The sequence below is a fragment of the Sunxiuqinia rutila genome (genome assembly GCF_050589705.1).
GTDB lineage: Bacteria > Bacteroidota > Bacteroidia > Bacteroidales > Prolixibacteraceae > Sunxiuqinia > Sunxiuqinia rutila.
Genome location: NZ_JBNGOT010000007.1, coordinates 172,588 through 230,258 on the forward strand (window position 1 = coordinate 172,588; position 57,671 = coordinate 230,258).

At 45.2% G+C, this 57,671-nt stretch carries 51 protein-coding genes (2 of these 51 only partly in view); 28 read left to right on the forward strand and 23 right to left on the reverse strand.

Translation table 11 applies throughout. The features are described 5' to 3' along the window. The 7 genes from murC to ACRD6K_RS10855 form a co-directional block, all read left to right on the forward strand. Window positions 1-973, forward strand: partial view of a UDP-N-acetylmuramate--L-alanine ligase gene (gene murC / locus ACRD6K_RS10825; protein WP_430973271.1) — the 3' portion only. The gene continues 413 nt to the left of window position 1, outside the view; the window shows 973 of its 1,386 coding nt (coding positions 414-1,386); its start codon lies off the left edge, out of view; its stop codon occupies window positions 971-973. Then, window positions 966-1,715, forward strand: a complete 750-nt coding sequence (locus ACRD6K_RS10830) for a cell division protein FtsQ/DivIB (RefSeq protein WP_430973272.1) — start codon at window positions 966-968, stop codon at window positions 1,713-1,715. The genes murC and ACRD6K_RS10830 overlap by 8 nt, the downstream gene beginning before the upstream one ends. A 5-nt stretch (window positions 1,716-1,720) precedes the next feature. After that, entirely contained in the window at window positions 1,721-3,019 is a 1,299-nt protein-coding gene (gene ftsA / locus ACRD6K_RS10835) for a cell division protein FtsA (protein ID WP_430973273.1), read from the forward strand. A gap of 21 nt (window positions 3,020-3,040) precedes the next feature. Then, window positions 3,041-4,306 carry a cell division protein FtsZ gene (gene ftsZ, locus ACRD6K_RS10840; protein WP_299580711.1) on the forward strand — a complete coding sequence of 422 codons (1,266 nt, stop codon included), beginning with the start codon at window positions 3,041-3,043 and terminating at the stop codon, window positions 4,304-4,306. A gap of 20 nt (window positions 4,307-4,326) precedes the next feature. Then, window positions 4,327-5,745 (forward strand): cell division protein FtsZ, encoded by a 1,419-nt coding sequence (gene ftsZ / locus ACRD6K_RS10845; protein ID WP_299580708.1) that lies wholly within the window; start codon window positions 4,327-4,329, stop codon window positions 5,743-5,745. Window positions 5,746-5,787: 42 nt separating this feature from the next. Further along, the gene (locus tag ACRD6K_RS10850) at window positions 5,788-6,237 is read left to right on the forward strand and encodes a GatB/YqeY domain-containing protein (protein WP_430973274.1); all 450 of its coding nucleotides are present in this window, start codon (window positions 5,788-5,790) and stop codon (window positions 6,235-6,237) included. Window positions 6,238-6,398: 161 nt separating this feature from the next. Beyond that, entirely contained in the window at window positions 6,399-6,740 is a 342-nt protein-coding gene (locus ACRD6K_RS10855; RefSeq protein WP_430973275.1) for a hypothetical protein, read from the forward strand. A 211-nt stretch (window positions 6,741-6,951) separates the two neighbouring features. Here ACRD6K_RS10855 and ACRD6K_RS10860 read toward each other — a convergent pair whose 3' ends face one another. The 3 genes from ACRD6K_RS10860 to ACRD6K_RS10870 all read right to left on the reverse strand — a co-directional run bounded on the left by ACRD6K_RS10860 (window position 6,952) and on the right by ACRD6K_RS10870 (window position 9,492). Further along, on the reverse strand, window positions 6,952-7,521 hold the full coding sequence (locus tag ACRD6K_RS10860; protein ID WP_299580700.1) for a YkgJ family cysteine cluster protein: 570 nt from the start codon (window positions 7,519-7,521) through the stop codon (window positions 6,952-6,954). A 136-nt stretch (window positions 7,522-7,657) separates the two neighbouring features. Further along, a complete protein-coding gene (locus ACRD6K_RS10865) occupies window positions 7,658-8,380 on the reverse strand; it encodes a LytR/AlgR family response regulator transcription factor (protein WP_299580697.1) in 723 nt (240 codons plus the stop codon). Continuing rightward, window positions 8,368-9,492, reverse strand: a complete 1,125-nt coding sequence (locus ACRD6K_RS10870) for a sensor histidine kinase (RefSeq protein ID WP_299580694.1) — start codon at window positions 9,490-9,492, stop codon at window positions 8,368-8,370. The genes ACRD6K_RS10865 and ACRD6K_RS10870 overlap by 13 nt, the downstream gene beginning before the upstream one ends. 227 nt (window positions 9,493-9,719) lie before the next feature. On the opposite strand from ACRD6K_RS10870, the gene ACRD6K_RS10875 reads away from it, so the two are divergent. Continuing rightward, window positions 9,720-10,103, forward strand: a complete 384-nt coding sequence (locus ACRD6K_RS10875) for a MotA/TolQ/ExbB proton channel family protein (protein WP_299580691.1) — start codon at window positions 9,720-9,722, stop codon at window positions 10,101-10,103. Window positions 10,104-10,157: 54 nt separating this feature from the next. On the opposite strand, the gene ACRD6K_RS10880 is transcribed toward ACRD6K_RS10875, so the two are convergent. The 3 genes from ACRD6K_RS10880 to ACRD6K_RS10890 form a co-directional block, all read right to left on the reverse strand. After that, window positions 10,158-11,129: a GDP-mannose 4,6-dehydratase gene (locus tag ACRD6K_RS10880; RefSeq protein ID WP_430973276.1), complete on the reverse strand. Its 972-nt coding sequence runs from the start codon at window positions 11,127-11,129 to the stop codon at window positions 10,158-10,160. Window positions 11,130-11,326: 197 nt separating this feature from the next. Next, complete coding sequence (locus ACRD6K_RS10885; RefSeq protein WP_430973277.1) at window positions 11,327-12,016, reverse strand: lipid-A-disaccharide synthase N-terminal domain-containing protein; 690 nt, start codon at window positions 12,014-12,016, stop codon at window positions 11,327-11,329. A gap of 103 nt (window positions 12,017-12,119) precedes the next feature. Continuing rightward, window positions 12,120-13,817, reverse strand: a complete 1,698-nt coding sequence (locus ACRD6K_RS10890) for a glycoside hydrolase family 10-like protein (protein ID WP_430973278.1) — start codon at window positions 13,815-13,817, stop codon at window positions 12,120-12,122. Window positions 13,818-14,029: 212 nt separating this feature from the next. Here ACRD6K_RS10890 and lepA point away from each other — a divergent pair, with 212 nt between their 5' ends. Both lepA and ACRD6K_RS10900 read left to right on the forward strand, forming a co-directional pair. After that, entirely contained in the window at window positions 14,030-15,817 is a 1,788-nt protein-coding gene (gene lepA / locus ACRD6K_RS10895) for a translation elongation factor 4 (protein ID WP_299580679.1), read from the forward strand. A gap of 1,469 nt (window positions 15,818-17,286) precedes the next feature. Then, window positions 17,287-18,474, forward strand: coding sequence for a hypothetical protein (locus tag ACRD6K_RS10900; protein WP_430973279.1), 1,188 nt, complete (start codon window positions 17,287-17,289; stop codon window positions 18,472-18,474). 191 nt (window positions 18,475-18,665) lie between these two features. On the opposite strand, the gene ACRD6K_RS10905 is transcribed toward ACRD6K_RS10900, so the two are convergent. Further along, window positions 18,666-19,979 (reverse strand): DNA recombination protein RmuC, encoded by a 1,314-nt coding sequence (locus ACRD6K_RS10905; protein WP_430973280.1) that lies wholly within the window; start codon window positions 19,977-19,979, stop codon window positions 18,666-18,668. Window positions 19,980-20,143: 164 nt separating this feature from the next. Between ACRD6K_RS10905 and ung the strand changes: the two genes are divergently transcribed. Next, a complete protein-coding gene (ung, locus tag ACRD6K_RS10910) occupies window positions 20,144-20,806 on the forward strand; it encodes a uracil-DNA glycosylase (RefSeq protein ID WP_430973281.1) in 663 nt (220 codons plus the stop codon). An 89-nt stretch (window positions 20,807-20,895) separates the two neighbouring features. On the opposite strand, the gene ACRD6K_RS10915 is transcribed toward ung, so the two are convergent. The 3 genes from ACRD6K_RS10915 to ACRD6K_RS10925 form a co-directional block, all read right to left on the reverse strand. Next, window positions 20,896-21,978 carry a 3-oxoacyl-ACP synthase III family protein gene (locus tag ACRD6K_RS10915; RefSeq protein ID WP_430973282.1) on the reverse strand — a complete coding sequence of 361 codons (1,083 nt, stop codon included), beginning with the start codon at window positions 21,976-21,978 and terminating at the stop codon, window positions 20,896-20,898. Between the two features lie 2 nt (window positions 21,979-21,980). Further along, window positions 21,981-22,757, reverse strand: a complete 777-nt coding sequence (locus ACRD6K_RS10920; protein ID WP_299582510.1) for a UDP-2,3-diacylglucosamine diphosphatase — start codon at window positions 22,755-22,757, stop codon at window positions 21,981-21,983. A 102-nt stretch (window positions 22,758-22,859) separates the two neighbouring features. Next, complete coding sequence (locus tag ACRD6K_RS10925) at window positions 22,860-24,008, reverse strand: thioredoxin-like domain-containing protein (protein ID WP_430973283.1); 1,149 nt, start codon at window positions 24,006-24,008, stop codon at window positions 22,860-22,862. Between the two features lie 167 nt (window positions 24,009-24,175). Between ACRD6K_RS10925 and ACRD6K_RS10930 the strand changes: the two genes are divergently transcribed. The 3 genes from ACRD6K_RS10930 (at window position 24,176) to ACRD6K_RS10940 (ending at window position 27,147) form a co-directional block, all read left to right on the forward strand. Continuing rightward, a complete protein-coding gene (locus tag ACRD6K_RS10930) occupies window positions 24,176-25,129 on the forward strand; it encodes a bifunctional riboflavin kinase/FAD synthetase (protein WP_430973284.1) in 954 nt (317 codons plus the stop codon). 110 nt (window positions 25,130-25,239) lie between these two features. Beyond that, window positions 25,240-26,661, forward strand: a complete 1,422-nt coding sequence (ahcY, locus tag ACRD6K_RS10935; RefSeq protein ID WP_430973351.1) for an adenosylhomocysteinase — start codon at window positions 25,240-25,242, stop codon at window positions 26,659-26,661. After that, a complete protein-coding gene (locus ACRD6K_RS10940; RefSeq protein WP_430973285.1) occupies window positions 26,662-27,147 on the forward strand; it encodes a hypothetical protein in 486 nt (161 codons plus the stop codon). On the opposite strand, the gene ACRD6K_RS10945 is transcribed toward ACRD6K_RS10940, so the two are convergent. Continuing rightward, on the reverse strand, window positions 27,148-27,582 hold the full coding sequence (locus ACRD6K_RS10945; protein WP_430973286.1) for a Rieske (2Fe-2S) protein: 435 nt from the start codon (window positions 27,580-27,582) through the stop codon (window positions 27,148-27,150). It abuts the gene before it with no gap. Between the two features lie 76 nt (window positions 27,583-27,658). Between ACRD6K_RS10945 and ACRD6K_RS10950 the strand changes: the two genes are divergently transcribed. The 3 genes from ACRD6K_RS10950 (at window position 27,659) to ACRD6K_RS10960 (ending at window position 29,117) form a co-directional block, all read left to right on the forward strand. Next, on the forward strand, window positions 27,659-28,093 hold the full coding sequence (locus tag ACRD6K_RS10950; protein WP_430973287.1) for a hypothetical protein: 435 nt from the start codon (window positions 27,659-27,661) through the stop codon (window positions 28,091-28,093). A gap of 151 nt (window positions 28,094-28,244) precedes the next feature. Continuing rightward, complete coding sequence (greA, locus tag ACRD6K_RS10955; protein WP_299582488.1) at window positions 28,245-28,718, forward strand: transcription elongation factor GreA; 474 nt, start codon at window positions 28,245-28,247, stop codon at window positions 28,716-28,718. Between the two features lie 3 nt (window positions 28,719-28,721). After that, entirely contained in the window at window positions 28,722-29,117 is a 396-nt protein-coding gene (locus tag ACRD6K_RS10960) for an HIT family protein (protein WP_299582485.1), read from the forward strand. Window positions 29,118-29,235: 118 nt separating this feature from the next. Here the strand turns inward: ACRD6K_RS10960 and ruvC are convergent, their stop codons facing one another. The 3 genes from ruvC to ACRD6K_RS10975 form a co-directional block, all read right to left on the reverse strand. After that, on the reverse strand, window positions 29,236-29,790 hold the full coding sequence (ruvC, locus tag ACRD6K_RS10965; protein ID WP_299582482.1) for a crossover junction endodeoxyribonuclease RuvC: 555 nt from the start codon (window positions 29,788-29,790) through the stop codon (window positions 29,236-29,238). Then, entirely contained in the window at window positions 29,790-31,082 is a 1,293-nt protein-coding gene (locus ACRD6K_RS10970; protein ID WP_430973288.1) for a S41 family peptidase, read from the reverse strand. Before ACRD6K_RS10970 ends, ruvC begins: the two co-directional genes overlap by 1 nt. 144 nt (window positions 31,083-31,226) lie before the next feature. After that, window positions 31,227-33,110, reverse strand: coding sequence for a hypothetical protein (locus tag ACRD6K_RS10975; protein ID WP_430973289.1), 1,884 nt, complete (start codon window positions 33,108-33,110; stop codon window positions 31,227-31,229). A gap of 116 nt (window positions 33,111-33,226) precedes the next feature. Here ACRD6K_RS10975 and lipA point away from each other — a divergent pair, with 116 nt between their 5' ends. Beyond that, window positions 33,227-34,090, forward strand: coding sequence for a lipoyl synthase (gene lipA / locus ACRD6K_RS10980; RefSeq protein WP_430973290.1), 864 nt, complete (start codon window positions 33,227-33,229; stop codon window positions 34,088-34,090). Window positions 34,091-34,135: 45 nt separating this feature from the next. Then, window positions 34,136-34,804, forward strand: a complete 669-nt coding sequence (gene lipB / locus ACRD6K_RS10985; protein ID WP_430973291.1) for a lipoyl(octanoyl) transferase LipB — start codon at window positions 34,136-34,138, stop codon at window positions 34,802-34,804. Between the two features lie 129 nt (window positions 34,805-34,933). On the opposite strand, the gene ACRD6K_RS10990 is transcribed toward lipB, so the two are convergent. The 4 genes from ACRD6K_RS10990 to ACRD6K_RS11005 form a co-directional block, all read right to left on the reverse strand. Next, window positions 34,934-36,931, reverse strand: coding sequence for a monovalent cation:proton antiporter family protein (locus ACRD6K_RS10990; protein WP_299582467.1), 1,998 nt, complete (start codon window positions 36,929-36,931; stop codon window positions 34,934-34,936). Window positions 36,932-37,120: 189 nt separating this feature from the next. Then, window positions 37,121-37,741: a class I SAM-dependent methyltransferase gene (locus ACRD6K_RS10995; RefSeq protein ID WP_430973292.1), complete on the reverse strand. Its 621-nt coding sequence runs from the start codon at window positions 37,739-37,741 to the stop codon at window positions 37,121-37,123. Between the two features lie 95 nt (window positions 37,742-37,836). Beyond that, a complete protein-coding gene (locus tag ACRD6K_RS11000) occupies window positions 37,837-38,166 on the reverse strand; it encodes a DMT family transporter (protein WP_430973293.1) in 330 nt (109 codons plus the stop codon). Window positions 38,167-38,216: 50 nt separating this feature from the next. Next, window positions 38,217-38,882: a Crp/Fnr family transcriptional regulator gene (locus tag ACRD6K_RS11005; RefSeq protein ID WP_430973294.1), complete on the reverse strand. Its 666-nt coding sequence runs from the start codon at window positions 38,880-38,882 to the stop codon at window positions 38,217-38,219. Window positions 38,883-39,004: 122 nt separating this feature from the next. Between ACRD6K_RS11005 and ACRD6K_RS11010 the strand changes: the two genes are divergently transcribed. Beyond that, window positions 39,005-39,454, forward strand: coding sequence for an OsmC family protein (locus tag ACRD6K_RS11010; RefSeq protein WP_430973295.1), 450 nt, complete (start codon window positions 39,005-39,007; stop codon window positions 39,452-39,454). A 123-nt stretch (window positions 39,455-39,577) separates the two neighbouring features. Here the strand turns inward: ACRD6K_RS11010 and ACRD6K_RS11015 are convergent, their stop codons facing one another. The 4 genes from ACRD6K_RS11015 to ald all read right to left on the reverse strand — a co-directional run bounded on the left by ACRD6K_RS11015 (window position 39,578) and on the right by ald (window position 44,276). Continuing rightward, window positions 39,578-40,453 carry a hypothetical protein gene (locus ACRD6K_RS11015; RefSeq protein ID WP_430973296.1) on the reverse strand — a complete coding sequence of 292 codons (876 nt, stop codon included), beginning with the start codon at window positions 40,451-40,453 and terminating at the stop codon, window positions 39,578-39,580. 23 nt (window positions 40,454-40,476) lie between these two features. Continuing rightward, window positions 40,477-40,683, reverse strand: coding sequence for a helix-turn-helix transcriptional regulator (locus tag ACRD6K_RS11020; protein WP_299582449.1), 207 nt, complete (start codon window positions 40,681-40,683; stop codon window positions 40,477-40,479). Window positions 40,684-40,846: 163 nt separating this feature from the next. After that, entirely contained in the window at window positions 40,847-42,844 is a 1,998-nt protein-coding gene (locus ACRD6K_RS11025; RefSeq protein WP_430973297.1) for an HAD family hydrolase, read from the reverse strand. 319 nt (window positions 42,845-43,163) lie between these two features. Next, window positions 43,164-44,276, reverse strand: coding sequence for an alanine dehydrogenase (ald, locus tag ACRD6K_RS11030; protein WP_430973298.1), 1,113 nt, complete (start codon window positions 44,274-44,276; stop codon window positions 43,164-43,166). A gap of 248 nt (window positions 44,277-44,524) precedes the next feature. Between ald and ACRD6K_RS11035 the strand changes: the two genes are divergently transcribed. The 8 genes from ACRD6K_RS11035 (at window position 44,525) to ACRD6K_RS11070 (ending at window position 57,025) form a co-directional block, all read left to right on the forward strand. Next, window positions 44,525-45,730 (forward strand): pyridoxal phosphate-dependent aminotransferase, encoded by a 1,206-nt coding sequence (locus ACRD6K_RS11035; protein WP_299582440.1) that lies wholly within the window; start codon window positions 44,525-44,527, stop codon window positions 45,728-45,730. A 319-nt stretch (window positions 45,731-46,049) separates the two neighbouring features. Next, complete coding sequence (locus tag ACRD6K_RS11040) at window positions 46,050-47,555, forward strand: glutamine synthetase beta-grasp domain-containing protein (RefSeq protein ID WP_430973299.1); 1,506 nt, start codon at window positions 46,050-46,052, stop codon at window positions 47,553-47,555. A gap of 42 nt (window positions 47,556-47,597) precedes the next feature. Further along, the gene (gene glmM / locus ACRD6K_RS11045) at window positions 47,598-48,986 is read left to right on the forward strand and encodes a phosphoglucosamine mutase (RefSeq protein WP_430973300.1); all 1,389 of its coding nucleotides are present in this window, start codon (window positions 47,598-47,600) and stop codon (window positions 48,984-48,986) included. 245 nt (window positions 48,987-49,231) lie between these two features. Next, window positions 49,232-50,635 carry an efflux RND transporter periplasmic adaptor subunit gene (locus ACRD6K_RS11050; protein WP_430973301.1) on the forward strand — a complete coding sequence of 468 codons (1,404 nt, stop codon included), beginning with the start codon at window positions 49,232-49,234 and terminating at the stop codon, window positions 50,633-50,635. 8 nt (window positions 50,636-50,643) lie between these two features. Beyond that, window positions 50,644-51,987 carry an ABC transporter permease gene (locus ACRD6K_RS11055; protein ID WP_430973302.1) on the forward strand — a complete coding sequence of 448 codons (1,344 nt, stop codon included), beginning with the start codon at window positions 50,644-50,646 and terminating at the stop codon, window positions 51,985-51,987. 20 nt (window positions 51,988-52,007) lie between these two features. Continuing rightward, the gene (locus tag ACRD6K_RS11060; protein ID WP_430973303.1) at window positions 52,008-53,495 is read left to right on the forward strand and encodes a TolC family protein; all 1,488 of its coding nucleotides are present in this window, start codon (window positions 52,008-52,010) and stop codon (window positions 53,493-53,495) included. 5 nt (window positions 53,496-53,500) lie between these two features. After that, window positions 53,501-54,733, forward strand: a complete 1,233-nt coding sequence (locus ACRD6K_RS11065) for an efflux RND transporter periplasmic adaptor subunit (RefSeq protein ID WP_430973304.1) — start codon at window positions 53,501-53,503, stop codon at window positions 54,731-54,733. Between the two features lie 117 nt (window positions 54,734-54,850). Further along, complete coding sequence (locus tag ACRD6K_RS11070) at window positions 54,851-57,025, forward strand: DUF5916 domain-containing protein (RefSeq protein WP_430973305.1); 2,175 nt, start codon at window positions 54,851-54,853, stop codon at window positions 57,023-57,025. A 112-nt stretch (window positions 57,026-57,137) separates the two neighbouring features. On the opposite strand, the gene ACRD6K_RS11075 is transcribed toward ACRD6K_RS11070, so the two are convergent. After that, on the reverse strand, window positions 57,138-57,671 hold the 3' portion of the coding sequence (locus tag ACRD6K_RS11075; RefSeq protein ID WP_430973306.1) for a hypothetical protein. Its footprint extends 30 nt past the window's final position; 534 of the gene's 564 nt are visible here — the last part of the coding sequence; its start codon lies beyond the right edge, outside the window; it ends in the stop codon at window positions 57,138-57,140.

Here is a 57,671-nt window from a genome sequence, read left to right on the forward strand (position 1 = left end):
ATTGGGGTGTACGGCTTTTATGGGGGGCATTTCCAAAAACTACCAAAGCAACCTGCTGTTGGATGCTCAGAGTGATTGGGTCGTTGCTGAAGCTGATGAGTTTGACCGTTCGTTTTTGCAGCTGTTCCCTAACCTGGCGGTGATCACTTCAATGGATGCCGACCATTTGGATATTTATGGAACGCAGCAGGCTTTACTGGATTCGTTTAATGCTTTTGCCGGTCAGGTGAAAGACGGCGGAGCCTTGGTCGTTAAAAAAGGTCTGGTAGTCGATCAGAAACCGGAAAGTAAGGTTCGTTACTATACCTATTCGCTTAACGAGAAAGCTGATTTTTATGCCGAAAATATCGAGCTGGTTGACGAAGCTTACCAGTTTGACCTGGTTCATCTGAAAGGGAAAATTGAAGGAGTACACCTGAATTATCCGGGACTAATGAATGTGGAAAATGCGGTTGCTGCTTCATCGCTGGCCTTGCTGGCCGGAGTAACTTCTGAAGAGCTACTGATGGCACTGGCCGCTTATCAGGGGGTGAAACGTCGCTTCGACATACAGTACCGCAGCAAACGGTTCATTCTGATTGATGATTATGCACATCATCCGGCAGAATTGAAAGCGACGATTGCTTCGGTGCGCGACATGTTTGCCGGTCGTAAGGTAACTGGTATTTTCCAACCGCACCTGTTTAGTCGCACACGTGACTTTGCTGACGACTTTGCCCGCGAGCTGGACCAATTGGATGAAATCATTTTGCTGGATATCTATCCGGCGCGTGAAAAGCCGATGGAAGGCGTGAGTTCAGCCTTGATTTTTGATCAGCTTAAAAACGAAAACAAGCAACTGGTTACCAAAGCAGCATTCCCCGCCTGGGCTGAAAAGCTCGACGACGGGGTGATTCTGATGATGGGAGCCGGTAATATTGACACCTTGGTGGAGCCTGTTAAAGCTATTTTGAAGGAGGTAGAGCATGTTTAAATCAGTCATAAAAATAGGGGCTTTGGGACTGCTGGTGGTTGTGGTTGCCATCACCATGGCATTCTCTTCAGGTAAGTTGGCACGGGTCAGCTGTCAGGACCTGATCGTGCGAATTCACGAAGATTCGCCCCGTTTTATTGACGAAGAAGAAATTATGCGGCTGGTGAAAAAGGCTGATGACAAACTGTTTGGAAAAAAGTTAAATGAAATTAACACCGAGCAGCTTGAGCGGGCTTTGAAAAAGGAAACCGCCATTAAAAATATTGAGATCTACCGCCGGGTGGTGGGGCAGGATATGGATTTTAAAGGCAAACTGATTGTGGAAGTGGCGCAGCGAGAGCCTGTCGTGCGAATCAGAAATGCCAAGGAAGATTTTTACCTGGATAGCGAAGGGGTGCGTATTCCGGCAAGTGGTGCTTTTACCAGCCGGGTATTGCTCGTTAGCGGACAGCCAAGTGAAAAATATGCCCGGGAGGAATTGTTGTCGCTGATCAATTTTATTCATGGCGATGAATTCTGGCATGCCCAGATTGAGCAGATGCAGGTGAATGCCAATGGAGAGCTGATTATGTCAACACTGATTGGCGATCAATTGGTTGAATTTGGAAAACCATCCGATTATAAAATCAAACTGAGGAATTTGAAAGCCCTTTACGAGCAGGCATTTTCTTCAACAGGATGGGATCATTATTCGAAAATAAATTTGAAATATACGAACCAGGTCGTGTGCACTAAAAAATAGAGTATATGAGCAAGAGTGGAAAAATAGTAGCAGCCGTTGATGTCGGTACCACCAAGGTGGTTGTAGTGGCCGGCAGGAAAAATGAAGCCGGTAAAATTGAGATTCTGGGTTACGGAAAAGCGCGCTCCATGGGAGTGAAGCGTGGTGTCGTGCTGAATATCGATGAAGCCTTTTCTGCTATTCACGAAGCTATTCGTCAGGCTGAAGATGCCTTTCAGGGAGATATTGAAGAGGTTTACGTCAACATTGTTGGGCAGCAGCTGAAGACTTTGACCAACAAGGGGGAACGGTACATCGGCGAGCGTCGGATTGTGTCGGAAGAAGATGTGGATGCTCTCTTTCAGCAGGTGAAAAAGGTTGACCTTCCTGCCGGATACAAAATTTACCATACTTCTCCCCAGCTTTTCACCATTGATCATGAGGCGGGGATTCCGAATCCCGTGGGCATGGCGGGCGAAAAGATGCAGGCTGATTTTAAATTGCTTGTTGCTCCTGAAGTGTACGAAGAGAACCTGAAACTTTGCTTTGAGCGGGCGGGAATTACCATCCGTAAAACGATGATTGATCCGTTGGCTTCCTCGGAAATGCTGCTTTCGGAGGATGAAAAGGAAGCGGGCGTTGTGCTGCTCGACATCGGAGGCGGAACCACCAAAATGGCTGTCTACCGGGATGGCGTTTTGTGTTACTCAGCCCTGATTCCTTTTGGAGGCAATGTGATTACACACGATATTAAAGAAGGCTGTACGATTTTGGCGCGTCAGGCCGAATCGTTGAAAGTACAGTTTGGACAAGCGATGGGCGATTTTGCCCCGGAAGATAAAGTGGTGACCATTCCCGGTATTTCGGGTTGGGAGCCTAAGGAAATTTCATTCAAAAGCCTGGCTTTTATTATTCAGGCCCGCATGGAAGAGATTATTGAAGCCTTTTTCTTTCAGCTCGAAAAATCGGGTTACATGGATCAGGTTGGAGCCGGCATTGTGCTTACCGGTGGTAGCGCACTGATGCCTAACCTGGGGCAACTGATTAAGTTTCAAACCGGGTTGGACGTTCGCAAAGGCATTCCGCGCTTAAAACTGGGCGACCAGTATAAAGAGCTGGAAGACCCTCGGAATGCGACGGTTTTAGGCTTGCTTCAAATGGCATTGAATGAAACAGAACAAGAACCGACTAAAGAGTTTTTCTTCAAAGCGAAGAAAAAGAAAGTACGCTCCACTCAGCCTGGCTTCTTCTCGCAAATGAAAAAGGAAGTAACGCGCCAGGTGACGCTGTTCTTCGATGATGAACAGGATACGGAAATGTTTTAAAATCACGAAAAATCCCCGAATATGACGGAGGACATCTTAAATTTTGGATTTCAGGAATCAAAGTCGTCTATCATCAAAGTGATAGGTGTGGGAGGTGGCGGATGCAACGCAGTCAACCACATGTTTGGAGAAGGCATTGAAGGTGTTGACTTTTTGATTTGTAACACGGATGCGCAGGCCTTGCGGACAAGTCCCGTGCCGATAAAAATTCAATTAGGTGTCAGTTTGACGGAAGGACGGGGCGCCGGAAACATGCCTTTGCAGGGAGAACAGGCGGCCATTGAAAACCTGGATGATATTCGTGGGGTGCTGGAAGGCACGACCAAGATGCTGTTTATTACGGCGGGACTGGGTGGCGGAACCGGTACCGGAGCGGCGCCGGTGATTGCCGGACTGGCCCGGGAATTGGATATTCTGACAATTGCTGTGGTAACTATTCCTGCTCCGGCCGAAGGGAAACGACGCTTCCAACAGGCTTTGGAAGGGGTGGAAAAACTCAAGGAGCATGTGGATAGCTTGCTGGTGATTAGTAATGAAAAGCTACACAAGATTTACGGCGATTTGCCGGCCTCTCAGGCGTTCAAAAAGGCTGATAATATTTTAGGGACAGCTGTAAAAGGAGTCGCCGAAATCATTACGCTTCACGGAAACATTAACATTGACTATGCCGATGTGCATACCGTGATGGCCGGAAGTGATGTATTTATTATGGGAACCGGAGTGGCCGAAGGCGATGGTCGGGCTATGGAAGCGGTGCTTAAAGCGCTGGAGTCACCTTTGCTGGACAGTAATGACATCAAGGGGACGAAAGATATTTTGCTGAACATTACCTCGGGAGAAGAGGAAGTCAGAATGGGAGAGATTGGCGATATCATCGAATTTCTGCAGGAAAAGGCGGGGCAGGATGCGAACATTATTTGGGGAAACAGTCTGGATAAACGGCTCGAAAACAAAGTTAGTGTCACCTTGATTGCAACTCGGTTTGACAAAAACCCGAACAGTTTGTTACAGAAAAAGGAACCCAAAGAAGAAGTGGTTTTGGAAGAACAAGCCTGTGAAATTAACCTGGAAGATGAAGAAGACCAGCTGATTCTTGAAAATGAAGTACATCAGGTGCAGCCCCAGGCAGCATCTCGCACTCGAAAAAACCAATCCGGCAAGTCGAAAGCAAAACGAAAGCAGGAACTGGTCTCTGAAGAAAACCAGGAAAATGGAACAACTGACAGCTGGTTTCAGCGCCAGTTTAACCGTTTTTTTGATGATCAGGATGAAGAAATTGAGAATTAACGATTAAGAAGAAAAAGTCTATGGCAAGCGATATCATAAACTTCGATTTAAATACAAGCTCAGAAGAAATTATTAAGGTAATAGGTGTAGGTGGTGGAGGTGGAAACGCAGTTAACCACATGTTTCAGCAAGGAATTAAAGATGTGGGATTTATGCTGTGCAATACGGATGAGCAGGCGCTGAAGAACAGCCCTGTGCCGTTGAAACTTCAGCTTGGAGAATCGCTGACGGAAGGACGTGGTGCGGGAAACAAGCCGCAAGTTGGCCGCGAAGCAGCAATTGAAAGCATTGAGGAGATCAAAAATACCTTGCAGGCTTCCACCAAAATGGTGTTTATTACCGCCGGAATGGGGGGCGGAACCGGTACCGGAGCTGCTCCGGTAATTGCCGAAGCCTGCAAAGAACTGGACATTCTGACCGTGGGCATTGTTACCCTTCCGTTCCGCAACGAAGGGCGCCGACGCATTAAGCAAGCCATTGACGGGATTGCAGAAATGGAGAATCATGTGGATTCGTTGCTGGTCATCAACAATGAGCGTATTCGCGAGATGTACGGTGACTTTAAAATCTCGGAAGCGTTTGCCAAGGCGGATAATGTGCTGACTACCGCTGCTAAAGGTATTGCCGAGATTATTACCGTTCCGGGCTATATCAATGTGGACTTTGCCGATGTGGAAACGGTGATGCGTACCAGTGGTGTGGCCATCATGGGATCGGCCAAAACCGAAGGTGAAGACCGGGCCCTGCGTGCCGTTGAAGAAGCCCTGAACTCACCCCTGCTGAATAATAACGACATCAATGGAGCCCGCAATATTTTGCTGAACATTACTTCAGGAGAAGAAGAAGTGACGATGGATGAAATTGGTCAGATTACGGACTATGTGCAGGCCAAAGCCGGACATGATGCGGATTTGATTTGGGGGAACGGGCATGATGAAAAGCTGGGAAAAGAAATTTCGGTCACCATTATTGCCACCGGATTCAGCGTGAGCAGTATTCCGGAGATGATGGCTGCCCGCAAAGTGGAGAAAACCTACCATACCCTGGTGGATGAGCCGCAATCGGTAGCGCCGCCACGCCCCAAGGCAGAGGCCCGGGTGCCCTTTACCGGGGGTGAGCCCAAACGGGCAAGCATTAACCAGCAGGCAATTGAGTTCGAAATCAATAAACCCAAAGATGAATTTGACGAGCTGTACGGAAGCTCAACGTCAGTTGATCCTGCGAAGGAATATTCGGTGAAGCTGGATTATTCCTCATCCTCCGATGAAGAAGTGGACGAGCTGGAGAACATACCGGCCTACCGTCGGAAAAAGGTGAATCTTCAGAATGTGAAAAAGAAATTTGAAGAGAAATTGTCGCGCTTTTCCTTATCGCCCGATGAGGAGGATAACACCAAATTGCGGGACAACAACTCCTACCTGCACGACAAAGTCGACTAAGGGTTAGAACACACGAATTAATCATTTTAAAATTACCAAGCAATGGGATTATTTGATCAGATTAACGAAGATATGAAAGCGGCCATGAAAGCCCGCGAAAAGGATAAATTGGAAGCGATCCGTGCGATTAAGAAAGTTTTGCTTGAAGCACGGGCGGCCAAAGGTGCCAACGCCGAACTGGACGACCAGGAAGTGGTGAAGGTGATTCAGAAACTGGCCAAGCAAGGACGCGACTCGGCTACCATTTACAAAGAACAGGGTCGCGAAGATTTATACGAGCAAGAGATGAAGCAGGTGGAGGTATTTGAAGTGTACCTGCCCGAGAAAATGAGTGATGAAGTGTTGGAGGCAACCATTAAAACCATTATTGAATCAGTAGGTGCCAGCGGCATGAAAGACATGGGGAAAGTGATGGGAATTGCTTCGAAACAACTGGCCGGACAGGCCGATGGAAAAGACATTGCCGATAAGGTGAAAGCTTTGTTGGCTTAATCTATAGCCAGGCAGTAACCGAATTAAGTCACGGAAGAAAGTTTACAAGAACTTCCGTTTCGATAAAAGCTTTGGAAGGCGGAGAGAAACAGCAGATACGCTGGCTTCTTTCCGCCTTCATTGGTTTGGGGTGAAAAGCCTAAACGGGAACGCTTCCAGCTTTGCGGATTGGCCGCCCACGCCATGGGGACGCTTTCCGGGCTGACGGATTGGTCGCCCATGCCATGGGGAAGGTTTCCAGCGTTACGGATTGGCTGCCCATGCCATGGGGAAGGTTTCCGGGCTTGCGGATTGGTCGCCCACGCCATGAGGACGCTTTCCAGCGTTACGGATTGGTTGCCCATGTCATGGGGAAGGTATTCCAAGCTTCTGATTGTGTCGCTCATGAGGGGAGGGATCCTTTTCGGTACCAGAAAGGTGTAGAATACGGATTCGAATACTTGATTATCACTCCAAGCTTTGTGGTTGTGCATGAACAACGATGCTTTAAGCTGATTGGATGAAGAGCGAATGGCCTGGTACAAATGTCTCTCAATAAGGAGACAAGGTTACTGGCAAGACGGATGCTTTGGGCTACGGTGCAATGCACGAAAGATAAGCTTGCCGGAAACACACTCATCGGACTTCATCGCTGTACCCTCCAAAATCAGGGAACCCAAAGCGCCTAAACCCCCAAAATGGGTTAACGCTGTAGCTGTCTGCGCTTCAATTTACCTAAGCACTCCACTTGTTGTCGGTATACGTGAAATAGGTGAGCACCATTTCTATTGCGCGTTTGATGGCTTGGTTGATCGGCAGGCTCTCGTTGGCCAGCTGCCAGTCGATGGAAGCCAGCTGCATGTAGTAATCCTGAAATAAAGGCGCCTGCTGAAGGGTGTCGGGCTGCATGGTTTGGTACTCGCGCGTTTCCTTCAGGGGTTTGCAGCTTACCATGCGCCTTTGAGCCATTTTATCCGAGGTGGTTGAATAGCCAAACAGCCGACAGATCAAGCCGCGGTATTCGTATTCAATACATCCCCAGCCATCGGAGCTGAGTGGGCTGAAGAGGGCGCATATGGTTTCCGTGCGGCTTTCCAACTGATCGTAAAAAGCATCTGCCTGCTTGGTTTCATACAGGTGATAGGCAAAAGGGAGAAATTCCAGCGGGCTGGCGTAAATGTCTTTTTTAAGACAACACTTGAAGCATCCCGACAGGCAGCTTATTTGACTTGTTTTTTGAAATTGCTGGGTGTGCAAAGCAGCTTCTTCGAGTACTTTTTGCACTTGCTTTATTTTCTTGATCATCCTTTTTGTGAACCTTGGAAAGCGATTTTAATTTCCAGAAACAAAAGTAATTATTTGAATAATAGGTTGATTCAAAAAAATGCACTTCAAATATTTTTTTTTTCGGTCTGGCGTTTGCCCTTTTTTTATGCGCCTTTCAGGGCTTTGGAATTAATTTTTCGAGTGCCGATTTGTAGCTGCGGCCCACCGGAATTTTGAATTTGCCCAGCTCAACCAGCCCCGGCTGGATGGCTGAAATCTTGGTTGTGGCAATAATGAAGCCGCGATGAACGCGAAGAAAGCGGTCTTGTGGTAGCTGCTCTTCCAAATGACTGATACGTTCTTTGGTGGTTATCTTCCCTTTTTCAGTGTGGGCAATGACGTAATCGCCAAAGCTTTCCAGGTAAATAAGTTCTTCAAACAAAACCTTGTGCAGTTTCTTGTCTGCCTTCAAAAACAAATGGTCTGGTTTGTGAGCCGAGTCGGTGGGTGGAACTTCAGCAGGGCTTGTTTCGTTCATTCGTTGGTAGAACCGGTTGATGGCTTTGGTGAAACGAAGCAAGGAGATGGGTTTCAGCAGGTAGTCCACCACATCCAGTTCAAAAGCTTCGATGGCATAATCGCGGTAAGCCGTGGTGAAGATGACCTTAGGCGGATGATTCAGGTTTTTTAGCAACTCAACGCCGGTAATCTGGGGCATCTGGATGTCTAAAAACAACAGGTCTACCCGGTGCTTCGACAGCACTTCAATGGCTTCAATGGCATGGTTGCATTCGCCTACCAGTTTCAGGTTTTTAAATTCCTGAAGGTGATTTTTGATCACCCGAATGGCAATGGGTTCATCGTCAACAATCAAACAGTTATAAGTTAGTTCGTCCATAGGTTTTCTTGTTGAGGTGCGCTTAGCGCGTCCAGTTTTAGCTGAAGCTTAATTTCAAAGGTATTGGCTTCGGGTTTGATTTCCAACTGATGGGTGTCTGGATAAATCAACTCCAGCCGCTTTCTGACGTTCTTCAGGCCGATACCCTGGGTATAGTCTTCGTTTTGAGTGGTTAGCGGGTTGCGGCTGTTTAAAATCCGAAGTTCAAACTGCTGGCCGGTAATGCGCAGGTCAATTTGGACAAACGGATTCTGAATGGACTTGCTGACCCCGTGTTTAAAGGCGTTTTCGAAAAAAGCCAGTAAGAGCATGGGCGCAATCTCCAGGGAGCTGGGATCACCTTCCTGCCTGAAGTCGATTTTCAAGTGCTGCCCGTAGCGTATCCGCTCAATTTCCATGTAATTCTTCAAATGATTCAGCTCGCTCTCCAGAGGAACTTTGGGGCGGTTGCATTTGTAAAGCATGTAGTCCATTAAATCGGAAAGTTTGAGTACCAGCTCCGGTGCCAGCTCCGATTTTTCAAGCGTTAAACCATACAGGTTGTTCAGGGTGTTGAATAGAAAGTGGGGATGAATTTGTGCCCGAAGCACTTTTAGTTCAGACTCCCGCAGTTTGAGTTCGGTTTCCAGCTGTCGCTTTTCCAGTCGGGTGTTTTCTTTTTTTATATCGAAGGCCCGCTTAACCTGCTCAATGGCAATGAAGGCCAGGATAATAAAATACAGCCCAACCAGCAGAAAGACCATGTCGAAGGAAGTGGGGTCGAGCTTGTAAAACTGAAAATCGCTGACAATGACAAACACAAACATGCTGATGATGAGCTCGGCCCAAAGCGTGAATACGATGGTATAGCCCAGGAATAGCACGAACTTACCTGTCTTGTTTTTGTATAGAAAATGGGGAATCAGAAAATAATTCAGGAAGTAGCTGGTGACGATGGCCAATGGAAACAGGAGTGAGGCAAAAATAATCGTGGTTTGGTAGTCGCGGTTGGCGCGTCCAAAAAACAGGATGAAAAACAAATACGAAACAATCCAAAACAGCAGATGCTGGCCGACTTTCATAATTCCGATCGGTCGCATCGTTTCTGCTATTCGTTTTTGGAAGATCTTCATGAGCATCAAATCTGAGGATCAAATTACTGAAAAAAAGGGCTGAGATGAAAAGAATGTCGATGAATAACTTCAAAAGGTGGTTGAAAGGTATTGGGCTTTGGGCTGAGGCTGAAAAATTCAGGTCGGGTCGAATCCTTGCCTTTTGGTGCTGTTGGTCGATAAAATGAGGTGAAAAAATGCGCCGTTCCTAACTTCGTATCATGATATTAACCTTAAATTTAACGATCATGAAACTGTTTGATTTATTCTACATGGGAGGACCAACGTTTATGTCACTTGTTACCATCTGGGGAATTGGCATGCTGGTCTTTACTGTACAAAAGCTGGTTCATTTTTTTGTACAGGGAAAAGTTACGAAAAGTGGCCTTGGATTGATATTACTCTTTGGAAGTTTAGCCATGGTTACAGGTTTTTTGGGGCAAGCTATTGGCTTGATTATGGCCTTTGATGCCATTGAGGTGGCTGGCGATATATCTCCGTCGTTGGTGGCCGGTGGCTTAAAAGTGAGTATGATTACCCCGGTTTACGGAACCATTCTCTTTATTCTTTCACTGATTTTTTGGGGGGCGCTAAAGGAAGTGTACACCCGTAAAAGTGAACAGGAAGCTTAAGTTGGAAATGGGTTTGTTCCGATCGTTCTTTCGGTCGGAACAAACCTATTTTTGTTAGCTGGTGTGAAGCTGGCGGTACCAGTTCACAAAGTTTTTAACCCCTTCTTCAAATGAATACTGCGGATTGTACCCCAGCATTTTTTTTGCTTTTTCAATATTGGCAAAGGTAATGTCCACATCGCCGGGCTGCATGGGCAACTGCTTGATGTTCGCTTTTACCCCGCAGGCTTTTTCAATGGCCGCAATCATTTCGCTGAGTTTTACCGGTTGGTTGTTCCCCAAATTCAGTGTCTCGTAAACTCCCTGGTTGGTCTGCAGGTAGTCAATAGCCCCTTGAATTCCGGCTACCGTATCTTCGTAATACGTATAGTCGCGTGAGGTACTGCCATCGCCAAACATCGGAATTTCTTCCCCGTTTAAAATCAGCCGGGTAAATTTGTGAATGGCCAGATCGGGCCGTTGGCGCGGACCAAACACGGTGAAAAAGCGCAGGTTGATGATGTCCAGTTCATACAAAGAGTGGTAGGTGTAGTTGAGCAGCTCGCAGGCTTTTTTGGTAAAAGCATAGGGCGAAATGGGACGGCTTACATCCTGCTCTTCATGAAAGGGGGTTTCCTTGGTGTTGCCATAAACCGACGAGGACGACGCAAAGGCTAATTTTTTGATGCCTTTGTTTTTCATGACATCTAAAATGTTTTGGGTGGCTGTAATGTTGGCCCGAATATAGCCCTGCGGATCTTCAATGGACGGACGAACCCCGGCTTTACCGGCCAGGTGAACAATCACATCAATCTGCTCCTGAGCAAGCTCCCGGCTCAAGTCTTCCTGGTTGGCCAGATCCACTTCGATGAAGCGAAAGTGGGGATGGTTTTGAAAACCTGACAGGTTGCGTTCTTTGACCTGGCGGTCGTAAAACGGATCGAAATTATCGATACCGATGACCTGATTGCCCGCTGCCAGCAGTTTTTCACTCAGGTGAGACCCTATAAATCCGGCACATCCGGTAACAACGATGGTTGATTGCATAAGCTTGAATATTCTTAATACGATGCCTGCAAATTTAAGGAAGATCAGGCAATAGTCATTTCTTTCGGTTAAAAAGATTGAAAAGACTGCTGTCAGTGGTTGCCCCTTTGGGTATTAACCGAACGACAATTGAGATTCACGACCAAAGAACCCATGAAGGTCAGCCGGGGGGAACTTTTCGGTTTGAAATGTATGAGCTACTTGATCTTTCCCGAAACAAAGGCAATGAGCTTCTCCAACACCGGGATGTTCAGCCGGCTGAACAGGCTGCGGCGGTTATAGTGAATCAGGATGTTACGCAGGTAAACAAACATGCCCAGACTGTGTGCTGCCACCAGAACCGGGTCGAGCCGATACACCCCATAGATAAAGTTCATGGCTGATCCAACAATGCTAATGATCCAAAACCCGAGAGGCAGAATCGATTCTTTACGGTTTTCCGAGTAAAGCCATTGGTAGAAGAAGCGGGAAATGAAAATCAGTTGCGCCAAAATTCCCCAGATCATGAGTAACAGCGGGTTGTTTTCATTCTTGAAAAAGGTAGCCAGCGAGTAGTCGGTTCCTAAAAACAGAAAACTCAGAATAATTGCAGGCATTATCAGAATGCCCCCGCGCATAACGGGCGACATGGTTTTCCAGTCGTTTTTGAGCTGGATATTTCGCACATAGATAAAGTAAACCAGGATTTGCCCGATCAGAATGGCGGCATCGTTGCGCATAATGCCGTAGATCAGCATTAAGATTGAAGCCAGCAGGCTGATCTTCCAGAACAGGGTAGGCGATAATACTTTGCCTTCGTGCTCCGACTTGAACCACTGGATGATGGTGCGCGCAAAAAACAGGATCTGGCTTAAAAATCCGATACTATAGATCAGGTAATCTTTCATGTAAAATCATTATCAAACGGTGCAAAGATAACTGAATTCTTGTGGATTTTAATTTCCCGCCGACGCATTTAGGGAATCGTCGGCGGTGTGGGCCTGCTAAAGCTTATTTACGGTAAGGGCCTTTCCGGAGGGCATATTTTTGCTCTTCGGTGAGGGCGTTGTACAGGAAAAGACAGGTGCCATCAAGTTGTTTGAGGCGGCCCAAGTCAATTTCTTTGACCAAAATTTCGGGTTTCATGCCTTGAAAAGGTCCCAGGCCGGCAATGCCCCGGTGTTGGTCATCTGTTTGAGCTACCATGTAGTCGATATGACTGGCCACCAAATCCACATCCGAAGAGTAAGACATGATGTAAACCGTGTTGAGCCAGTTGTTGTCAAGCCATTTGCCCCAATCCTGTTTTTTGTGCTTAAGCGAGGCTTCCCGGTCGGGCACCACTGCAGCCGAGATATTCACCCCGGGAAGCAGGTCGCTTACCGCTTCTACAAAACGATTGACATTGGCCTGCCTGTATTTATCCCATTTCACCCAAAGTTGTGGATTGGCCTCAGGGCTAATGTCAAGCGGGTCGACACCATCGTTTTGCTCGGCAAACTTTTGGCGGCATACCTCACAGTAGCAATAATCATTGGTCCACGGCTCTCCGGGGTAGCGGATGTAATCCAGTTGAAGATCCTTGATTTGATATTTTTCATGCATGTGCTGGTAAACCTGCAGCCAGTAGTCTTTTACTTCATCGCGGCTTGGGCAGAAGTAGTAGAATCCGGCTTCGACAACCGACGGGTGTTTGCCTTGGCGTGATACGGCCAGCCATTCCCTGCGGTTGTTAATCAGATCAGGGAAATGATCAACCCCAATAAAATACACCCAGACCCAAGGGATTACCTTAATGTTGTATTTTTCACCCAGCTCAATCATTTCCTGCATCGGATCGCGGCCAATGAAATCGGGGTATTGGTTTAAGCCATTGGGGGCATCCGGAAAGATTGACCAGCCCCGGTAAATCACCTCCGGGCAAACGGCATTAAATCCGATTTCTGCCAGGTCTTTAAATACCGCTTCCAGTTCTTCCTTGCTCATTCCGTGTATTTCCAGCCAGGCCGATCGCTCGTCATTCTCAAGGGCCGGAAAGGTGTAATAGAAATAGTCTTTTCCAAGCAATAAACTTTCTTCGGCCAGCTGTTGCACTTTGGACGAATCACCGGCTTGCTTGGCTGCTTTAAAGGCTTCAAGGGTGGTGTTAAATGTTTGTTCAAGCGCAGTTAGATGTTCCGAATTGATGGACGGGTGCTTGATTTCCGCGCTTCTGATTTTTCCGTTACGGATGAATACCTGGGCCTGGTTGACCAGTGAATTTTCAGACGAAATAACGCGAATGATGTGGCCGTTTTTTTCAACCTTGTCGCCCACTTCAAGGTGATCATTAATCCAATTGGCTGCTTTTCCATGACCCGACAGAACCATTCCGCTTGAGGGAATCGGAGAGTCATTTCCGCCTACATTAACCACAATGCCATCTTCAATGATGGCTTCCACGCCCCAGGGGTTGGTGTTGGTATGATCGCCATAGGCTGCGGTGTAAATTATCATTTGATCGGCACTTCGTCCGCCATTTTCTGCATAAGGTGGGTTTACCTGATCGGCCTGGTAGGTTTCTTCAGACGCAAAAAACGGTTGCTTCCAATGATCTTCAACGGCAGGAGCCGTGGGTTGATTGAGGTCATTCGTGTTGTCATCGGCACAGGCGGTTGCAAACGGAACCAGCAAAAATAAAAAGAGATGAAATAAGGGTGAAGTGTTCATGTTGGTTTAACTAAGTATTCCTGTGAAAGTAGGAATGTTCTTGAATTGGGATGATTAGGTTGCCAAAATAGCCCTTATTTTTCAATTTCCACAATATCTTAAATCGACATTAAACTTTCTTGCGGGCTTGAGCATTGTATTATTGTTATCAAATTTTAAATATCTTTGCGCGGAATCGATCAGGAGTAATTGAAAGAAAGGTTTTTAAATACATGAAGAATATACGTAACTTTTGCATTATCGCACACATTGACCATGGGAAGAGTACCCTGGCTGACCGACTTTTAGAAGTGACCAAAACCGTGAGCGAACGGGACATGAAAGCACAAGTGCTTGATAATATGGACCTGGAGAAAGAACGCGGGATCACCATTAAAAGCCATGCCATTCAGATGGACTATGAGCAGGATGGGCAAAAGTATGTGTTGAACCTGATTGATACTCCGGGACACGTTGACTTTTCGTACGAGGTGTCGCGATCGATTGCGGCCTGTGAAGGTGCCTTGCTGATTATTGATGCCACGCAGGGAATTCAGGCGCAAACCATTTCAAACCTTTACCTGGCCATTGAACACGACCTGGAAATTATTCCGATTCTGAATAAGATGGACTTGCCCAATGCCATGCCGGAAGTGGTGGAAGACCAGATTATTGATCTGATTGGTTGCAGTCGCGAAGACATTATTCGTGCCAGCGGAAAAACCGGTGAAGGCGTAGCCGATATTTTAAACCGGATTGTGGAAGTTATTCCGGCACCGAAAGGCGATGCGGAAGCGCCACTGGAAGCACTGGTATTCGACTCTGTGTTTAACTCGTTTCGCGGGGTGATTGCCTATTTCAAGATTGTCAACGGAACCATCAATCAAGGTGACTTGGTGAAGTTTGTCAACACCAAGAAAGAATACAATGCCGATGAAATTGGGGTGCTACGCTTGAATATGGAAAAGCGTAAAACGCTTAGCACGGGCGATGTAGGCTACATTATTTCGGGTATTAAAACCGCCAAAGAAGTGAAGGTGGGAGATACCCTGACCCATAAAGCTCGTCCTTGTCCGAAAGCCATTGAAGGTTTTGAAGAGGTAAAACCCATGGTATTTGCCGGAGTTTACCCCATCGACTCGGATGACTATGAAGACCTGCGTTCGGCCATGGAAAAGCTGCAGCTGAATGATGCTTCGCTGACTTACGAGCCCGAATCATCGGCCGCTTTAGGGTTTGGTTTCCGATGCGGATTCCTGGGAATGCTGCACATGGAAATTATTCAGGAACGGCTGGATCGGGAATTCGATATGAACGTGATTACCACCGTGCCCAACGTGTCGTACAAAGTACACACCACCAGCGGCGAAACCATTACGGTGTATAACCCGTCGGGCTTGCCGGCATCCACAACCATCGAAGAAATTGATGAACCTTATATCCGGGCACAGATTATTACCAAGTCTGATTTTATTGGGCAGGTAATGACTTTATGCCTCGAAAAACGGGGAACCCTGACCAAACAGGATTACCTCACCGCCGAGCGTGCTGAGTTGACATTCGACTTGCCACTGGGCGAAATTGTGTTTGACTTCTACGATAAACTGAAGTCCATTTCGAAGGGCTATGCCTCATTCGACTACCACATTATTGGATACAAACCGGCCAAACTGGTGCGTCTGGATATTTTGCTGAACGGCGAAATGGTTGATGCCCTGTCTTCGCTGATCCACTTCGACAATGCTTACCCCATGGGACGTCGCATGTGCGAAAAGCTGAAAGAGCTGATCCCGCGTCAGCAATTTGACATTGCTATTCAGGCGGCTATCGGCGCTAAAATTATTGCCCGCGAAACGGTGAAAGCTGTTAGAAAAGATGTGACCGCCAAATGTTACGGGGGTGATATTTCGCGGAAACGCAAGCTGTTGGAAAAGCAGAAAAAGGGTAAGAAACGGATGAAGCAGGTTGGTAACGTTGAGGTACCGCAAAATGCCTTTATGGCGGTATTGAAGCTGGATTAGCAGATTGGGTGCAGGGCTTTGTGCATTCGTGATCGGGTGCGTCCTTTTCTTGGCGTATTGGCGGTTAAGAGGACTGTTGTCGGTTATCAGTTGACAGTTCCAGTTCCGTCATTGCGAGTGTAGCGAAGCAATCTGTAGGCTATGGACAGTCGTCAGTTATCGGTTTTCAGTTGTCATTGTTTTTGCTCTGTGTTACGCTGTGAATTACTCCTGGTCACTCTGTGTTTACAATTGAGAATTTGTCATTGATGGTCATTATTCGTCAATGATGGTCATTGGTTGTTAGTCAACAGTTATTTACGTGGTGCCCAGACAGTCAGATTTTCGGATGCTAAGCTAGTCAGCTATTCGGATTCTGCGTGAGTTCGTACGTTCATGCGTTCGTGACTTCGTGCCTTCTTAACCCATCCGTCCCGGTTCCCGGGCCACCTTCCCTTCGAGAATGGAAGGAAATCCAACCACTAGCGTAAGGAGCGGCCTATTGGTTTCCTACTTTAACCTTTCTCCTTGATTCTTTAGCCTTTTCAATTAATAATTGATTGTCAGATTTTCGGATGCTCAGATTGTGCGTGAGTTCGTGCGTTCGTTTCTTCGTGCTTCTGCCTTCTTAACCCATCCGTCCCGGTTCCCGGGACACCTTCCCTTCGAGAATGGAAGGAAAGCCAACCACCCGTGTAAGGAGCTGCCTATTGGTTTCCTACTTTAACCTTTCTCCTTGATTCTTTAGCCCTTTCAATTAATAATTGATTGTCAGATTTTCGGATGCTCGGATAGTCCGATTGTTCGTGACTTCGTGCGTTCGTTTCTTCGTGCTTCTCCCTTCTGCCTGTCTCATCCACTCCCTTTTCCTTAACCCGACTTCAGTTCCCATTTTGATGACTTGTTGCCTATTTTTGCCGACTTCAGTTTGCGCAGAGCTGACTCCGCGCACCTTTTTACCGACTTTAGTTCCCTTTTTGATGACTCAAGTCTGTTTGGAGCTAACTGCAGTCACCTTTTTGATGAATTGAGTCAGGTCAGAACCGACTGCAGTTACCCCGAAGGTAAGTCGAGTCAGGTCGGAACCGACTGCAGTCACCTCAGAGGTAACTCGAGTCATGTTTGAGGTGGGGAGGGGTACTTCCGAAGTACCCCCCTGAAGTGTTAAATAGAAAATGCCCGAGAGTGTTCAACAAACTGTGTCAACCGGTTAGAACGAGAATAAAATGGGGTTACTGACATATACCTTTTGTAAGGTTCAGTAGCGTTGTTAATAACGCAAACGGCGTTAACTGTTAAAAACAAGCCTTGAGGAAGAAGGCAATAACCAGTAGCCTATAACGTCAATGAGCACGTCCAACTCTATTTTATCTATCATTCGTTTTTCAACCCAATAACTAACTAGCAATATCAATGATTATTGCTAACTTAACTGCACATGATGACGATGGGTAAAATGATTGAGTGTTATATGCCAAAAAAAGTCAACAATGAAACAACATACAACACCCATAATAATAAGTGATAGTGGGATTCAAAAACTTGATAGAATCTCTCTTAATTCTAAAGTTTATAATGAGGACTGGATACAAGAGATTTGTTTTCAAAGTCCTAACTTGTTGCCATTTGAAGAAATTGAACCAATTTTTAATGGCATGATTCCTATTTGTAGAGAACTTCTTGTTGAGTCTGGTTCTGTTGATTTAATTTTCATTAACGAATCTGGTTTTATAACAATAGGAGAATGTAAACTTTGGCGAAATCCTGAAGCAAGAAGAAAAGTAATTGGTCAAATTTTGGATTATGCAAAAGATATCGCAAAATGGAATTATTCAAAATTTGAGCAAGAATGTTTAAAGGCAAGAAAAGGAAATGAAAAATCTCTTTTTGATTTAGTTCAAAATTTTTGTCCAGATATAGAAGAAAGTTCTTTCATTGATAATATCCAGAAAAATCTTTCAAAGGGTCGTTTTTTGCTTACATTGATTGGTGATGGGATACGTGAAAACATGGAGGAACTGGTTAAATATATACATAGAGAGGGTAATTTAAACTTTACACTTGCCCTTATTGAGATTCCTGTTTTTGAAAATCAAAAAAATAGCGAAATAATTGTTACCCCCCGGATTTTAGCAAAAACTAAAGAAATCGAAAGAATAGTATATAAGTTATCAGATGATATACAACCTGACGAAATTGAACACCAAAAGGAAGAAAATACGAGTAAAACAATTTCTGAAAAAGTTTACTTTGAGAGGTTACAAAAATCAATAGGGAAAGACCAAACAAAGTCTTTTCAAACGTTTATCGAGACTTTAAAAACTGAACTCAATATTATTCCTAAATTAGGTAGAGGTAAAACTGTTTCGCTAAACTTAAAATCTGCCAATGGGATATACAACTTTGCATCTATTCAAGAAACAGGGGAAGTATGGTTTTATGGGATTGTATATAATACCGAGTTGATTGGAGATAAGAGTATTGGAGTCGATTACCTAAAGAAATTGGCAAATATTGTTAATGGCGAATTTTTTGATACATACAAAGTGTGGAATTGGTGTGTGAAGAAAAATGGTATGTACATAAACATTACTGAATACTTAAAACATCAGAGAGAGTGGGTTAATTTAATATCAGAAACTCTTGAAAAAATAAACAGATTAGAAGAAGATAATTAAAATCGGCACATCAAATGCAGGATCGGATTCAGAATTCGATCAATAACGAACCATCCGATGAGTCGAAGAAGCAAAAGATTCCCCTGGCCCCACCAAAGAAGTTACCGTGTTTTTTCGTTGGTAGTTACAGCTACCAGTGAATGGTAGTTACCGTGTCTTATTGCGGGGAGTTATAACTCCCGGTTGCCGGGCTACTCTTCCAGGTATTTCTGAGGCAGCTCTTTGTTGGCTTTCGATCCGAGTTCGCGGAGTTTTTCTGCTGAGCGAATCAGGTTGCCACGACCATCATTCAGCTTGTTCATCGCCAGGTCGTAGTTTTTGCGGGTTTGCTCAATGTTGTTTCCTACTTTTTCGAGGTCGGCTACAAAATTGACAAACTTATCGTACAGAGCGCCTCCCTGCCGGGCAATCTCCAGGGCATTGCGGGTTTGATTTTCCTGTTGCCAAATACTGGCAATGGTGCGCAAGGTAGCCAGTAAGGTGGATGGGCTCACCACCACCACTTTGTTGTCCCAGGCATAGTTAAACAAATCCTGGTCGGCCTGAATAGCCACACTAAAAGATGATTCGATGGGGACAAACAAGAGCACAAAATCGGGGCTGTTCATGCCCGCAGCACTTTGGTAATGCTTTTCGCTAAGCAGCTTGATGTGTGTTTTCAGGCTCTGCAAATGGTCTTTGCTGTGCTTCAGCCGGTCGGGTTCGTTCTCGGCGTTAACCAGCCGCTCGTAGGCTACCAGCGATACTTTGGAGTCAACCACCAAATGTTTCTGGTCGGGCAGGTGAATCACCACATCGGGTTGCAGGCGCGAGCCGTTTTCGCCGATTACACTAAACTGCTTTTCGTACTCGCGCCCTTCGGTTAAACCCGAGCGTTCCAGAATACGTTCCAGCACCACCTCGCCCCAGTTGCCTTGTTTTTTGACATCGCCTTTCAGGGCTTTGGTTAAGTTGTTGGCCTCGTCGCTGATTTTCAGGTTCAGGTCATGCAGCTTCTTCAGTTCGGCCCGCAAATCCGTTTGATCTTTAAGCCCTTTTTCGTAGGTGTCTTCCACTTTCTTCTCAAACAGCTGAATCTTCTCCCGGAGCGGATCGAGGATTGCCCCGATGTTCTTCTGATTGGCCAGGGTGAATTCTTCCGAATTTTGTTTCAGGAGCTTGTGGGCAATGTTTTCAAACTCGGTGGTGAATTTCTTCTGCAATTCTTCCATCTCCTGCTTTTGCGAGGCCAGCTTGTCCTTCAGGTTGGCTCCTTCCACTTCGGCCCGGGTAAGCCGCTGTGCCTGCTGCTCCAGTTCCACCTCTTTCACCTCCAGGCGAGCCGTCAGCTTGTCCTTGTCTTCCTGCAGATAACTGAGTCGTTCCAGCAACTGAACCTTGCCTTTTTCGTACTCCTGACGAGCCAAAAGCCAGGTGTTTTCCGAATTTTTCGATTTCAATTTAGCCAGAAGCGAAGCCACAACAAAACCAACAGCCAGGCCGGCAAGCAGATAGATGATATTCATGTTTTCTTATTTTGAAGGCTAAAAGTACAAAGAAGAACCAGAAGACGAAACAAGAAATTGAGCGAAGGCGGGATGTTCAGAACTTGTTTACACGGACTGTCTGCTTCGTCTTGCGTTTTGAAACAATAGTGCTATTTTAACGCTTCAAAATTAAACCCTGTTGAATGGATGTAAAGATGGAAGCCAGTTGGAAGAACGTACTGGCCGATGAATTTGAAAAAGACTATTTTGAAAAGCTCAGCAGCTTTGTGCATGAGGAATACCGGTCGCAAAGCATTTACCCGCCGGCCAAACTTATTTTTAATGCCTTTGACCAATGCCCTTTTGACCAGTTAAAGGTGGTGATTTTGGGGCAGGATCCTTACCATGGTCCCGGACAGGCGCATGGCCTGTGTTTCTCGGTGAACGATGGCATTCGGTTTCCGCCCAGCCTGCGCAACATTTTTAAAGAGCTGCAGCAAGATGTTGGTAAAGACATCCCCACAAGTGGCAACCTGACCAGCTGGGCCAAACAAGGGGTGTTGCTATTGAATGCCACCTTAACGGTTCGTGCCGGGCAAGCGGCTTCGCATCAGAAAAAAGGTTGGGAAACTTTTACCGATGCGGTCATTCATCGCATCAATGAAGAGAAGGAACACGTTGTGTTTATTTTGTGGGGAAATTATGCCATTCGCAAAGGCGAATTTATCGATCAAAGCAAGCACCTGGTGCTGACTTCGGTGCACCCGTCGCCGCTTTCGGCCAGTCGGGGCTTTTTTGGCAACAAGCATTTTAGCCGCACCAATGCGTTTTTGGAACAACATCACTTATTACCAGTGAACTGGTAATAATGCCCTGTTCATCGTTTGGGATGAAGGCAATAAAAAAGCTGCTTCGAATTTTCGAAGCAGCTTTTTTTATACGGTTGTTTGCGGTATTACCACTTATAAACAATGGAGTTGATATTCATTCCGGCTCCAACAGAGCACAAAATGATGTAGTCGCCTTCCTTGATTTCCTGATTTTCCATTTTTCCTTTCAGAATCAGGTCAAGCAAGGTGGGCACCGTCGCTGTTGATGAATTCCCCAGCTTATTGATGCTCATGGGCATGATTCCTTCCGGAATGTTCTTCTCATCGTACAATTTAAAGACGCCTTTCAGAATTGCTTCATCCATCTTCTCATTGGCCTGGTGGATCAATACTTTCTTCACATCGCCCAGGGTGATGCCTGCTTTGTCCAGGCTGGCCTTGACCACTCCCGGCACAAAATTCAAGGCGTACACATAAAGCTTGTGTCCTTTCATTTTGATGAACAAATCATCGCTTTCATAATCCGGATTCATTGATTCGCCCATTGTCAACAGGCTGGCATAAGGAATTGAATCTGAACGGCTCGAATGAGCCAGAACTCCGGTAGGCTCGTCAGACCAAACGCCCTGTACAACCGTAGCGCCAGCACCATCGGCATAGATCATGCTGTCGCGGTCATGGGGATCTGAAATACGCGAAAGCACGTCGGAACCAACAACGACTCCGCGCTGGTGTGTTTCGCTGCGAATATAAGCATCCGCAACAATCATTGCCTGCGTCCATCCCGGACATCCTGCAATAACATCGTGGCAGATACAGGCTGGATTTTTAATTTTCAGGATTCCCTTGACTTTGTTAGCCAACGAAGGAAGCACATCGGTATGGGTGCGTCCGGCTTCCACATCGCCAAAGTTGTGCCCAATGATGATGAAGTCCAGCTCGTCCAGTTCAATGCCGGCATCCTGACAGGCATTTTTAATGGCTTCAGCAGCAATGTCCGAATTGACTTGCTCCTCTTTTACCCAGCGGCGCTCTTCAATATTTGTAATTTCATGAAATTTCTTGATGATCTCTTCGTTGGTCTTGTCAAAAGGTTGCTTTGAAGACGGATCATAGAAATTGTATTCTGAAAAGTGATCGTTTTTTATTACTTGCTCGGGAATACAGCTTCCCGTACCAATAATTTTTGTGTATAACTTTTTAGCCATAACTATCTATTCGCAGGCTTGTCGCCCGAATCTTTATAAGTTTTCAATTCAAATGTTTTGCCATCAAAAACACCATAGGAGAAATGAGTAATCCAATCTCCAAGATTGATGTAGCGGGTATTTTTTTCAAGGGGCAAATCTAATAACAAATGCCGATGCCCGAAAATAAAATAGTCAACTTCTTCATCTTCAAGCACTGATTTTGCAAAAAGATAAAGCCCTTCCTTGTCTTCGCCCTGAAATGGGAAGAACATTCCTTTGGATAAGCGGCTCTTTTTGGACCAGGCCAAAGCCAACGATACGCCAATGGTTGGGTGCAACCAGCTAAACAGCCATTGCAGAAACCGGTTGGTAAACAATTTTTTCAGAAAATGATAGCCTTTGTCGTAAGGATCAAGGCCATCGCCATGCGCCAGAAAGAATTTCTTTCCCGAAAAGCTGGCCCGCATTTCTTTTCGGTGTACCTGAATACCCAATTCCTTGGAGAGGTAGTCGAACACCCAAACATCGTGGTTGCCGGTGAAAAAATGAACCGGAATGCCGGAGTCGGCCAGTTCGGCCAGTTTTCCTAAGGTGCGGGTAAAGCCGCGGGGAACCACCGTTTTGTATTCAAACCAGAAATCAAAAATATCACCCATCAAAAAGAGTGCTGCTGCATCCTGCTTGATTTCGTCCAGCCAGGCGACAAACAGCTGCTCGCGTTCCCGGTTGTTGTTCAAAGCCGGAGCGCCAAGGTGAATGTCTGAGATGAAGTATATCTTACCTTGATAATCAGTCAACTTACTTGTATTTTATAGTCCGAAAAAACAGGGCGAAGATACCGATATAAATTCAGTATTGCCGTTTTTTTTGCCGAAAAGAAACCCGAAAAAGCCGGACGATTAGTTCAATGCTTTACTCAATAAACGGTCTAAGGCAGGTCCTTTCAGGTCTTTTCCAATGATTTTACCTTCTTCGTCCAGCAGGTAATTGAAAGGAATGCTTTGCACGTTGTAGTTCATTAATGCAGTACGGCTACCTTCCATGTCACCTACATTAATCCAGCTCAGCTTGTCCTGGTCAATGGCATCAAGCCACTCGTAGCGGTTTTCATCCACACTTACCTGGTAAATTTCAAAGCCCTTTTTGTTGTATTTCTTGTACAGTTCAACCAATACCGGATTCATAATCCGTGAGCCGCGGTCTTGCGAAGCCCAGAACTGAACAAGTACATGCTTGCCCTCCAAAGAGGAAAGTGCAATTTCTTTTCCGTCAGGATCTGGCAATACAATATCCGGACTGTTTTTTCCTTGCTCACGAATTAACTGGTTGATCCGGGCATTGCGCTCATCGGTAATGAGTTTGATGGTGTTGGCGTAAAGCGCCTGCACGTGTTCCGACTCCGGGTAAAAGGAGTTAAGGGCCGAAGCGGCAGTTTTTAACGACTGGAGGTCCTGAACGACAAAATTCTGATCGTCAAATTTTTGATACAGGGCCAGTACGTTAGCCATGGAAAAGGGGTGGGTGGTCACAAAATTCTGAGAATATTTCATTTGCTTTTCAACTACCTCTTTGTACTCCTCTTCCCACTTCGTTTTCAGGGTCGGGTAGTTGGGATCGTTCCGGAAAAGCACATGCAAAGAGCTTATCGAATCCAGTTGGTGCTTGGTGTGACTTAAATGTTGGTTTAGCTCCTGAACCAATGTGGAACCTTCAGAGCCTGTTACCAGATAATCGCGTGAAAAATTAGCTGCATCACCCGAAACATAAACCTGCTCAGCAGAATCAACCAGCAGGGTAATGAAGTTCTTTTCGCTGAGTTTTAAAAGGAAGAAGGTGGGGTGCTGCACGGTGCCATCAAACTCAAACTCTCCGGATTTGTTGATTTTTACGGAATCTACATTTTCGGATGAGCTTACCTTGAGTTCGTCCAGGTAAACGTACTGTCCTTCGGCATTGGTGATTTTCCCGGATATTTTGTATTGGGTAGAATCATCGCAGGCGACCATGATCGCTGCCAATGAAATAGCTAAGGCAATTAATCTTTTCACGATTCGGATTTTTTTATCAATTTTTTAACGGTGGGTAAAAATAATAAATTACCAATCAAATCACGGGCTCGTGTAAAATCTTTTAGCAGGCCTTGGGGTTTTAACCGGCAAGAGTGGGGCTAAAATCTAAAAATGTGCTACATTTGGCACTGCAAAATGAAACTTGAATGAAAGTTTATCGTGACGTTAGCCAATTCAATGTAGCAAAACCGGTTTTAACGGTTGGTTCCTTTGATGGCGTTCATTTGGGGCACCGCAAGGTGATTAAGCACCTGAATGAAATTGCCAGTCAGCAAGGAGGTGAATCCGTAATTTTCACCTTTGCTCCCCATCCCCGATTAGTGCTCAAAAAAGATCCGGGCAGCCTGCGTTTGCTGACCACTTTGGAGGAGAAAATTGAGTTGCTGGAGCAGGCTGGCGTTGACCACCTGATCATCTACCCCTTTACCCAGACTTTTTCTGAATTGAGCTATACCGACTTTGTGCGTATCCTTTTGGTAAACCAACTGCAAATTGACAGTTTGGTGGTGGGCTATGACCACAAATTTGGGAAAGACCGCAAAGGCGATTTTGACATGCTCCAAAGCTTGTCGCTGGCTTTCCAGTTCAAGCTTGAAAAGCTCGACGTTTTGCTTTCCGACAATGCCAACATCAGTTCAACCAAGATTCGTAAAGCTCTTCAGGAAGGCGACATCACTAAGGCCAACCGCTACCTGGGCTATCCTTTCAGCCTGCACGGAACGGTTGTTGAAGGGCAAAAGCTGGGGCGTAAAATTCAGTTTCCTACGGCCAACATTGAAGCTTCAGACCCGCATAAAATTATTCCGGGCTATGGCGTTTATGCCGTGCTTGTCAACCTGAACGGGGTGACCCACCGAGGCATGCTGAATATTGGAACCCGGCCAACCATCAATAAAAATGCCGACCATCGAAGCATTGAAGTTCATATTTTTGACTTCGACAAGGATATTTATGGCCAACAACTTGAGCTGAAATTTATCAAAAAAGTAAGGGAAGAACAGAAGTTTGGCTCCATTGAAGGGTTGCGCTCCCAGCTAGAGGAGGACAAAGCGAGTATTCAGGGTTTTTTTAGGAATGAATACCATAAAACAAAAATTTAAGCTACCCCGTACTTCCATGTATTAATCTGCGCTTAGACAACCGCAAACAATCTGGTTTCATTTGAGTTATTAAATGGAATAACTATCTTTGCGCCACAAAAATTGCACACATTATGACGATGATGACAGAGAAGAAAATTGATTATAAAGTAGCCGATATATCGCTGGCCGATTACGGACGTAAGGAAATTGAAATTGCCGAAAAGGAAATGCCCGGCCTGATGTCTGTTCGCAAGAAGTTTGCGAAGGAACAGCCACTAAAAGGAGCACGTATTATGGGCTCTTTGCACATGACGATTCAAACGGCTGTTTTGATTGAAACCCTGGTTGAGCTGGGGGCCGATGTTCGTTGGGCAAGCTGCAATATTTTCAGCACCCAGGATCATGCTGCTGCTGCCATTGCTGCTGCCGGTGTTCCGGTATTTGCCTGGAAAGGCGAAACCCTGGCCGAATATTGGTGGTGTACGGAAAAAGCACTTGACTTTGGAAACGGATTAGGTCCTAACCTGATTGTTGACGATGGGGGAGATGCTACCATTATGATTCACCAGGGATATGCCGCTGAGAAAGATGCATCCATTTTGGATGTGGAACTGGAAGCCGAAGATGAAATTGAACTACACAATACACTAAAACGGATTCTGCAGGAAGATCCACAGCGCTGGCACCGTACCGCTCCAGAAATCAAAGGGGTTTCGGAAGAAACCACCACAGGGGTGCACCGTCTGTACCAAATGATGGAAAAAGGAAGCCTGTTATTCCCGGCTTTCAACGTAAACGATTCGGTGACCAAATCGAAATTTGATAACTTGTATGGTTGCCGCGAATCATTGGCTGACGGTATCAAGCGTGCCACCGATGTAATGATTGGTGGAAAAGTGGTTGTTGTTGCAGGTTACGGAGACGTAGGTAAAGGATGTGCCCGCTCCATGCGTGGATATGGTGCCCGTGTCATTGTAACTGAAATTGATCCTATTTGCGCGTTGCAGGCTGCCATGGAAGGTTTTGAAGTGAAAACCATGGAAGAGGCTTTGGATGAAGGAAACATTTTTGTGACGACCACCGGAAATAAAGATATTATTACGGCCGACCATATGGCAGGTATGAAAGACCAAGCCATTGTGTGCAACATCGGTCACTTCGACAATGAAATTCAGGTTTCCCGTTTGGAGAAATGGGCCGGAATTCAGAAAATAAATATCAAACCTCAGGTTGATAAGTATTTGTTCGAAGATGGGCATTGTATCTATTTGTTGGCTGAAGGTCGTTTGGTGAACCTGGGATGTGCCACTGGTCACCCATCGTTTGTGATGAGTAACTCATTCACCAACCAAACGCTGGCTCAGATTGAGTTGTGGAAAACCGATTACCCAACGGATGTTTATCGCTTGCCGAAGCACTTGGATGAAGAGGTTGCACGCCTGCATCTGGAGCAACTGGGTGTCAAGCTGACTAAACTCTCGAAAGAGCAAGCCGATTATCTGGGCGTTCCGCAGGAAGGTCCTTATAAACCCGAGCATTATCGTTATTAATTGATAGTACAGAAAGCAGCTTACGAGCTGCTTTTTTTTGTATCTTCGGACATGCCCGACAAAAAAGAACATGAAAACCAAGTTCTGCAGATCTTTCGAAATCTGATTTCCGACTTTCCAAAAGGGAAGGTGGTGCAAACAGAATCGCCTGATTTTTTGATTCGGCTCAACCGGAGAAAAGTCATTGGGATTGAACTGACCGAACTGCACGGTCAGATCTTCTTCGACAATCAAGGGTATTACAACCAGCCAGAGCTTTTGTTCCAAAATATTGAGCGTACCATATCGGCCAAAGAAGAAAAAATTTACTTGTATCAGAAAGTCAAACCGGTTGAATTGTGGTTGCTGATTCATCTGCGCTCGTTTCAGAACCAGTTAAGCTTTCACTATCGGAACAAGCTAAGCAACTGGGACTTTAACTCTTCGTTTGACCGCATTTTTCTGCTCGAGGAAACGAGCCGCGAACTGCACGAAATAGATACCTGATTAATTGGTGATATGCAGCCTGTTATTTGAAATAATGACTCGGTATTGTTTTAGCGGTTCGGCAGAGGGGCCATCTGAAGCATAACCTCCTTCCATGAGATTATAGTTTGTTCCACAGCAGGGGCAGACCACTACAATATCACCACTTTCTTTAAACCTACAGTCATAGTTCACCTCCACATCGTAAGGGCATGCTGCATCATAAGCATAATAGGAATAACCAGTGTATATAACTATAATTCCTCCATAACCACCTCTGAAAAATTGTGGGTTTGCAGGTATATACAATCCATTATTATTAACGAGATTAATGGAAAGGCTCACATCAACGTATGGAATGGAGGATTTAAAATCATCCTTACAGGCCGGAGCTGCCAGCAACAAAAGAAGTAGAAAAAAACTAAACCGGAGGGAGAGCCATTTTATGCCATTCATTTTTTATATCTTTATAAACCTAAACAAACGAAATGGCAAACTTATTTTGTCATTCCGCCAACAAAATTAAAAGAAAATGGAAGATTATATATTTATACTTATCGCCATCGTGCTTTCCATCTTTGGGGCTATGAACAAAAAGAAGAAGATGGCCCAAATGCAAGAAGAGGAAGAAACAGATGATCATCAGCCATCTTTTTTTGAACATGTTTTTGATGATCCTGTTTTTAGAGATGAGCCTAAGCCAAAACCCAAACCGCAGCCGGTGGTGGTTGAGCAACCCAAAACAGTGACTCCGCCAAAGATGAAGGTGGAAAGGATTGAACGTCCTACATTACGGCCGACAACATTGAAAAAATCGGAAATCGGAGATGCGATTCATCGAAGTAAAATTGCTTCGGGTCCCATCACCGATGAATTGGACCCCGATGCCGAGAAGGACTCAATTTTGAATGATTTTTCACTGCGAAAGGCAGTTGTTTATGCTGAAATTCTGAATAGAAAGTACTAGAACGTTTTAGTTGATAGGTTTTTACGGCCTATTTCGGGTCGGAGTGCTCGTAAATACCAAATATTTTATATAGCTTTGCATAGCTAAAGAGTTCCGCTCGTTCGGAATTCTTTTTTCTTTTTATGTAGTCACACTAAAAAAGTGAATAACAATGGGAAAAGTGACCTTTATTACTCAAGAGGGCTTGAATAAATTAAAAAAAGAACTCGAACACCTCATGACTGTTGAGCGTCCTGCAATTTCAAAGCAAATTGGGGAAGCTATTGAAAAAGGTGATATTTCGGAAAATGCAGAATACGATGCGGCCAAAGATGCCCAAGGTATGCTGGAGGCAAAAATTGCCCAGCTCCGAGGCAAGATTGCCAATGCGCGTATTATTGATGAATCAAAAATTGATACGTCAGCCGTGCAGATTCTGAACAAAGTAACCATCAAGAACAAGAAAAATAATGCCATCATGCAGTACACCATCGTGTCGGAGCATGAAGCAGACTTGAAATCAGGAAAAATCTCCATTGAAACACCAATTGCTAAAGGATTACTGGGCAAAAAGGTGGGCGATGTTGTTGACATTCAAGTACCATCAGGTATCATTCCGTTCGAAATTATTGACATTGCACTTTAAGCTATGGCAAGCCTGTTTACAAAAATCATTTCAGGAGAAATCCCAGCCTATAAAGTAGCTGAGGATGAAAACTATTTAGCGTTTTTGGATATTTTTCCAACCGCCAAAGGACACACTCTGGTAATCCCCAAGAAAGAGGTGGATTACTTATTTGATCTGGATGATAACACCTACATCGGGCTAAATCAATTCGCCAAGAAAGTAGCTATTGGTCTGAAAAAAGCAATTCCTTGCCAAAAAATAGGTGTGATGGTGTTGGGCCTCGAAGTGCCGCACGCTCATATCCACCTGGTGCCGATGCAATCCGAGAAGGATTTGCTTCATTTTTCAGAAAAAGTGACAATGACTCCGGAAGAGTTTGAAGCCCTCCGGGAAAAAATTGCAAAAGAAATTGATTGAAAGAATCAATTAAAAAGATTGTACTGCCATTCTGTTTTCAGAATGGCTTTTTTTTGTCCCGAAGTAGAAGCCACATTGGAAGAAAAATGGTTGAAAACAAGAACTAATGGCAGCTGCGTTATTTTATCCGACCGGGATTCTTTTTGACAAAATCGCCCCAGCCTTTGTATGATTTTCCTTTTGTCGGGCTGTTCAGTTGAAGGTAATGGCAAACAGCCACCGCTAAGGCATCGGTTGCATCCAGTTCGTCGGGCAGGTCATTTTCTTTAAACATATTCTTCAGGAAAAAAGCGACCTGCTCTTTCGAGGCCCGTCCCATTCCGGTAATCGCTTGCTTTACCCGAAGCGGCGCGTACTCAAACACCGGAATGTCTTTTTCCAGCGCAATGCCCATCACAATGCCTTGTGCTCGTCCCAACTTCAACATGGCCTGAATGTCTTTCCCAAAGAAGGGAGATTCAATGGCCAGTTCATCCGGCAAATATTCATCAATCAGATGTCGCGTACGAATAAAGATTTGCTTTAAACGCAGGTAGTGATCCTTGAATTTTCCGGTTTTAACCACTCCGGTTTGAAGAATTACAGGCTTTTTATTTACAATTTCAATTAAAGCATACCCCATGACCACTGTTCCCGGGTCAATTCCTAAAATCCGTTTCGATGTAACTCCCATTAATAAGCTCCTGTAATTTCTTGCAACCCACGTTTAAGTGGTAAGCCTTGCGGTTGTGTTTGTGTTGATTTGAGTGCGATGATCTCGTTGCCTGCAATAATATCGAGTGCTGTTTTTAAACAGGCTTCCGCCGGGGTCCCCCAGCCATGAAAAATGTCGTCGGCCACTTCATAGTTGACCGGAATGCCATTAAAGTAGTCGCCTTCGTTGTTGGCGTTGAGTATTTTTAAGGTAACCGGTGCCAGGGCCATGTTATATTCTTCGGATTCGAAAATATTCATGCCTACCGGTTTGCCGTATGTTCTTGAGCCGATGATTATCACTTCTTTGTAAGGAAACATGCCATTGATCACCATTTCGCTGGCAGAGGCCGATGCATCGGTCGTAATAAAGAAGAGTCGGTCAACATCAACCGATAAGTCGTTGCCACGGGTGCCGAAATTGAAATTGTCGTCGCTGTGCTTTTCATTGTAAATAACCTTCCCCAGGAGTTTATCTTCAACGGCAGATCCGCCTATTAATTCTTGCAGAAGAAAGGCAATTCCTGAATCGCCGCCACCGTTATAGCGCAAATCGACAACCAGTTCGTCAATCCCCTCAGCATTAAAAAACGTAAATGCCTCGTTCAATTCTTCTTCGGAGGGACTCAAGAAGCTTTCAAAAACCAGGTAGCCCACTTTCTTTCCGGCTGTTTCCTGAATACTGCGATGCAGGACGGTATTTATTTTATAATCGGTCCGGCTCATCGTGTGAGAAACAGTGCGGTTATCAGGGGTCGCAAAGGTAAATGTAATGGGGGCATCGGTATCAAAAGCAGCTCCCAGGTTGGAAATATTAGCAATCGGTACATCATTTATTTTCAGAAATTCCCAGCCGCGCTCAACGCCAGCCAGGCCCATGGGGGAGTTTTTGTAGGTGAAACGGACCATTAACCGGTTATCGGCCGTAAGGGCCATACCCACGCCAAATCCTTTGGTTTGCGCTTCTTCAAAAAGAGCCCGATAAGCATCGAGGTCGGTTACAAAACTCCAGCGGTCAAGTTCCTTGTAAACCAAGGCGTCAATCAAGCTTTCGTTGGAGCTGAAACTGTTTGGATCAAGTTCAGGAAGTTGGTCTAACCAAAAATACCAGTCCTGAAAAATATCATAAATAAACGTTTTGCTGTTTTCAGTTGTCAGCTTCTCAACCGGTTCTATTTCCAGTATGGCATTTTCCTTGGTACAAGATAGCCCCAGAAGCAGCGCAACGACCAGAAAGACGCTTAGCAAACGCTTGATTTTTACAATTCTCATAAGATGATGTCTTTTGTTGATAAAAGGCAACCGGATTTTGCAAGTTGTACCCTTGCAGAACAAAGATGCCAAAAATTATTACGCCCCGTCCAGAAAAACAAACCAATAATCCGACTTGCTTTTAAAAACAAGTCCCAAGCTGGATTAGTTGAGTTCCTGTCCCTCCATCAAAAGCGTTTCTTTCGAAACTGACACATCGCCGCGCAGGCGGCGGTAACGCTCGCGGGCATCTTCCAAATAAATACTGCCGGGATACTGAACAAGCATTTGTTTGTAAAGTGCCGCAGCATCGCTCGCCCGGTTTAAGTGTTCCTCATACAGTTCAGCCAACAAAAACATCGCATCATCACCGAGCAGGTCGTAGGCAAATTCTGTAGTAATTTGTTCCAGCAAGCCGGCAGCTTGTTCAAAATCGCCCCGTTCCATCAACATGCTGGCCTTTCTGAAATACAGATCATCCAGCAGACTGTGATAGTTGTATTGGGCTTCAATGCTGTCCAGCACAGCCCATGCCAGCGAATCCTGTTTTCTGAATTGGTATAAATCTGCCCGGGCAAAAAGCTGCATGGGCGCTTCGGTGGTGTCCAGGGCGGTGTTGTTGCTGATAAAAACCGAGAGTTCCAAGGCATCATTGGCGATCAGCTTCGATGTGCTTGCTTTCAAAACATCCAGTTGCGCCTGGGCCCAACTCAGGTTTCCCATGTAATAGCCCAGCTTGGCTTTTTTCAACTTTACCTCATCTCCCAGCGGATTGTTTTTATTTGCGTCAATGATCTGCGAATAAAGTAAAACCGCTTCCCATAAGTCATCTTTCAATACATAAATGTCAGCCATTTCATTTTTCAACTGATCGCGCTGCAAAGGGCTGATGCCGTTTATGCCCATTTGATTTTCGATTAAGCTCAGGGCTTGCTCTGTGTTTTGCTGGTAGAAAGCCAAAAAGTGCGCATAATCAATGACTAGTGACGTGTTCTCGGGATGAAAGCCAATGATTTTAAATGTCGTTTCAAATTGGGTGGCGAGTTCGCTGGCATCGTGGAATTGGTTTGTCCGGCTCACAAATTGCTGATACTGCATTTTCATTTTTCCTTGATGAGCTTTGGTGTAAAATTCACCGGAAGAACCTTTTTCAATCAGGTAATCGTAAGCTTTGATTGCTTCTTCAATCCCATCATTGCCGGCAGCAATGCGCGCCAGGCTTGCAATTTGCGCATCACCCGAGCCAATCCGTTTGTCGAGCGCAATGGACTGCCGTAAAGCTTGGGAAAACTTTTTTTCCTGAATGAACAACCAAATCAGCAAATGATTGTAGCTCGTTATCTTGGGTTCCTGCTGAATCTGCCGCAGCAAAGCTACTCGAAATTCATTGCGAAGGGAGTTGTCCACATCCATCCGGAAAGCGGTTAACAGGCTGCTTTGTATTCTCCCCAGGTTGCTTTCATCCATTTTCAGTAAATCCAGGTATTCCTGAAACATCCGGCCATAGTTGCGTTGATACAGGAAAATGCGTGCCAACTCAAAATGAAAGGATTCTTCGGGCAAACGTTCTCTGCCCAGCAGGTATACTTGTTGGGCATACTCGTATTCCTGACGACTTAAAAAGGCATTGGCCAGACGAATGTAGTCGCCCTTATTATTGGGTACGAGCTTCAGAGCCTGTTTGAATTTTTGTTCGGCCTCTCTGGCTTGGGCTTGCAGGGAAAGCAAATAGCCCCATTGCACCCAGAGGGACGGATCATTTTTTCGGTTTTTCAGTTGCGTTTTGATGGCTTTTTCAGCCTGTGGGTAATCCTTCAGTTCCAGCAGACAGTTCAGAAACATGTTGAAATAGTGATCACCGCCCGACACTTCATAGATTTCGAAGTACAAAACAGCGGACTTGTCAAACTCCTGGTTCCGGTAGTATTGGTTGGCTAGCTGCAGTTTGTTAATATCCATCTTGAGTTGTTGCCCCAAGCTGGATTCGGGAACAAGCAGCATCAGGAAACAGCTTAAGATCAGTCCGTATTTGATTTCCTTCACTTTCATTACTTACAAAAATAATAATCCATGGGGTATTGTGTTATTAAATCCGGAGTTTCTCTGCATTCTGCTTTTCAGCTCTTCAGGAAATCGCTAATTTTGAGCGAAAATTACCCAAAGACATGAGTGAATCAAGCCAAGCCCGGCCTCGTTTGCCGCGGTGGATGAAAATGAACTTACCCAAGGGGGAAAGTTATTCAAAGGTGAAAAACCTGGTGAACAAACATGAGCTACATACCATTTGCACCAGCGGAAACTGCCCCAATATTGGAGAATGCTGGAATCGGGGAACGGCCACTTTCATGATTTTGGGCGAAATTTGTACCCGCAACTGTAAGTTTTGTGGGGTAACCACCGGCAAACCATTACCTCCTGATCCCAATGAGCCGCAGCGTGTGGCGCAATCCATTAAACTGATGCAGCTGAAACATGCGGTGATCACCTCAGTTGATCGTGATGACTTGCCAGACTTGGGTGCTGCAATTTGGGTTGAAACGATTCGGACGATCAAAGAACGGAATCCGGATACACGCCTGGAAGTTTTGATTCCTGATTTTCAAGGGAAGAAAGAATTGGTTTTACAGGTGGCAGCAGCCTGCCCTGAAGTTATTTCGCACAACATGGAAACCGTGGAACGCCTCACGCCTGCTATTCGGAGTGCGGCCAGGTATCGGCGCAGCCTTGATGTGATAAGCGGCATTGCCGAAAGCGATGCCGTGCCAAAGTCTGGAATCATGCTGGGGCTTGGAGAAACGGAAGTCGAAGTGCTGCAAACCATGGACGATTTGCTGGCTGCCGGATGTAAGGTGATGACCATCGGCCAGTACCTGGCGCCAACCCAAAATCATATTCCGGTGGTGGAATACATTCAGCCCGATCAATTTGAAAAGTACCGAACAATTGGGCTTGAAAAGGGTTTTTCTTTTGTCGAAAGCAGTCCGTTGGTGCGCTCAAGCTATCGTGCCGAGCAGCATGTCACGGCTTAAAAAGGATTGATTCGGCCAAAACTGAATTTTGAAACATGAAATGCAATGGCAGATTTTAACTATGAAGATGTTGGTCTGAAAGACTATAAAGAGTGCTGGGATTATCAGGAGAGATTGCTGGAAGAAGTGCAGGCCGATAAGAAAGCAAGCAAGGCACCAAGTGAGCAAAATCATTTTTTGCTGGTGGAACACCCGCATGTTTACACTCTGGGCAAAAGTGGCGATGAGCATAACCTGTTGATTCATGAAGATTTCATGAGAAAAATTGATGCCACCTACTATAAGATCGATCGGGGAGGAGACATTACCTATCATGGACCGGGGCAACTGGTTGGTTACCCAATTATTGACCTGGAATACTTCAAAATTGGAGTGCGTGAGTACATTGAAAAAATGGAAGATGCCATCATCGAAACCATTGCGCACTACGGCTTGAAAGGTAGCCGGAAGGAAGGAGCAACCGGCGTTTGGTTGGATGCTGAGATTCCGGCTAAATCGCGAAAAATATGTGCCATGGGCGTACGTGTCAGCCGGTATGTGACCATGCATGGCTTTGCGCTTAATGTTAACACAGACCTGCGTTATTTCAATTACATCAACCCCTGTGGCTTTGTTACTTATGGTGTCACTTCTATCGAAAAAGAGCTGGGCCAAAAGGTGGACATGGATGAAGTAAAAGCCTTGCTGAAAAAAACGTTTAACGCCATTTATTGACGAGTTGATTTCAGAAAGCACGTTATGCACCGATTGCCACTGCTCGCTTATTTCGGAAGTGGTTTCCGACCTTCTGAGTTAAAAGAATTGCTTCGTTGGTCCTATGATTTTGGGAAATGACTTAAGCTGTTATTTCTGAATTTCAGGAATAGGCTCTTCCGAGCCAAACAGCTCAAAGGCCTTGGCGATCTGCTCCGGTCTTCCCATGATGTAAACGATATCGTCCATCTCCAGCTTCTTATTGCCATCGGGGTGCTCCAGCAGCTTATCCTTCCGGAGGATTGCAACCAGCGTTACGCCGAAGACTTTACGAAGCTTAATTTCCCGAATTGACTTTCCAATCACAAATGAACCTTCCCGAACTTTAAGGGCCATAATTTCCAGGTTGGGTAATTCCCGGAAAAGCTGATCGGACTTGTCGGTTTCCTCTCGGAAAATTCCATAATGTTCGTCCCGTATTTTGGCCGTTACCCGGTTGATTTCGCGTTGAGGAACGAGTCGTTGTTTCAGAATTCGTTCAAATAGCTCAATGGCTGTTTCAAATTCCTCCGGAATAACCTGGTTGGCTCCCAACTTATACAATTCTTCAATATCTACCACTTTCTTGGTGCGTACAATGATGAAAATGTGTGGATTCAGTTGCCGGATCCGGTCGACAATCGACATGGATACAATTAGGTTTCCAACAGAAATCACCGCGATGTCAGCCGTTTTAATGTGGGCTTTTTCCAGAATCGGTTCATTGGTGGCATCCCCGTAAATGACCATCTCGCCTTTTTCCTGTAGTTTTTTTACAATTCCCGGATCAAAAATAATGGAGATGTAGGGCATCTTCAGGTAGTTGGCCATTACCGATAGGTTTAACGAGCGGGAGTCTTTACCCACAAACACCACATGGTTCTCCAACTCTGGAACTTCAACCTGAGGAAGCGGGAATAAGCCGTCCACCCAAATTTTGGGTATGGGAAGTTTCAGCAACAGGTCAGCTGTTTGACGCGAAACCATCATCAACAGGGGAGTTACCGACATGCTTATAATGGCAACAGCCAGAAACAGTTGGTAATAGTAATCCGGAATGATTTCATACTTCAAGCCCGACTGCGCCAGAATGAATGAAAATTCTCCCACCTGGCAGAGGGCCAGCCCCACCATAATCGTTCCCCGAAAGGTATGCCCTAATACGAAGGCCGTTCCTGCCGCAACCAGCATTTTAATCAATAAAACGAGTAAGACGGTGGAGAAAACCAGCAGCGGATGGTTGGCTACAAAGCTGAGGTCGAGCAGCAAGCCAATACTGACAAAGAAAAAGCTGGTAAAGGTGTCTTTAAACGGAATGAGGTGCCCAAAAGCATTAGCACTGTATTCCGATTCTGAAATCATCAGCCCGGCCAGGAAAGCCCCAAAAGCCAGGGAAATGCCCATTTCGGAGGTTAGCAAAGCGACCGAAAGACAGATGGCGAAGATACTCATCATGAACAGCTCCTGGTTTTTGGTGTGGGCTACCAGCTGCAACACTTTGGGCATCAGCCAGCGGTTACCTACATAAACCAAGCCAACCAGTATGATTGTTTTTCCCAGAAGGGGAACCAGTTGAGAACTGGCGTCGGAGGCCTCACTTCCGAGCATGGGCGTAAAAAGCAACAAGGGAATCAGAATAATATCTTGGAAAATAAGAATTCCCAATACGGTTCGGCCATAATTGGAGGTGATTTCAGAACGTTCCTGCATCAGTTTAAGCACCACAGCCGTACTGCTTAAAGCGGTGAGGAAGCCAACAAACAACGCCCCGGACCAGTTCAGGTTATAGAGCCGTGCCACCAGCATGGTAATGCCTGCCGTGAGGATGAGTTGCATGAAGCCGCCAAAAAATACGATTTTACGAATTCGTAATAAATGATTGATGGAAAACTCCAACCCAATGGTAAACATGAGTAAAATAACGCCAATCTCAGCTAAAAGCTCAATCTGGTGATTAGAGCCAACAATACCCAGAAAATAGGGCCCCGTAATCACCCCTGTTAGCAAGTAGCCAATAATGGTAGGTATTTTAATCTTTGTAAATAAGAAATTTACAAAAGTCGACAAGGCAAAGATGATGACAATATCTTTTAATAGGGGGAGCTCCATGTTTCTAATTTTAATCTGAAAAAAAAGGTGAAAGACACGCAGGCCAAACTTAAAGCTTTAAAGTACGACATTTTCTGAAAATATACTTTCTATCCGCTTGGCCGAAAATGGAATTTGGGTTTATTTTTTTTATCTGAAAAACAATCATAACTATTTTGTGAATCAGAAGCAGTGTTCATTGGAGAAAGCTTAGACTTTTCGGAAACTACAAAAAACAAAATTCTGAACGGAGCTAAACGGTGTTTGGTGATCTACTGTAATGCATTTTATTTTTTCAAAAAATGTTTCCAGTCGTTCCGTCATTGCCTTTTCCGAATAACGCTTGATGGGAATGCCGCTGCATTTATCGGGGCCTTGTTCCGAAAATGTACCAATAACCAAAACGCCCGAAGGATTAATGCTCTGCTGAGCTGTTTGCAGGTAATTGGCTATTTCATCTTCCTGCGTCAGAAAATGAAAAGCTGCCCGGTCGTGCCAAAAGTCATAGCGCTCGGTTGGTTGAAAAGTCGCTGCATCGGCTACAATCCACTTCACCAGGGAGGCCCGTTCCTGCAGGCGTTCTTTTGCCCGGTTGATGGCTGCTTCCGAAATGTCCAGAACTGTCAGGTTCTGATAACCGCGGTCGAGTAAGTGATCAACCAGCAAACTGTCGCCACCTCCGATATCAATAATTTTGGCTGTGAGCGGCACCTGAAACTGGCTGAAAAAATTCAGCGATGTTTGGGGGACCGATTCAAACCAACTGACTTCATTTGACGATTTGGTTTGATAGATGTGTTCCCAATGTTTTTTGCGGTCAAATCCATTCATGGTTATCTGGCGTCAGAATTTCAGCAAAAGTACGCATTTTGTTCAATAAATTAATTGGAGCTTCCCGCATGCTAGTCGGTAATCAGCGTGTTCGGTTAGCTTGAAACCACCTTTAACCCGATGATGGAGGCGATTAAGGTGCTGATAAAAAACAGGCGCCAAAAGGTGGCTGGTTCATGAAATACGAAGATACCGACCAGTACGGTGCCTACTGCTCCAATACCAGTCCACACCGCGTAAGCCGTTCCAATGGGCAACGCTTGTGTTACTTTGACCAACAAAAACATGCTGATGGCTAAACAGACTAAAAAGCCCAGGTACCACCAGGCGGCTTCGGTGCCAGCGCTTTCTTTTGCCTTGCCTAAGCAGGCAGCAAATGCAACTTCGAATAAGCCAGCTATAATGAGTAAAATCCAGTTAATCATATTCGTTTTTCTTTTATCTAATTCAAAAAAGACATGGGGTGAAAACTGCGTTATCCGTAGTTGGAAATATCCTGAAGACGAACAGAATCCAATATCTCAATGGTGCGGCCTGTGCTTTTTACAAGGCCTTCTTTTCTGAAATCTGCTAAGTTTTTCAAAACACTTTCTTTGGAGAAACCAATCACCCGCGCAAGATCTTTGCGTGTCAGTGGAAGTTCGAAGGTGTGGTGTCCGTAACTTTTTTCAAATTCGCACAGCAAAAAGGCCAAGGCTCCTGCCGAGTTCTTCTCGGTCAGTTTCATGTGCCAGTTTAAAAAGTGCTCGTTGACTGTTGAAATGTATTGAATAAACAACATGGCAAAGTCCGTGTTCTGTTTGAGCAAACCGGAAAAGGTTTCGTAATTGAGGATGTCTACCGAACAATCCGTCAATGCTCTGGCGGAGAAACTGTAATGTTTGGTTGAATAGGCGCAGTTTATCCCGATAATTTCACCGGGAAAAAGAAGCATCAGTACCTTTTTGGTCTGGCCTTCATCCAAAGCTAACTCAACCGTACCTGTTTTTAGTAAATACAAACCATGAACAGGAGTTCCTTTTTTCACGACCAGCTCTCCGGCCCTAAAATCCAACTGTTTTGCTGTTCCTAAAAGTTCCTTTTTCTCGTCTTCCTGAAGTGCCCGAATACAGGCTTCTCCTGATGTATGTGTTGTGTTCATTGTTTTGCTTAATCCAAGGTGTAAAATTACACCTTCCTGTGTTTTCTAATACACTGCTACTTCTTTCCGCTGCGGTGCGTAAACCGGTAGCTTTGTAAAAATACAATTTTAAAACATTTCATATGGAAACGAGTCAGATTCCCACAATTGATTTTACGGTAGGCTCTACAACGAAATCAAATTCACAGTCAGAAATAAATGTGCGTAACTTCAAAGTTTTGGTCGACGAACCTTCAGATTTGGGAGGAACCGACAAAGCGCCCAATCCCGTTGAATACATTTTGTGTGGACTCACGGGATGTATTCATATTCTGGGTTTTAAAGTGGCTCAGGAACTGAATATGGAATTAGCGGATCTTCAAATCAGAGTGACTGGACAGCTCAACCCGATGAAGCTTTTTGGTATGCCAACCGAAGAGCGGGCGGGCTATCAAAAGATAGCTGTTGAATTGCACCCAACGACCAATGCTGATGAAGCAACCTTAGCACAATGGAAAACCATAATGGCTGAGCGGAGTCCTGTTCTGGATAACCTGCTGAATGAAACACCTGTTGAAATAAAGTTAGGTTAGCAACCGGCCAGTTTAGCTTCCCCTGTCCGGTGCTGGTTTGTCACGGAAATTCAGAAAACAAACCGGATTCAAACCAGCACCGGCAGGCTAGGCCATTCCGGACAAGAATTGTCTTTCTGTAAATTAATTGGAAGCAAAGTTATACATGGCTGAAATTGAGAAAATGAGCAAGACGATAAACAGGTAGAATGGCAGCCAAAGCATACTGATTATTCCTGTAATATTGTTGAAGTTGCTGAAAAACAAAACCAGCATGATGGGGACGGAGCTTACCAGCGTAACAGTGGCCGACTTGTAAATGTCAAATCGTTGTTTTTCATCATACCAACCCGACTGCCGTCCGCGAACAGCATGGATGAACCAACCGATAAGAATCAACAGATAGGGTAAAAATACAAACACACTGTATGGAATTACGATCCATTTGTAGGTTTGCGGATTTGTGCGCAAATAATATTCGGCAGTAACAAGCAACAGTCCTGTTAAACCGCAAACAATGCCGACAACATTTAAGGAGATAAACAATTGTTCACTCACTAAACTTAAGGATTGATTTTTGGATTTTTGCGCCTTTTTGAGTCTGATAAAATGAATCAGCGCATAGACGATAAATAGCCCGTGCAGGCTTTGTGCAATCCAAATGGCTTTCAGTTCTGAATTTATCGGGAAGCCTTGCGGGTATTCTTTGAGAATGTCGGTTAGCGCGCCCCAATGGGGAAGTATGGCAATCAATGAGAGCGTGCCAATAATGAGTAAAAGGACTCCGGCTAAAAATGAATTTGCCTGCTTTTTTAGATTGAGAATAACGGACAGAATGATGGTGATATGGCTAAAGAGCAACACCAGCAGGCCAATAAATAGCAGCATGACATAGGCTGCAGGTTGATCAAACCATTGGTCAATGTTAAAGTATTGAAAGGAGTTGTAGCTTAGCCAGCCTGCATTAATACTGCTTAAAAGTATGCTTGTCCAGATTGATGTATTCGCAAACTTTTTCATGTTGGTTTCTTTTAGAAGTAACCTTACTCTTCAGTGATGAAAAAAATATCTTCAACAGATTTATGAAAGAACTTAGCAATTTTTAGAGCTAACAGCGTTGATGGTACAAATTTCCCTTTTTCAATGGAATGAATGGATTGACGCGTTACGCCAACTTCGTTTGCCAATGCTTCTTGAGACATGTCGTCGTAATCAAAACGACAGCGCTTTAAATGATTTCCCAACTTCATTGTTGTCAATTATATGACAACAAAGGTAAAGTATGCTTTACATTTATGCAAGAATAATTGACAGAAATAATTCAATATCTGATGAAGCTAAAAAGTTCCTCTAGAGGTGCTTAGGTTCTGCTTTCAAGCTTTGCTATTCAGAAGAAGGATGTACCTTTTGAGTTTATTTCGACAGCCAGTCTTTTAGTTTTCGGGCCAGGTGGAATACTTGCAAGCCCGCTTGCCCAAAGGTATAGGCCACGGAACCTTGAATCCATAAAAGCCCGGATGGCTTTTCGTTCGAATCGAATTTCGATTTCAGGAACTGAAACAGGATGCGGGGTGATAAATGGGTGATTATTTTTTCATTGTCATTGAGGTTGTTACCCACCTTGAATTTGTCGAAAATAATGGTTTCTCTTCTTTTAGGTTTTTCAATAAACAGGTAGAGCGAGTTGAGCCCGCAGGAGGTTATGGCTGATTTGGCATTGGTCATCAACCAATGAAACGTGGCGTACTCTTTAGCAAAAAAGACAATGTTCTCATACAGTTTATCAATGTATTCCTGGGCATACCTTCCCGAATTTTCTTTGGTATCAAATTCCGGATAAACCTTATCGTTTTTCTTTTTGTAAGCAATGGTGCTTCCATGGGTAGTCATAGCAAAAACCTGTTCGGCCACTGCCACAAAGCCACTGTTCAGTGACCGGTCGACTCTGGCCGACCATATAATTTCTTCCGGGAAAAAGCCAGCCATGTATTCACCGGCCTCGTCAGGAAGCAAACGGTCTTTGAAAACACCAAAATAATAGCCGAAAACCTGTTTGTCGCCAAGAATGGAATTAATTGATTTCTGGCAGGTTCTTGTCCAGCCTAAATCAACAATGGCAATGGATGAATCTTTATCCAGCATGCCTTCCTGGTCGAAATAGTCACGTGCAATTTCCCGCTGTTTTCTGGCTTCCTGAAGAATTTCAGGAAGGACATTTTTATGAGTCAGTAAGTCCAGGAAAAGCTCCACGTTTCCTTCGTTCAGCTTTTGGGCGTAAAAACTTTGGTCGATTGCAAAAGCATCCAGGCCGTCATTCAGCAAATGGACATCTAAATTAATGCGTCGCATCATTTGTACGGGGGTTCGTCCAACAGCCCCACCCATAATTCGCCTGAATTCTTCTTTTGTTCCCTGATCAATTCCAGCCAGATAAAAGGTTCTTCGCGAACCGTACAAATAGGAGAATTGGATGTCAGGATAATTGGCACTAAACATTTTGGCTATTTGAAGGAAGATGTAGGCATCGCGCGCTAAAAAGTAAATTTTGTTGATTCCACGTTTGTGGGCATCTTCCAAAACCCCGGCAACAAAGGGCACAAAAAGAGGCGCAATCACATCTGAAACCATATCGGTGATGGCCGAGTTTTCAGAACAGAGGCGTATCGTTCGGGCAATTCCGGCCATTAGCACCCCTTGCAGCGGATTGTCAGACAAGGTTGCCGATTTTATCCATTCCAGCTCATAACGCGTATACTGAACTTGTCGTAACAGCTTGGTGCTAATTCCCTTTCGCTTCGGAACCAAATGATCGTTTTTTTTGTCGTCTCCGCAATGGAACCACTCCTTAAACCCGACGTTTTCTTTTTTTGCAATTAGCTCAAATAAGGCTCCGCTGTCTTTGGTCAGTCCAACTTCGTTTGAAACATAAAGTTTATCGCCTTCCTTCCAAAAACCATGTTCTACTAATTGTTTTTTTATGAAATTTGCTGGCAGGTACATGTCTGATATGTAGCAGACTGACTTGCCCTGATTGTGTAAGAAATCAATCGCCGACCGGGTTGACTGAATTGGACGCAATACTTTTTCTTCCAGTGAAAGTTCCAGGTGAATCAACTGTTCAAGGCCAAAGGATTCAAGAATACCTGCGTTCAGCGAAGCGTAAATTTCCTGAATGGAAACATCTTCTCTGGACGAAGATTTCAGAGCGGCGAGAGCTTTCTTTTCTGCATTGATTCGGGCATTTACAAAGTCGTAAATAAGCACTTCGGGGGCGTCTTCGCCATACAATTCAAGCGCCATCAGGTAAAACACAATTCGTGGTTTTCCACAGGTTCGAATCAAGCAGGTGTCGAAAACATCAAACGAGTGAAATTTATAAGAGGCTTTTAAAAGATCTTTATTCTTTAGCATATTAGTCGGTGATAGAAAGTAAAAAAAATGTGTTGACGTGTTTTTTCAAAGGTTCTGTTTTTGGGGCGGTTCTTCTTTTTGGAACCGAAGAACGGTTAACTTAAGTTTAACAAGGTATGGCTTTAAAAGTTTGTGTGAAAGGAAGAAAAATGAATGGAAAAATCAATTGGTTACAGGGCTGTTCGCTTTTCTGTTTGCGAATGATTATGTGCGGGGTAAACAACATTGGCGGGCGGTTCAAAAATGATTGATCGTTCCAAAAATAAAGGTGATGCTGAAAGCCAGCACCACCTTGCAAAATGAGATTACCTGGTTGCTTTTACAATACCGTTTCTACCGGAACGTAAGGAAGTTCAAAGGCTTCGGCCACTTCTTTGTACACAATTTTGCCTTCAACCACGTTTAGCCCTTTTCGCAACGGAAGATTGTCCTGACAGGCTTTTCTCCATCCTTTGTTAGCCAGCTGAATGGCGTTGGACAGGGTGGCATTGGTCAGAGCCAGAGTTGAGGTGCGGGGGACAGCTCCCGGCATATTGGCGACACAGTAATGAATGACTTCATCAATCACAAAATTAGGATGGTCGTGGGTGGTTGGTTTGGTGGTTTCAAAACAGCCACCCTGGTCTACAGCAACGTCTACCATCACGGTGCCAGGGCGCATGGTCGACAGCATGTCGCGGGTGATTAGTTTAGGTGCTTTAGCACCCGGAATTAATACTGCTCCGATGATGAGGCTGTGTGATTGAATCATTTCACGGATGTTGAATTCGTTGCTCATCATGGTTTTGACGTTGGCGGGCATGATGTCGTCCAGGTAGCGTAGACGTTTCAGGTTGACGTCCATGATGGTGACATCGGCCCCCAGTCCGGCAGCCATCTTTGCCGCTTCGGTACCTACAATTCCGCCGCCAATGATTAGCACCTTGGCGGGAGTTACTCCGGGTACTCCACCTAGTAAGACACCATATCCGCCATATGTTTTTTCGAGGTATTTCGCACCTTCCTGCACCGACATGCGCCCTGCCACTTCCGACATGGGAATGAGCAGCGGGAGCGAATGGTCGCTGAGTTCCACGGTTTCATAAGCCAGACAAACGGCTTCGCGTTCAATCATGGCCTGTGTCAGCACTTCCGACGATGCAAAATGGAAATAAGTATAGAGAATCTGCCCTTTTTTGATGAGTCCGTATTCCGGCTCAATGGGTTCTTTCACTTTTATAATCATCTCAGCAATGGCATAAACCTCTTCAATGGTTGGAAGTAGTTTGGCTCCTGCTGTCAGGTAAGTTTCATCGGAGAATCCGCTGCCAATACCTGCGGTGGTTTGCACATAAACCTCATGGCCGCATTTAATAAGTTCCGCCGTTCCGGCAGGAGTTAAAGCGACTCTGTTTTCGTTATTCTTAATCTCTTTAGGTACGCCAATTTTCATGTTTTTATCGTTTAGTTTGTGATTGTTATTTTCAAAAGTAAATGGTTAATTGCTTGAAAAACATGACAAAATCACAAGAAAACGCGCTGAATGCTCAACAACTTGCATCGCGTTTTAGCAGTTGGCAGTGATTTGACAATGTCGCACTCAAAAGATAGAAAAAATATCAAATTTCAACGAAAGGGGTTGTTTTTATTTAGGATTGATAATCGTACCTTTGGCGACTTAGCAAAAATAGTTTATTTAACATGCCAACAACATCAATTCGGGGAAACAGCATGCCTGACTCCCCAATCCGCAAGCTTGTACCACTTTCTGACCGGGCCAAGAAGCTGGGCCGAAAAGTTTATCATTTAAACATTGGGCAACCTGATTTGCCCACGCCGCAGCGAGCGTTGGATGCGATCCGGAATATTGACCGCAAAATTCTGGAGTACAGTCCGAGTGAGGGAATTTTATCGTTGCGCGAAAAGTTGGCGAAATACTATCATAAGTTTGTTATTCAGGTTGATGTGGAGGATATAATAATTACTGCAGGCGGAAGTGAAGCGGTTACTTTCGCGTTTATGTCCTGCCTTGATCCGGGCGATGAGATTATTGTTCCGGAGCCAGCCTATGCAAATTACGAAGCGTTTGCCATTGTTGCCGGAGCAGTGATCAAGTCTATTCCGGCTAAGATTGAAGAAGGTTTTGCCTTGCCCCCCTTGGAGGAGTTTGAAAAGCTGATTACCCCAAAAACAAAGGGGATCATGATTTGCAATCCGAATAACCCAACCGGCTACTTGTATACCCAGGAAGAGATGAATAAAATTCGTGACCTGGTTAAGAAGTACGATTTGTATTTGTTTTCGGATGAGGTATACCGGGAGTTTTGTTACACAGGAGCCCCTTATATTTCAGCTTTCCACCTGGAAGGAATTGAGCAGAATGTAATTCTGATTGATTCGGTGTCGAAGCGTTACAGCGAGTGTGGCTTGCGCATTGGTGCACTGATCACCAAAAATGAGGAAGTGCGCAAGAACGTGATGAAGTTTTGTCAGGCACGCTTGAGTCCACCCTTGATTGGGCAAATTGCTGCCGAAGCCTCACTGGAAGAAACAGAGACTTACCTGATGGACTCGTACAATGAATATGTGAGCCGCCGTAAGTTCTTGATTGATGGGCTTAATCGCATCGAGGGCGTTTATTCTCCCATTCCGATGGGGGCTTTCTACACGGTTGCTCAATTGCCGGTTGACGACTCGGACAAGTTTTGCAGCTGGCTGCTTAGCGACTTTGAGTACGAAAATCAAACCATATTTATGGCACCGGCCTCTGGGTTTTACACAACGCCTGGCTATGGAAAAGACCAGGTTCGGATTGCCTATGTGCTGAACAAGGATGACCTTGGGAAAGCACTGAAAGTGTTGGAAGAAGCACTGAAGGTTTATCCGGGAAATACCCGCCGGAAGTAATTGAACAGCCTTGCTGGTTCCTGATCTCTGAAACTGATTTCTGTTAAATGCGCTGGCTTTTGCCCCTGGAACTTGGTTTCAGCGATCCGGAACTGATTGTTTTTTGAATACTTCCTTTTCGGGGACTTCCGATAACAGGAATATTATCTTTGCTTCTTCGTCCTTAGCTGTGCCTGCTGCGATTGGGAATACACGGCGTCATTTGATGCTTGATTCCTGCAACTCGTGTCCCGCAGGCTGCAATTGGTCATTCAAATTGATCTTCTGCTTTTTATTTCCAATTGGCATGACTACTTTTATGACTTAATTTTTGCATGCTATGTCATCAATTCAAAACAACCCCAACTTGTTGGTACAATATCTTCAAAAGCCAGCTTCGGAATTTACCAAGGATGACTTGATTCGGTACATTGAAGAACGGGAAATTGAAATTGTTAATTTTCGCTATGTTGCTGAAGACGGTAAGTTAAAAACCATCAACTTTATGGTTACCGGGCATGACGAACTGGATATGATCTTATCTTCAGGCGAGCGGGTTGATGGAAGTAGTATCTTTTCATACCTCGAGGCAAATGCCAGTGATTTGTTTTTGGTCCCTCGATATAAAACAGCCTTTTTAAATCCCTTTGCCAGCATTCCTTCGGTAGATATTCTGTGTTCGTTTTACGATAAGCATGGACAGCCGCAGGAAAGCTCTCCGGAAAATATTCTTCGCAAAGCGCAAAAACAATTCTACCGCGAAACTGGACTGACCCTTAAAATGATGGGGGAGTTGGAGTATTACGTGATCAGCGAGGCCGAAGAGGTGGTGGAATCATCGAGTAACGGCTATCATTGTGCCGAACCTTTTACCATGCATGAAAAACTTCGGGTGGAAGCCATCAAACTCATTGCGCAGTGCGGCGGTAAGGTGCGTTTCGGACATGCCGAAAATGGCCGGTTTACCCATGATGGAATACACTATGAACAGCATGAGATTGAATTTGCCCCCGTTGATCCCGAGGAAGCTTCGGATCAGTTGGTGATTGCCAAGTGGATTCTGCGCATGCTGGGTTTAAAATACAAGGTTAGTGTAACGTTTATTCCCAAAATTCAGCTAAACCAACCGGGAAGTGGCATGCACATCCACTTCTTGGCCGAGCAGAAAGGGCAGAACTGCCTGATTGAAAATGGCGAGTTAACCGCTACGAGCTTGCGCATGATGGCTGGTGTGTTGGAACTGGCACCGGCATTAACGGCTTTTGCAAACACCATTCCCATATCGTATTTACGCTCCATGCCCGGGCGGGAAGTTCCGGCATACGTTTGTTGGGGAAAGCAAAACCGGTCAACTTTGATTCGGGTGCCGCTGGGCTGGAACAACAAGCTGCCTTTGGGGGCTATGGTAAACCAGCAGGAACAGGCCAAGGTAGACTATTCGTTTCGGCAAACCATTGAGTATCGCGGAGCCGATGGATCGACCAATCCGTATTTGTTTTCAGCCGCTTTAATTGTCGGTTTTATCAACGGCTTGTCCGATCATGAGTCTGTTAAGAAGGCGGATGCTTATTACTGTTCTGAGAACTTATTTCTGACAAAAGGAAAGTCGGCAGAGGGAGAAAAGCAGTTTGAACGCTTGCCTGGCTCGTGCTATGAATCGGCTTTGATGTTGGAGAAGTTCCGGCACCATTTTGAAGCGGACTCCATCTTTCCCCAGTCAATTATTAATCATACCATATTAAAGTTGCAAGCCTTTGATGACCAGCATTTGATCGAAAACCTGCAACCATCTGGAGAAAATGAGGATCTGCAAAACTTGATTGGCGACTACTTGAATTACATGTAACTACATATTATCTCAATACAAAATTTTTCAAAATAGATTGGAATGACACTTATAAAATCGATTTCAGGAATTAGAGGAACTATTGGAGGAAAACCAGGCGATGGATTAAGCCCCCTGGATGTTGTTAAGTTTGGTGCTTCGTATGCCCGTTGGGTAAAAGAAGCAAGCGGCAAAGATAAACCAGTGGTGGTGGTCGGACGCGATGCGCGTATTTCAGGTCAAATGGTAGATGCTTTGGTTTGTGCTTCGTTAAACGGCATGGGATGCCAGGTTGTAAACATTGGGTTGGCAACTACACCAACAACCGAGTTGGCTGTGGTAAAAGAACAAGCTGACGGTGGTATTATTCTAACGGCTAGTCATAATCCTGCCCAATGGAATGCGCTGAAGCTTCTGAATGGCGATGGCGAGTTTTTGTCGGCTGAGGAAGGCGCTAAAATTCTGGCTTTTGCCGAAGCGGAGGATTTTAATTTCGCGGAAGTCTATGAGCTTGGAACGATTGAACATAAAGATTACCTGCAGGCACACATCGATCATGTGTTGAAGCTGGAATTGGTGGACACCGATGCGATTGCAAAAGCCAATTTTAAAGTCGCTTTTGATGCCGTTAATTCCGTGGGAGGAATTGCGATACCAGCCTTGCTGAAAGCGTTGGGTGTAAAGACCATTGTTCCAATCAACGAAGAAGCAACCGGACACTTTGCCCATGTTCCGGAGCCACTGCCCGAGAATTTGGTTGAAACCTGCAGTCTGGTTAAAGAAAACGAAATTGATGTTTGCTTTGTGGTCGATCCGGATGTTGATCGCTTGTCAGTTATTAGCGAAGATGGTTCGATGTTTAACGAAGAATACACCTTGGTGGCCGTGGCCGACTACATTCTTTCTGAAACTCCGGGAAATACGGTTTCCAACCTGTCGTCTACCCGGGCCTTACGTGATATTACCGAAAAACATGGTGGAAGCTATACGGCCTCAGCTGTGGGCGAAGTGAACGTGGTGAAGAAAATGAAGGAAACCGGTGCGGTGATTGGTGGTGAAGGCAACGGAGGCGTGATTTATCCGGCTTCACATTATGGGCGCGACGCGCTTGTTGGCATCGCCTTGTTTTTGAGTTTGCTGGCTAAGTCAGGCAAAACATGCACGGAACTTCGGAAGACCTATCCGGATTATTTCATCTCGAAAAATAAAATAGAATTGACTCCGGATATTGATGTGGATGCTGTTTTGGTACAGATGAAAGAAAAGTACAAAAACGAGCAGGTGAATGATATTGACGGTGTTAAAATTGATTTTGCCAATGAATGGGTGCACTTGCGCAAGTCAAACACCGAACCAATCATTCGTATTTACGCGGAATCAACGAAACCGGAAGCTTCACAGGAATTGGCCCAGCGAATCATTGGTGAAATCAAGGATATCATTTCCATTTAAACCTATCGGACAAATTGAAGTCTTATTACCTAAGAATGTAATCAACTATAATCTTAGGTAATATTAACTGATTTTAACGGCAAGTGGCATAATTGTTGTTAAATGAGATTATAGTCAGTAACTGATCCCTTTCTCATGAAAATGGAGAAAGGGCTATTTTTTGCCATTAACCTACAATTGAATTCGTGAATTAAATAAAATCTCATCATAAAACTTACTGATAGACTGCTAATACATTTAGACTCATGAAAAACAAAAAAATCTTACTCATTGTCCTTATCCCGCTAGCATTAATTGTTGCCTATTTGGTATTTCAAGGCAGCGACAAGGTTGTTTCCGATATTACGGTAGAAGTTGCGAAAGGACCTTTCGAAATTCAAATTTATTCATCCGGTGAACTGGAATCCGAAAACTCGGAGAATATTACCATTCCCGAGAAAATGAAAGACCGGAACCTGCGGATTTATGAATTAACCATTACCGACTTAATTGACGAAGGAACCTATGTTGATTCCGGCGATTATGTTGGTACGCTGGATCATAAAGCCGTTGAGGAAAACATTAAAAATACGCAGGATCAACTGGAGACCCAGTTAACAGAACTTCAGGATGCGAAAATCGATTCGAACCTGAATCTGAGCAACCAGCGTGATGTGATTATTAATGCACAACTGGATCTGGAAGAGCGTAAAATTGTGATGGATGAATCCATTTACGAGTCGCCTTCCGTTCAGAAAAAAGCAGCGATGGATTATGATAAGGCATTGCGTAAATATGAGCAGGAAAAGAACGCTTATAAGTTGAAGCGCGAGCAGGAAGAAAACCGCGTAACCCGGCGCTTTATCAACTACCGCCAAACCGAAGACCGCCTGAAAGAACTGCAGGTACTCTATAACTCATTGGAAATATTTGCCCCCAAGTCAGGTTTGCTTACCTACTACAAACATCCATGGGGCGAGGTGATTAAGGTGGGCTCGCGAGTAACCATGTGGAACCCGATTATTGCCACCATTCCTGATATGACCAACCTCATCTCCAGAACCTACATCAATGAAATTGATATTTCCAAAGTGAAAGTGGGCTTGCCTGTAAAAGTGGGTGTTGATGCTTTTCCGGACAAGGAACTTTCCGGCGAAGTGATCTCAATGGCCAACGTGGGGCAAAACATGCCTAACAGTGATGCTAAAGTATTCGAGGTGAAAATTAAAATTTTTGATGAAGATGCGGATTTACGTCCGGCCATGACGACCAGTAATGTGATTAAGGCGGTTACCCTGCAAGACACCTTGGCGATTCCATTGGAAAGCGTTTTTACTAACGACAGCCTTCAGTATGTTTACAAACTGCACCGGGGTGATGTGCAAAAGCAAATCGTATCGCTGGGCGATGCCAATGAAAACTACGTGTTGGTTCAGGATGGCGTTGAGGAAGGCGATGTGGTTTACCTGGCCGCGCCTGAGGGTATTGATGAACTGGAGTACGAAGGCTTGGAGATTTATGCCCGCCTGTTGAAGGAAAAGGAAGAGCGCGAGGCCGCGGAGAAATCGGCCAAGGATGATTTTGACAAAAAAGCAGGGGAGAAGAACCCGCAACCCGGCAATCCTTCCGCACGTGCCGGTGGTGTTTCATCAGGTTCAACCTCTAACTAGACAGCGCTATGTGGATAGAACGATATTTTCATGATGTGCTTATCGGGATCCAGGCAATCTTCGATAACCGCTTAAAATCAATGTTAACTGCTTTGGGGATTATTTTTGGTGTGGCCGCTGTAATTAGTATGATGGCCATCGGAAATGGTGCTGAGCAGGAAATTTTAGAGCAAATTAAAATGGTTGGAGTCAACAACATTGTGGTGACTCCTACCTCCGTAAGTATCGATGGCAGTGGATCGGGAGGCGAAGAGGATGGTGCTGCTGCCCGGTCAAAGTTCAGTAAAGGCTTGAGCCTGCTGGATGCGCAGGCCATCGCCGAAGTGATTCCGGCAGTCGATAAAGTCAGTCCGGTGATTTCGTTTAACTACTCGGCCATTCTGAATGGAAAGAGTAACCCCGTGGTGCTGGAAGGGGTTGATGCCAGTTATTTCGATGTCTTCAGCATCGGCTTGCAAAGTGGCGATGTGTTTAACCAAACACAAAGCGAACTGGGGCAGCCGGTGTGCCTTATTGGCGATAACATCCGGAATGTCTTTTTTAACCAGGAAGACCCGATTGGTAAAAGTATCAAGTGCGGGCAGGTTTGGCTGAAAGTCATTGGCGTTGTTGAAAAACGCGATTTTACGGCTTCAGCATCCGACGAAATGGGAATCAGTAGTTCGGACAACAAAATTTTTGTTCCGGTGCAAACCGTCTTACTTCGCTTTAAAAACCGCTCGCTGGTTCGGGCCGATGAAGTGGAACGTGCCAATTCGCGCCAGCGCAATGCCGCCGGAACATCAGCAGGCGAAGATAAGAACCTGAACCAGCTCAGTAAAATTATCATTCAGGTGAAGGAAACAGAACAGCTCAACGCTACAGCTAATGTGGTGAAGCGTATGTTGTTCCGTCGTCATTCTGAAATGTATGATTTTGAGGTGACCATTCCAGAGTTATTGCTGAAGCAACAACAGCGAACCAAAAACATTTTCAACGTGGTATTGGGTGCCATTGCAGGCATTTCGCTGATTGTTGGAGGAATCGGGATTATGAATATCATGCTGGCGTCGGTGATGGAGCGAATCCGGGAAATCGGAACGCGTCAAGCCATTGGCGCTTCACAAAAAGACATCATTGTGCAGTTCTTGTCTGAATCAACCTTGATTAGTGTTTTTGGAGGAATCATCGGAATTATTCTTGGCGTGGCCTTATCTCAAATTATTACTGCCGTGTTTGATATTAAAACCATCGTCTCCTTTTTCAGCATTTTTATTGCCTTTGGAGTTTCGGCTGCGGTTGGAATCATTTTTGGTTACCTTCCGGCCAAACAGGCCGCTGAAAAAGACCCGGTAGAATCACTCCGTTATTAACCTGAAACGACCAATATATTATGAAATCAAAATACATTTATACCTTACTCCTGTTTTTATCCATCTCTCTGAGCTCTTTGGCGCAGGAGCAACACCTGAAATTATCGCTGAACGCTGTTATTGAACTGGCCTCGCAGCAATCACTCGATGCCTTTCGGAACGAAAACATGTTCCGGGCAAGCTACTGGGAATACCGGTACTACAAAGCCGACCGTCTTCCCAGCTTAACGCTGAATGCAACCCCGTTGGATTTTAACCGCAACCGTTCGCGGGAATATAACTTTCAAACCAATGAGGAAGAATACGTTCAACGCGAGTATTTGAACTCGGATTTTGGCCTTTCGCTGAACCAGAATGTGGGCTTAACCGGAGGTCGCCTGTTTTTGCGCTCCGACCTGGGGATTGTGAAAAACCTGGGTGACGGGCAGAAGGACTCCTATCAATCGACCCCCATTAGTATTGGTTATCAGCAGGATTTGAATGGCTACAACCGCCTGAAGTGGCAGGCTAAGATTGAGCCGCTGAAATACGAAAAAGCCAAGAAAGTATTCATCGAATCGCGCGAGGCGCTGGCCATCAAAGCCACACAACGCTTCTTTAGCCTGGTTTCGGCAGAAATCAACCTGTCGATTGCAGAGAATAACAAAGCCAGTGCGGATACCTTATACAAAATTGGACAAGGGCGCTTTCAGGTAGGAACCGTGACACAGGATGAATTGCTGAACCTGCAGTTGCGACAACTACAAGCCGAGCAGGGACTGAATACGGCAAAGCTGGAATTGTTGCGCGCACAGGCAGACCTGAACTCTTTCCTGGGGTTGGGTAAGGAAACCAAAATTTCCTGCCTGGTTCCGAGTGAGCTCCCTCAGCTGGAAGTTCAGGCGGGATCGGCCATTGAACAAGCTTTGCAAAATAACCCCGAAATTCTGGATCAAAAACAACGCCTGCTACAGGAGGACCAACGGGTAGCCGAGGCCAAGTCGGAAACAGGCTTGAATACCAGTATTTTTGCCCAGTATGGTCTCGACCAGTCTTCGGATGAGTTTAAGAATGTGTATGACAATCCAGGGGAAAGCCAGCGTGTTCGTCTGGGCGTGAACATCCCGATTGTTGATTGGGGACGGCGTAAAGGGCGCTACCAAATGGCAGAATACAGCCGCGAGGTGGTGAAAGCTACTGTTCGTCAGGCTCGTATTGACTTTGAGCAGGAGATTGCCCAAACCGTAATGGAATTTAACCTTCAAGCTGCGCAGGTTCGAAACGCTGCTTTGGCTGATACCGTTGCCCGGCAAGGATTTGAAGTGGCTTTTCAGCGCTTCCTGATCGGGAAACTGGATGTGATCAACCTGAACCAGGCGCGCAACGACCAGGAACGGGCCCGGAAGGATTACGTATTGGCACTAAATGCTTACTGGCGCTATTATTACACCATTCGCCGACTGACCCTTTTTGACTTCGCTGAGGGGCAGCCATTATCGGAGGAATATGAAAACATTCTTGAAAACTAAGAGACATGAAGAAGCATAAGAAATTATTGATAAGAGGGATTCCTGTCTTGGTGGTGTTGCTGATCGCGCTGTTCTTTATTTTGGAAGAAACGGTGATGTCGGGTGGCAAAAGCTATCACGTTAGAAACGGAAGCCTGGATGCCATCATTGAATGTGTGGGCGAAGTGAAGGGTGAAAAAGCCACTGAAATCAACATGCCCATGGCGATGCGCGATCGTGAATTGCGAATTTACCAGGTGAAGATTGTGGATTTGGTTGAGGAAGGCAAGATCGTGAAGAAGGGCGATTATATTGCGCAGCTGGATCAAACCGAAATATCGAGCCGGATGCGGGACCGGATGCAGGAAAAAGAAAAGGTGGATGCCGATTTGAAAAATGCGCGCATCGACAGTACCGTCCGGCTGACCCAACTTCGCGAAGGAATTACCAATGCCTTGCTGGATCTGGAATACAATAAAATTGATTTGGAACAATCCAAGTACGAATCGGAGGCCTACCAGCGAAAAACGCAGATGGCCTATCAAAAGGCCGAAATTGCGGTTGAAAAGAAACGCCGGGATTACCAGCTGGAGCAAAACCGGCGAAAGATGCATGTTCAGCGGCATGAAAAACGCCTGGAGCGCCTGAATGACTTGATTGATCGCTATCAGAAAGCCATTGCTGCAACCCGGATAACTACGCCGGAGGACGGGATTGTCATGTTTGGGACTTCCTGGAATGGACGGAAGTTCTCAAAGGACGATGAGATCAGTATGTGGCGTCCCTTGCTGGCTACCTTGCCGGATATGTCTACGGTGATTTCCGAAACCTATGTCAAAGAAATTGACATTGCCAAAATCAGCAAAGGTGATAGCGTAAATATTACCCTCGATGCCTTACCGGATAAATCGTATACCGGCGAAGTCGTTTTTATTGCTTCGATTGGTGAAGATCATCAGGGCTTTGATATGAAGGTGTTTAAAGTGGTCATTCGTTTGAATGAAACAGATGAGGACTTAAAACCCGGAATGACCTGTTCCAATCACATTATTGTTGATCATTACACCGATCAGCCCATTATTCCGTTGGAAGCTGTTTTTAGCGACAGCCTGCAAAAGGTTGTTTTTGTGAAACATGGCGGAAAAGTGACCAAGCAACCCGTTGTGCTGGGAGCCGAAAACAAAGGCATGACGGTGGTGCTGGAAGGCCTGCAGGAAGGCGACCGCATTTTGATGCATCCGCCTGAAGATATGCTTTAGCGATTTCTGATCGTTTGGTGTTCAAGTCCGAATCAAATTATACCATTTATAATTCGATTCGGACTTGTTTGTTTTTTGTACATTTACGATGCTAAACGAACCTGTAAACCTAACGTAATGAAAAAGATCCTGCTGCTGTTTGTCTTTTGGCAAGCCCTTGCCGGTACTGTTTGGGGTGTCGAAAAATCGAAGCCCGACAGCATTCAATCAACCTTTAACAAAGATTACATCCTTCAAGTCCGGAAAGCCCAAAGCCCCATTCAAATTGATGGGAAAATCGATGAGCCCGATTGGCACAAGGCCGACAAAGCCAATAACTTTACCCGGGTACTTCCGGTGGATACGGGCTTGGCCGACGCACAAACCGAAGTGGTGATGACCTACGATGACAAAGCCTTTTACCTGGGCTTTACGTTCTACGATTCCATTCCGGGCAAACGAATCATGGAGTCTTTCCGGCGCGATTTTGTTTTTGGAAACAACGATAACTTCCTGGTTTTCTTCGACACTTTTCTGGATCAAACCAATGGCTTTTCGTTTGGAGCATCGGCTTCCGGAGCCAAATGGGATGGGATCATGTACGATGGAAGTGCGGTTAACCTGAACTGGGATTGTAAGTGGGAATCCAAAACCGTGCATTACGACGACCGCTGGGTAACTGAAATGCGCATTCCATTTCGCTCCATCCGGTTTAAATCGGGAGCCGATCGCTGGTATGTCAATTTTAGCCGGCTCGATTTGAAGCGCAACGAAAAATCGTCGTGGGCTCCGGTGCCCCGGCAGTTCCCAACGGCCTCGCTGGCCTATACCGGCGTGTTGGAATGGGAAGAGCCCCTGCCCAAATCGAAAACCATGTTCTCGCTGATTCCTTATGTGTATGGTTCGGTGGCCAAAGATTATGAGGCGGGCACCAAGGCCGACTATCGCAAGGATTTTGGTTTTGATGCCAAGATTGGCGTAACCACTTCCATGAACCTGGACCTGACCTATAACCCTGATTTTGCGCAGGCCGAGGTGGACGAGCAGGTGACCAATCTGGACCGCTTTGAATTGTTCTTTCCTGAAAAGCGGCAATTCTTCCTCGAAAATTCCGACCTGTTTGCCGGCTATGGTTACGATGTGGTTACGCCGTTTTTCTCGCGTCGCATTGGGCTGGATGCTCCGGTATTGTTTGGCGCCCGGCTCAGTGGCAAGCTGAATAACAACTGGCGGCTGGGGCTGATGGATATGCAAACCGAAAAGACGGCCTTTTTGCCCGCCCGGAATTTTGCGGTGGCCTCGGTGCAGCGCAAATTGTTTGCCCGCTCAAGTGTGGGGGTGATTTTGGTGAATAAAGAAAACATCAACGAGCCGGGCGGTGTGCAGGACTATAACCGGGTGGCCGGGCTCGACTACAATTTGGCCTCGAGCGACAATACCTGGAATGGCAAGTTCTTTTATCATCAATCCTTTGATGAGGAAGAGCACAGCCGGGGGCAATACGCGCAAGGCGCATCGCTGGAATACAAAACCCGGAACATTGGCTTTGGGCTGTCTCAAACCAGTGTAGGGGCCGACTACAGGGCCGAAGTGGGCTTTGTGCGGCGCACGGGCTATAACTTCCTGGGGCCTTCCTTCAACTATACCTGGGTGCCAAACAAGAAGATTGTGGCGCATGGTATTTTTGTGGAAAGTGAAAACTTTTACGACACCGATTTTGATAAGATCGATCACCAGCAAACCCTGGGTTACCAGTTTGAGTTTGAGAGCCGGGCCAAAGCCAAGTTCGGCTTCCTGGATTACTTTGTTCATCTTCAGCAGGATTTTGACCCTACCCACCAAAATGATGTTTTTTTGCCCGCAGGTTCTGAATACCGCTACCGCGGGGGCTGGCTCGAATACGAATCCGACAACCGGAAGAACTTCAAGTGGTCGGGTTCCTATACCAAAGGGGAGTTTTTTAATGGCGATATTGATTTGCTGGAAGGCATGGTGGGCTACCGCATTCAGCCCTATGTGAACTTTGCCATGAACTTAAGCTACAGCAACATTCGTTTGCCCGACCCGTTTGAAACCACCCGTATGTGGCTGGTTGGCCCCAAGCTGGATGTCACCTTTTCGGATAAAGTCTTTCTCTCCAGCTTTGTGCAATACAACGAGCAGATTGAAAACATGAATGTGAATATGCGGTTTCAATGGCGGTATGCGCCGGTGTCCGACTTTTTTGTGGTGTATACCGACAACTACTTTACCGGCGACTGGACCTCCCGCAACCGTGCACTGGTGGTCAAACTGTCGTATTGGTTTAATTAACACCTGTTGATAACTTTTGAAAGCTACGCCAAATGGGCGGAACAGAGAAAATCTCTCCCTGCTCGAATTTGCAAGCGGGGAGAGGCTGTTGGATTAACGGCTGTAATTTATTTTAATGTTTTCCAATTAACGATCTTAGTTCCTTTGCCAATTTAATCTCAAAGATTGAGACTAAATCTTCCATCTCTTGCTCAAATTCGTAAGTATGAATCTTTAATCTTAAATTTAAATCTTTTGCCCAATAGAACAATTGTAGTCCTTGTGTCGCATTTACTTTATAAAATCCAAGATGTTGGATAAGTCGCCCCCAGAATGATTTTTTAACTTTACCTACGTATAAACATCTTGAATTCTCGTCAAAACGTTTTTTCAATGCAGGTATTGCTTTTGAATTATCTGAATTTGAGTAGTTTTTTATCGCTGCTCTAATGGTTGAGTTTTCAATATTGCTGTCTATTTCGAACCAATATAAAACCGGTCCATTCATACTCATTAATCTCTTAAATAGAGCTTTGTATTCATGAGATTCTCTTATGTCTATGAAATTGAAATCTTGGATTGTACTTAAATCAACATCGAATGAAAATTGATTTTTAACTCCTTCATTTTTGACTTGTTCTAGAGCACTAATTAATTCATTTGAAGT

Excerpts from the sequence above, each read along its gene's own strand:
- ACRD6K_RS11065 (WP_430973304.1), top strand. The coding sequence starts at position 53,501 with ATGAAGAAGCATAAGAAATTATTGATAAGAGGGATTCCTGTCTTGGTG.
- ACRD6K_RS10945 (WP_430973286.1), bottom strand. The coding sequence starts at position 27,582 with ATGAATGGCATAAAATGGCTCTCCCTCCGGTTTAGTTTTTTTCTACTT.
- ruvC (WP_299582482.1), bottom strand. The coding sequence starts at position 29,790 with ATGGGAGTTACATCGAAACGGATTTTAGGAATTGACCCGGGAACAGTG.
- ACRD6K_RS10885 (WP_430973277.1), bottom strand. The coding sequence starts at position 12,016 with ATGAAAGATTACCTGATCTATAGTATCGGATTTTTAAGCCAGATCCTG.
- ACRD6K_RS10930 (WP_430973284.1), top strand. The coding sequence starts at position 24,176 with ATGAAAGTTTATCGTGACGTTAGCCAATTCAATGTAGCAAAACCGGTT.
- ung (WP_430973281.1), top strand. The coding sequence starts at position 20,144 with ATGGATGTAAAGATGGAAGCCAGTTGGAAGAACGTACTGGCCGATGAA.
- ACRD6K_RS10870 (WP_299580694.1), bottom strand. The coding sequence starts at position 9,492 with ATGAAGATCTTCCAAAAACGAATAGCAGAAACGATGCGACCGATCGGA.
- ald (WP_430973298.1), bottom strand. The coding sequence starts at position 44,276 with ATGAAAATTGGCGTACCTAAAGAGATTAAGAATAACGAAAACAGAGTC.
- ACRD6K_RS11070 (WP_430973305.1), top strand. The coding sequence starts at position 54,851 with ATGAAAAAGATCCTGCTGCTGTTTGTCTTTTGGCAAGCCCTTGCCGGT.
- ACRD6K_RS11060 (WP_430973303.1), top strand. The coding sequence starts at position 52,008 with ATGAAATCAAAATACATTTATACCTTACTCCTGTTTTTATCCATCTCT.
- ACRD6K_RS10960 (WP_299582485.1), top strand. The coding sequence starts at position 28,722 with ATGGCAAGCCTGTTTACAAAAATCATTTCAGGAGAAATCCCAGCCTAT.
- ACRD6K_RS10860 (WP_299580700.1), bottom strand. The coding sequence starts at position 7,521 with ATGATCAAGAAAATAAAGCAAGTGCAAAAAGTACTCGAAGAAGCTGCT.
- ACRD6K_RS10990 (WP_299582467.1), bottom strand. The coding sequence starts at position 36,931 with ATGGAGCTCCCCCTATTAAAAGATATTGTCATCATCTTTGCCTTGTCG.
- lipA (WP_430973290.1), top strand. The coding sequence starts at position 33,227 with ATGAGTGAATCAAGCCAAGCCCGGCCTCGTTTGCCGCGGTGGATGAAA.
- ACRD6K_RS10915 (WP_430973282.1), bottom strand. The coding sequence starts at position 21,978 with ATGGCTAAAAAGTTATACACAAAAATTATTGGTACGGGAAGCTGTATT.
- ftsZ (WP_299580711.1), top strand. The coding sequence starts at position 3,041 with ATGACGGAGGACATCTTAAATTTTGGATTTCAGGAATCAAAGTCGTCT.
- ftsZ (WP_299580708.1), top strand. The coding sequence starts at position 4,327 with ATGGCAAGCGATATCATAAACTTCGATTTAAATACAAGCTCAGAAGAA.
- ACRD6K_RS11010 (WP_430973295.1), top strand. The coding sequence starts at position 39,005 with ATGGAAACGAGTCAGATTCCCACAATTGATTTTACGGTAGGCTCTACA.
- glmM (WP_430973300.1), top strand. The coding sequence starts at position 47,598 with ATGACACTTATAAAATCGATTTCAGGAATTAGAGGAACTATTGGAGGA.
- ACRD6K_RS10875 (WP_299580691.1), top strand. The coding sequence starts at position 9,720 with ATGAAACTGTTTGATTTATTCTACATGGGAGGACCAACGTTTATGTCA.
- greA (WP_299582488.1), top strand. The coding sequence starts at position 28,245 with ATGGGAAAAGTGACCTTTATTACTCAAGAGGGCTTGAATAAATTAAAA.
- ACRD6K_RS11055 (WP_430973302.1), top strand. The coding sequence starts at position 50,644 with ATGTGGATAGAACGATATTTTCATGATGTGCTTATCGGGATCCAGGCA.
- lepA (WP_299580679.1), top strand. The coding sequence starts at position 14,030 with ATGAAGAATATACGTAACTTTTGCATTATCGCACACATTGACCATGGG.
- ACRD6K_RS11025 (WP_430973297.1), bottom strand. The coding sequence starts at position 42,844 with ATGCTAAAGAATAAAGATCTTTTAAAAGCCTCTTATAAATTTCACTCG.
- ACRD6K_RS11035 (WP_299582440.1), top strand. The coding sequence starts at position 44,525 with ATGCCAACAACATCAATTCGGGGAAACAGCATGCCTGACTCCCCAATC.
- ACRD6K_RS10950 (WP_430973287.1), top strand. The coding sequence starts at position 27,659 with ATGGAAGATTATATATTTATACTTATCGCCATCGTGCTTTCCATCTTT.
- ACRD6K_RS10865 (WP_299580697.1), bottom strand. The coding sequence starts at position 8,380 with ATGGACGAACTAACTTATAACTGTTTGATTGTTGACGATGAACCCATT.
- ACRD6K_RS10905 (WP_430973280.1), bottom strand. The coding sequence starts at position 19,979 with ATGAATATCATCTATCTGCTTGCCGGCCTGGCTGTTGGTTTTGTTGTG.
- ACRD6K_RS10830 (WP_430973272.1), top strand. The coding sequence starts at position 966 with ATGTTTAAATCAGTCATAAAAATAGGGGCTTTGGGACTGCTGGTGGTT.
- ACRD6K_RS11040 (WP_430973299.1), top strand. The coding sequence starts at position 46,050 with ATGTCATCAATTCAAAACAACCCCAACTTGTTGGTACAATATCTTCAA.
- ACRD6K_RS10850 (WP_430973274.1), top strand. The coding sequence starts at position 5,788 with ATGGGATTATTTGATCAGATTAACGAAGATATGAAAGCGGCCATGAAA.
- ACRD6K_RS11015 (WP_430973296.1), bottom strand. The coding sequence starts at position 40,453 with ATGAAAAAGTTTGCGAATACATCAATCTGGACAAGCATACTTTTAAGC.
- ACRD6K_RS11020 (WP_299582449.1), bottom strand. The coding sequence starts at position 40,683 with ATGAAGTTGGGAAATCATTTAAAGCGCTGTCGTTTTGATTACGACGAC.
- ACRD6K_RS11000 (WP_430973293.1), bottom strand. The coding sequence starts at position 38,166 with ATGATTAACTGGATTTTACTCATTATAGCTGGCTTATTCGAAGTTGCA.
- ACRD6K_RS10900 (WP_430973279.1), top strand. The coding sequence starts at position 17,287 with ATGAAACAACATACAACACCCATAATAATAAGTGATAGTGGGATTCAA.
- ACRD6K_RS10880 (WP_430973276.1), bottom strand. The coding sequence starts at position 11,129 with ATGCAATCAACCATCGTTGTTACCGGATGTGCCGGATTTATAGGGTCT.
- ACRD6K_RS11050 (WP_430973301.1), top strand. The coding sequence starts at position 49,232 with ATGAAAAACAAAAAAATCTTACTCATTGTCCTTATCCCGCTAGCATTA.
- ftsA (WP_430973273.1), top strand. The coding sequence starts at position 1,721 with ATGAGCAAGAGTGGAAAAATAGTAGCAGCCGTTGATGTCGGTACCACC.
- ACRD6K_RS10995 (WP_430973292.1), bottom strand. The coding sequence starts at position 37,741 with ATGAATGGATTTGACCGCAAAAAACATTGGGAACACATCTATCAAACC.
- lipB (WP_430973291.1), top strand. The coding sequence starts at position 34,136 with ATGGCAGATTTTAACTATGAAGATGTTGGTCTGAAAGACTATAAAGAG.
- ACRD6K_RS10975 (WP_430973289.1), bottom strand. The coding sequence starts at position 33,110 with ATGAAAGTGAAGGAAATCAAATACGGACTGATCTTAAGCTGTTTCCTG.
- ACRD6K_RS11005 (WP_430973294.1), bottom strand. The coding sequence starts at position 38,882 with ATGAACACAACACATACATCAGGAGAAGCCTGTATTCGGGCACTTCAG.
- ACRD6K_RS10970 (WP_430973288.1), bottom strand. The coding sequence starts at position 31,082 with ATGAGAATTGTAAAAATCAAGCGTTTGCTAAGCGTCTTTCTGGTCGTT.
- ACRD6K_RS10890 (WP_430973278.1), bottom strand. The coding sequence starts at position 13,817 with ATGAACACTTCACCCTTATTTCATCTCTTTTTATTTTTGCTGGTTCCG.